This window comes from Devosia psychrophila, assembly GCF_000971275.1.
GTDB lineage: Bacteria > Pseudomonadota > Alphaproteobacteria > Rhizobiales > Devosiaceae > Devosia > Devosia psychrophila.
In genome coordinates this window covers 1-56106 of the sequence record NZ_LAPV01000092.1, presented here as the reverse complement: position 1 = coordinate 56106, position 56106 = coordinate 1, and the positions used below count along the sequence as shown (strand labels likewise).

Sequence of the window (56106 nt, the reverse complement as noted above, 5' to 3'; positions counted from 1 at the left end):
GACGAAGCCCGCGATATCCTGCGCGACGCACCCGGCATTTCGGTGCTCGACAAGCGCGAGCCCGGTGGCTACGCGACCCCGGTCGAAACCGTGGGCGAATACGACACGTTCGTGTCGCGCATCCGCGAGGATTCGACCATCGAGAACGGGCTCAATATCTGGGTTGTCTCGGACAACCTGCGCAAGGGCGCCGCGCTCAACACCATCCAGATCGCCGAAGAACTGATCGCCCGCGGACTTCAGTCGCGCAAGGCAGCTTAGTTTCCCTTCTCTCTTTCTTCTCCCCATCGGGGAGAAGTCGGCGCGCAGCGTCGGATGAGGGGGAGGGTGCCGATGCCACGAGCCTGGGTAGGAGGAAACATCCCCCTCACCCGTCTCGCCTTACGGCGAGCCACCCTCTCCCCGATGGGGAGAGGAAAGCAGCCGCTCGAACGGTTTTAGGTCCATCTTCATGCTCTCCCTTCGTGACCTTCTCCTGGCGCTGCTCGTGGTTCTGGTCTGGGGGCTCAATTTCGTCTTTATCAAATGGGGCGTCGAAGAGGTGCCGCCGCTGCTGCTGACCGGGCTGCGATATCTTTGCGCGGCGCTGCCGATGGTGTTTTTCGTCAGGCGGCCGCAGGTCAAAACCGGCACGCTGGTCATCTATGGGCTGGCGATTGGCCTGGCACAGTTCGGCCTGCTGTTCTCGGCCATCAAGCTGGGCATGCCGGCGGGTCTCGCTTCGCTGATCATCCAGACCCAGGCCTTCTTCACCATCGCGCTGGCCATGCTGTTCCTCGGCGAAAAGCTCGGCCGCATGCAGGCGCTTGGGGCGCTGGTGGCCATTGCCGGGATCGGCGTCATCGCCACCGAGCGCTTCGAGATCACGGCGCTGGTGCCGCTGCTGATGGTCGTGCTTGCCGCGCTTTTCTGGGGCGTTGCCAATATCGCCTCCAAAAAGGCCGGGCAGATCGACATGCTGTCTTTCGTGGTCTGGGGCAGCCTCGTGCCCATCATGCCGCTGCTTGCGCTGTCGCTGCTAGTCGAAGGGCCGGCTGCTATCAGCGCAGCGTTCGTCGCGATTAGCCCGCGCACTGTCGGTATCGTGCTGTTCAACGGCTATGTTGCGACGATCATTGGCTTTGGCCTGTGGAGCTACCTGCTCAAGCGTTATCCTGCCGGCTTGATCGCGCCGTTTTCGCTGCTGGTCCCGGTGTTCGGCATCGGCTTTGCCTATCTGCTGCTCCGCGAGGTCATCACCATGATCGAAGTGGTGGGCAGCATTTTAGTGTTTGCCGGGCTGCTGCTTAACGTCTTCGGCGCCCGCCTGTTCACGCGGCCGCGGACGATCTGACGCCCATTCGCCAAGTTCTTGTCGCCTCGCTGGTCGTCGCCATCTGGGGCTTCAACTTCGTCGTCATCAAGCTCGGCGTGGAAGCGCTGCTGCCGATTCTGGCGGCTATCTTGCGCTTCTGCGCCGCGGCCTTTCCAGCCCTTCTGTTTATCCGGCCGCCCGGGGCGCCGTGGTATCCGGTGGCGGGGTTCGGGCTGGCCTTCGGCTTTGCGCTGCATGGCTTCCATCATCTCTCGATTGCCTGGGGAATGTCGGCGGGCCTTTCGTCGCTGGTGCTGCACACCCAGGCATTTTTCATCATGGCGCTGGCCTTTGTCATCCTGGGCGAACGGCCGACCCGCTTTAAGGTCATCGGTGCGCTGGTGGTCACCGTGCTGCGGCGCCGCCACAGGAGATTCCCCCCCGGCATAAGAAAATGGCCGCCCCGAGGGACGGCCATCTGGCGATTATTGCGGTGCGGGAACAGTGTCGGGCGGCGCGTCGAGTGTCGGCACATCGAGCGTCGGGGCGACTGGGGCTGGCACGGCAGGCGGCTGCAGGCTGTTGAGTTCGCCAACGACCAGTCCTCCGCTGCCATCGGCATCGGCGGTGTCGAATTCGGCCTGGGCCAAGTCTGACCACACCACCTGCAGTTCGGCAAAGCTCAGTTCACCGCTGGTATCGGTATCGACATCGGCAAAGGTGGTCGGCGTCTGGGCGAAAGCTGCGGTGGTGGCAAGGCCAAGCGCGGCGAGAGTAAGGGCAATCTTGTGCATCAATAACTCCGGGAAATATCTGGTCGGTCAGCGGACGGGAAAGAAAAGCCACCCCAGGAAGACGTGGGGTGGCTTCTGTGCCCATGGGCTGGGCTTTAGTCGTTAGCTGGCGGGCGCAGCCGAGGCGGCGAGGGCCGCATATTCGTCGGCCGAAAGTTCGCCACTGGCGTCCACGTCAGCAGCCGTGAAGGCCTCTTCGGTCAGGTCCGGCCAAGCGGTCTGTGCTTCGGCGAGCGAGATGCCGCCGCTGACATCGGTGTCTACCGACACCGCGTCGGTAGCAGCCTGCGCGAATGCAGCGGTCGATAGACCGAGAACGACGATGGACGACAAAATAATCTTCTTCATGGGAGTTGAGCTCCAATGTTGGGGAGATGAAAGCGGCGATCGGTTAGCCGGTCACCGACGGGATGCTCTCCTGCAGTCCGTAAGAAACACAATGACCGGTCAATGTGTTTCGTGCGGGTCTAAAAATCGACGCGGGCAGGAAATAATCAGGCGAATTGCGGGCAATAGACCAGATGTATAATTTTCAGGTAAGCAACAAGAACAGTTGTAAAACTGTTGGATTATTGCAAGTTATAGAAGCCCGCACACTTCAGCCTTGTGCGACAATTTTGACACTACCTATGAAATCATCGGTAACGATGCGGCTGTTCAACAGTTTGCCGGCACGGTGCTGCCGCCGCAGCACTTCACGCGCCCGTTATCGCAAGTTCATGCCGTCGAAATCACAGTTCGGGGCGGACGAAATCGCCGCTGTCGCCGTTCATGACCCAGAGTTCGCCGGTCGAAATATCGAACCAGGCGCCATGCACGGCCAGTTTTCCGCTCGCTTCGAGGTCGGCGACATAGGGAAAGGTGCGCAGGTTGCCAATCGAGTTGCGAATCGAGATGCGCTCCAGCGCCGTCTGCTGTTCGGAGGCGGTCATCATGGAATTGGTGCCGAGCTGGCCGGGCAGTTCGCCCAGCATGCTCATCCACTTGCCGATGAAGTCGCCGGCGTCGAGCGGGCTGTGATCGGGATTGAGCGCAGCCTTGATGCCACCGCAGCGACCATGGCCCATCACCACGATATTGGCGATCTCGAGCGCCTTGACGGCAAACTCGATGGCCGCCGAAGTGCCGTGCTGGCCGCCGTCGGGCTGATAGGTCGGCACCAGGTTGGCGACGTTGCGCAGCACGAACATGGAGCCCGGCTCTGCGTCAAAGATCATTTCGGGCGCCGCGCGGCTGTCGCAGCAGGCGATGATCATGGTGGACGGCGTTTGCCCGCTGGCGGCCAGTTCGCGATAGCGATCTTTCTCGCGGACGTAACGGCCATCCATGAAATTGGCGTGGCCCTTGAGCAGATGTTCAGGAAAGCTGTGCATGGCCTCTGGGTTATCGCTAAGATCGAGCAAGATCAACTAGGGCGCATTGCATGCTCATCTACCGCTTCCTTACCGGCGAAGACGACGTCAGCTTCTGCCACAAGGTCACCAAGGCCCTCAGCGAAGGCTGGGCCCTGCACGGCTCCCCCAGCTACGCCTTCGACGCGGCCACCCAAAAAATGAAATGCGGCCAGGCAGTGACACGTATGGCGAAAGATCAACCGTATGATCCGGACAAGAAGCTGGTTGATTTCTGACCGGCCGAATGTGGTGCGGGTTTAGACCCGAATGGCAAGCGACGAATAGCAAGCAGGAGGAATACCCCACCTAGCCTCCCGCTGAAAAGGGGGGGGACTTGATCGAGTATTGGGCACTATCGTGCCAAACCACCGGCCGGATTCCTCCCCCTCATCAGGGGGAGGCTAGGTGGGGGTACCCCAAGAAAAACTCTTCATTTCAACCGCAATTGCAGCGCCTGCAGCATTAAAATCGTCTTGGCGTCGCAAATCTCGCCCGAGCCGATCATCGCCAGCGCCCCATCCAACCCCAACTCGAATACCTCAATATCCTCGCCCTCCTCGGCAAGCCCACCGCCCTCATTCACCTTCTGCCCTGGCGTATATTCCGCCAGAAAACACGCGCATTTCTCTGTCAGCGAGCCTGGGCTCATATAGACGTTGAACAGGAACTGCAGGTGTTCCGGCTCATAGCCGGTTTCCTCGGTCGCCTCGCGCCGCGCCGCCACGGCTGGCACCTCGCCATCGAGCAGCCCGGCCGGGGCCTCGATCAGCCAGGCGGGATCGCCATTGAGATGGGGCGGCAGGCGAAATTGCCGCGTCAGAATCACGTCGCCGGTCGCAGGCGCATACATCAGTACCGCCGCCGCGCTGCCATGGTCATAGACTTCGCGACTGACCGTCTGCTGCGTGCCGTCCTTGCGCCCATGCGTCACCGTATAGTTGTCAAAGCGGCCCCAGTTGCGCGCAAGCCCGGTCACGCTATCGATCTTGATGGTGTGGTCCATACGAGGCTCCCGTTCACCGTCCCTATGCAGCAAACCGGCTTTTTCGGCTATGGTCTCCGACTGCCAACTCATTTTTCAACGCGCCACCCGCACATCTTGTTCGTTCACCGAACAAAGTGCGGAATGCGCCAAAAGTTGATACTCCAACCGGTTTCCCGCTTTGATTTTGTAACGCTTGGGCGCTAGAAGTCTCGAACCATTCCAAACTGCAGCGGTCCTTCCGCCCTGCCAGCGAGGCTACATGACGGTTCGCTCCCGCCCTCTCTCTCCGCATCTGCAGGTCTATCGCTGGACCATCACCATGACGATGTCGATCTTGCATCGCGCCACTGGCATCGCCAACTATTTCGGCACCGTGTTGCTGGTCGCATGGCTGGCTGCCGCCGCCTGGGGGCAACAGCCGCTCAACCTGGTCAATGACATCTATGGCAGCTGGTTCGGCCAATTGGTGCTGTTCGGATTCACCTGGAGCCTGATCCACCACATGCTGGGTGGCCTGCGCCATTTCGTCTGGGATTTCATCATCGGCATGGAGGCCGGTCAGCGCGAAATGCTGGCCTGGGCCAATGTCATCGCTTCCGTCGTCCTGACCCTCGTGGTCTGGACCCTCTTTGTCTGGATGGCATGATGCGAGAACAGGTAATCACCCGCGACGTCGTCGCCAATCCCAAGTCGGTCTATGGCGACAAGAAAGCCTCGACCCGCCAGTTCATCACCCAGCGCGTGTCAGGGGCGATCAACATCGCCTTCCTGTTGCTGCTGCTGTTCGTCGTGGTTCGCCTCGCCGGCCAGGACCGCCCCGACATGGTGGCCGTGATCGGCAATGGCTGGATCGGCCTTCCGCTGGCCGTGCTGCTGGTGATCGTCACAATCCACATGCGCAACGGGCTGCGCGACACGCTGGAAGACTATTTCCACGGCCGCACCTACAGCCTCTACATGATGCTCAACACCATGTTCTGCATCGCCATCGCGGCGGTGGGCGTCATTTCCATTCTCAAGCTCGTCTTCTGGGGTTAGCCGCATGGCCAATTACGAACTCATCGACCACGAATTCGACGTGGTGGTGGTTGGCGCCGGTGGCGCGGGCCTGCGCGCCACGCTCGGCATGGCCGAACAGGGTCTCAAGACCGCCTGCATCACCAAAGTGTTTCCCACCCGCAGCCATACGGTCGCGGCGCAGGGTGGCATCGCGGCCTCGTTGCAGAACATGGGGCCCGATAGCTGGCAGTGGCACATGTACGATACCGTCAAGGGCTCGGACTGGCTCGGCGATAATGACGCCATGGAATATCTGGCGCGTGAAGCTCCAGCCGCCATTTATGAGCTCGAGCATTACGGCGTGCCGTTCTCGCGCACCCAGGATGGCAAGATCTACCAGCGCCCGTTCGGCGGCCACATGACCGAGTTCGGCGAAGGCCCGCCAGTGCAGCGCACCTGTGCTGCCGCCGACCGCACCGGCCACGCCATTCTGCACACGTTGTATGGGCAGAGCCTGCGCAACAATGCCGAGTTCTACATCGAGTATTTTGCGCTCGACCTGATCATGGGCGAAAACGGCGAGTGCCAAGGCGTCATCGCCTGGAAGCTCGACGACGGCACGCTGCACCGTTTCCGGGCCAAGCTGGTGGTGCTGGCCACCGGCGGCTATGGCCGCTCGTATTTCTCCGCCACCTCGGCCCATACCTGCACCGGCGACGGTAACGGCATGGTGGCCCGCGCCGGGCTGCCACTGCAGGACATGGAATTCGTGCAGTTCCACCCCACCGGCATCTATGGCGCAGGCGTGCTGATCACTGAAGGCGCGCGTGGCGAAGGCGGCTACCTGACCAATTCGGAGGGCGAGCGCTTCATGGAGAGGTATGCCCCCAATGCCAAGGACCTGGCATCGCGCGACGTGGTCTCCCGCTGCATGACGCTGGAAATCCGCGAAGGCCGCGGCGTCGGTCCCAACAAGGACCATATCTACCTGCACCTCGATCATCTCGATCCCAAGGTGCTGCATGAACGCCTGCCGGGCATCACCGAATCGGCAAAGATTTTTGCCGGCGTCGACCTGACCCGCGAGCCGATCCCGGTGCTGCCGACGGTGCATTACAATATGGGCGGCATCCCCGCCAATTATCATGGCGAAGTGCTCGATCCGACGCCGGACAATCCTGATCGCACCGTGCCCGGCCTGATGGCCGTCGGCGAAGCCGCCTGCGCCTCGGTGCATGGCGCCAATCGGCTGGGCTCCAATTCGCTGACCGATCTCGTGGTGTTTGGCCGCGCCGCTGCGCTCCGTGCCGGAAAAGTGCTGGACCGGACCACGCCGATCCCCGGCATCAATGCAGCGCAGGATGCCAAAATCCTCGCCCGCTTCGATCGCCTGCGTAACGCCTCGGGCAGCCAGTCGACCGCCAAGCTGCGCGACGAGATGCAACGCACCATGCAGACCGACGCGGCAGTGTTCCGCACCGACGCGACGCTTAAGCAGGGCGTGGCCAAGATGAGCGAAATCTATTCGCGGCTTTCCGACGTGGCCGTGACCGACCGTTCGCTGATCTGGAATTCCGATCTGGTTGAAACGCTGGAGCTGGAAAACCTGATGGCCTGCGCCATGGTCACAGTGGTCTCGGCCGAAGCCCGCCACGAGTCGCGCGGCGCCCACGCCCACGAAGACTATCCGAGCCGCGACGACGTCAACTGGCGTAAGCATACGCTGAGCTGGATCGACGAAAACGGCGCCGTGACGCTCGGCTACCGCCCGGTGCATGTCGACCCGCTGACCCCCGAAAGCGAAGGCGGCATCGACCTCAAGAAGATCGCCCCCAAGGCGCGGGTGTATTGATGCGCGCCTGGACCATTCTTGCGAGCCTGCTGCTGACTACTGCCCCAACCATCGCCGCCTCGCCCACCGCGGCTCAGAAGACCGAGTTCCATACAGTCTGCATGGGTATCGCGGACAATGAGACGCTGTGTTCCTGCAAGGCCGATGCGGCGATGACGCTGATCGACGAGAGTTTCATGGCCATGGTGATCGGCGCGATGAAGGGCGCTTCTGTGCCCAAGGAAACCTATGTGGCCTACAACACCTACGTCGCCAAATCGAACCAGATCTGCAAGCCGGATTACTGACGATGCGGGTGCACGTGAAAAAGTCAGTGCCGGTTGAGCGGTACTTAGGAAAGGGCCAAAAATGGTCGAACTGATGGTCTCCAAGGCCGATCGCCCCATCAAGGGCAAGACCTGGCCGAAGCCAGCCAATGGCAAGCGGCTGCGCGAGTATCACATCTATCGCTACGATCCCGACCAGAGCGCCAACCCGCGTATCGATTCCTATTTCGTCGACCTGGACGATTGCGGTCCGATGGTTCTCGATGGCCTGCTGTGGATCAAGAACAAGGTCGATGCGACCCTGACGCTGCGCCGCTCCTGCCGCGAGGGCATCTGCGGTTCCTGCTCGATGAACATCAACGGGCTCAACACACTGGCCTGCACCAAGGGCATGGACGACAGTAAGGGCCCGATCAAGATCTACCCACTGCCGCATATGCCGGTGGTCAAGGATCTGGTGCCAGACCTCACCATGTTCTACGCGCAGCACCGCGCCATCGAGCCGTGGCTCAAGACCACGTCGCCGACGCCTGAAAAGGAATGGACGCAGACGGTGCCGCAGCGCGCCAAGCTGGACGGGCTCTACGAGTGCATTCTTTGCGCCTGCTGCTCGACCTCGTGCCCGAGTTATTGGTGGAACGGGGAAAAGTATCTCGGGCCGGCGGCGCTGCTGCAGGCCTATCGCTGGCTCATCGATTCGCGCGACGAGACCACCCAGGAACGCCTCGACGATCTCGAAGATCCGTTCAAGCTGTTCCGCTGCCACACCATCATGAACTGCGCCAAGGCCTGCCCCAAGGGGTTGAACCCGGCCAAGGCCATCGCCGAAATCAAGAAGATGATGGTCGAGCGCCAGGCCGCCTAGGCCAGGGGAGAGTACCCCAAGCAACAAAACGGCGGGCCCTGGCCCGCCGTTTTGTCATTCAATCGGGAAGCCTACGCGTCCTGGCGCATCACAATAGTGCCCGCCTCGAACGCTGCCTTGCAGTCGGCACTGTCATGCGACAGGTCGCTGTCGAGCAGCGTAGCCGCAGCGCCCGGGCCTTCGAAGCGCGGGTCGTCGCATTGGTCGTCATCGGCATAGCTCGACGTATTGTCGCCGAAGTCCACGGCCGAACTGTCGTAAGGCGCGCCGGCCGCGTGTTGGGGCGTGTAGACCGTGCGGATGGTCACTTTGCCAGCAAATTCCAGTGCCTTACAGTCGGTCGCATCGCCAGCCATGTCTTCGCTCAGTAGCTTCTTGTCGGCGCCTTCGCCCTCGAAGCGCAAGTCGTCGCATTCGCCGTCATTGGCCCACTTGCTCCAGTCACCGCCATAATCGAAGGCCGCAACCCGGGTAACTGTGGAGCCACCGTTATAGGTTGCGGTGCCGGCGCCGACGGCCGCGCGGCAGTCGGTGGCATCATGACCCAGATCGGCGTCGAGCAGTTCGTCGGCAACGGCCGTGCCTGAAAAACGCGGATCGTCGCATTCGCCGTCCTTGGCCCATTCGCTGGTATCATCGCCGTAGTCCACGGCAGGAACGTCGGCGACTGTCGTGTTGATCTCGGAGTCTGCCAGCGTCACGGTGCCAGCGGCATAGGCTGCCCGGCAATCGGTAGCGTCCTTGGACATGTCGGTGTCGACTAGTTCATCGGCCGATGCGGTGCCGGAAAAGCGCGGATCGTCGCACTCGCCATCCCTGGCCCACTGGCTGCTGTCGTCGCCAAAATCGATGGCTTCGATCGGCGAGGCAATGGCGATAGCTGTGGGGCTGGTGCCGGTTTCGGTAAAGGTCACCGTGCCGGCCGCAACGGCCGCGCGGCAGTCGGTGGCATCCTTGCGGATGTCGGCATCTTCCAGTTCCACCGCGCTGCCGGTGCCGCTGAAGCGCGGATCGTCGCATTCGCCGTCATTGGCCCAATGGCCGGTATCGTCGCCAAAGTCCACGTCGCTGGCGAGCGCCGCGGCACTTGTCGTGGCTGGGGGATTTTTGTTGTCGAGCTTTTGCGCCAGCGATGGTGTCGAGAGCGCGATGGCGAGTGCCGCGACCAGCGCTCCGCCGCCGAGGATCCTTTGCATTGCTTTCATCGGTGTCCCTTCCGGTCTATGCGGCAAGTGGTGACGGCAGACTACAGCGGCTTTGCGGCAGCTAACAGCCAATGCCGGGAAACAATTATCCTATCGCAAGCCGGGCTTTGCGCTCTGCCCGGCTGAACAGCACCGAGCCGGCCAGCACCAGGGCCGTGCCGATGCCATGGTAAAGCGTAAAGGGCTCGGACAGGATGATCACGGCCAGAAAAATCGTGACCACGGGGCCGAAGGCGGCGGTGGATGATGTCGCTCGGGCGCCAATCCGGGCCATGCCGGCGTTCATCAAGAAGCTGGGCAGCACGGTGCCAAGCACGCCCAAGGCAAGGCCATAGCCCCAAACCGTCGGCGTCACCGTCAGGTAGCTTTGCGGCCCGGCCAGGACGAGGTTCTGCGCGATGGCGCAGAGGGCGGCAGTCGACATGCCGATGCAGGTAAACAGCCCGGCGCCCAGTACCAGCATCTGCCGTTTGGCGAGGTGCTGGTACAGCGCAAAGCTGATCGCCGATCCCAGCACCAGCAGCGTGCCAAGCACTAGTCCGTCCGGATTGACCGCCAGGTTCCAGCCAAAGATCACCAGCAGCCCGGCATAGCTGACCAGCATTGAGGGCACGACGCGCCACATCATGCGGTCGCCAAAAAACCAGACGCCAAACAGCAGCACGAAGAACGGGTAGGTGAACAGCACCAGCCGCTCATATTGCGCGCTGACGAAGTTCAGCCCGAGAAAATCGAGATAGCTGGAAAAGTAGTAGCCGAGGATACCGATGGCCATGCTGGTCAACACGATCCTCGTCGTCAGCAGCGCGCGCAGCCGGTGCTCGCGGCTCAGCAGCACGACGAGGATCACCAGATAGACCGGCAAGGCCACGATCATCCTTAGGCTAAGCAGCATTTCCGTCGAGACGCCTTCGCCATAGGCAAGCTTGATGAAAATGCCCTTGGTCGAAAACAGGATTGCCCCGGCAACGGCTAAGCCATAACCGATCGAGTCATTTGCAGGCTGGGTTGGCGCAGGTTGCATGGCTGTTGATAGGGCGGGTCGATGCGTTCTCACAAGCCCGATCCAGCGCTAACCGTACAGTGACGCGAGCGGTTCTCAACGGTAACACTATGCGAACAGTTTAGCCGCGCGGATGGGCCTTGCGGTAACTTTCCAGCAGCCGGTCGGTATCGACCGCTGTATAGATCTGCGTGGTCGACAGGCTGGCATGGCCCAGCAGTTCCTGAATGGCCCGCAAGTCCCCGCCACGGCTCAATAAATGGGTGGCAAAAGAATGCCGCAGCGCATGCGGTGTTGCCGAGGGCGGCAGGCCCAGCGCCGAGCGCAATTGCACCACCCTAAGCTGGATCAGCCGTGGTGATAAGACGCCGCCCCGCACGCCACGAAACAGTGGTTGGCTGGGGTAAGGCTTGAACGGGCAGAGCCCGATATAGAGGTTGATGGACTTGCGCACGGCATCGATCAGTGGCACCAGCCGGATCCTGCCGCCCTTGCCAGTGACCCGCAAGGACTGGGCTTCGAGGTCGCTGCCGGTCAGCGCCAGAGCTTCGGCAATACGCAGGCCGGCCCCATAGCAGAGCGACAGCACTGCCATGTCGCGGGCTGCCACCCAAGGCCTTTCCTCAAGCTCACCGGTCGTCGATATCGTGTCGCGAGCCTCCGTTACGGTCAGCGCCTTGGGCAGCGATTTGGGCAGTTTGGGCGTGCGGATGACATTAAGCGCTTCGCTCGCCAGCACGCCCTCACGCTCAAGAAAGCGAAAGAAGCTCTTCAGCGCCGAAAGCACTCGTGCCAGCGAGCGCGAGCCGAGGCTTTCATTGCGCCGCTGGGCCATGAAAGCGCGAATATCGGCACCGCGTAACTCTTTAAAAGTGCTCAAGGTTACCGGCCCGCCGGCATGACCCGCGAGGAAACCGAGGAACTGATCGACATCGCGCCCATAGGCTTCAAGCGTATTGGCGGCGAGCCGGCGCACCGAGGCGAGCTCACGCTGCCAGGCCGAAAGCTGGGCGCGAATAAAATCGTCGGCGGCAAAAGCTGAGTCGACCATGCGGGCAGTGTCAACCGGCGTGGTAAACCCATCCTTAACCTAGGTTTGAGCAGAGTGGGTTATCCAAAGGAGAGCGCAGCATGGGCCAGATCGTGACAGCGCGGACGCTCGGCCTTTTGGCTTTGCTGGCCGGCCCTGCCGCGGCCGCCGACCCGTCGATGGGTGCCTGGGCAGACCAGGGGTTTTCCAAGCCCGGCCAGTCGGTGCAGTATGCGACGCCAGATGACACGGTGCGGATCGATGCCAGTATCGGCGCCGCCTATATCGAGGGCAGTGAAAAGGTCTGGGTAGGCAATTACACACTTAGCCATTTGATCTGGCAGAGTACCACGCCCGTGCTGCGCGGCAGCATCGCCGTCGATGTCGGCAGCGGCTTCAACATCCGCGCCGAAGGCAGCGTTGCCGCTTTCGGCAACAGCTATATGGAAGACTACGACTGGCTGAAGGGTGACGATACGTTCGACAACTGGTCCCATCGCAGCCAGCATCAGGATACCAGCCTCGACCACTATTATACCGGCGGTGCCTCGCTCGGCTACGAGATCGTCAAGGATGATCAGGCCGTGGTGCGGGCGCATGGCGGCTTCAAATATACCGATGTGAAGTGGACCGCTCGTGGCGGCACCTATATTTATTCCAGCGCCGGCGGCTTCCGTGACCAATCCGGCAGCATTCCCGATGGCACGGCCGGCATCACCTATCGCCAGCAGTTCCCCGAACTGTTCCTGGGGATTGACGGCGAAGAACGCTACGGCAATTTTCGTGTCGGCGGCCTGCTGCGCGGCGGCATGACCTTTCTGTCAGTGGCAACCGACGATCACTGGCTGCGCAACCTGCGGTTCGTCGACACACTCCGTGTGGCGCCGACCTTCACTGCCGGCATGGATGTTGGCTATGCGCTCGGCGCCAATGCCGAGCTGACCGCTTCGGCCCGTTACGATCATATCTATGAGGCACGTGGCGACACGCAGTATTACAAAATTGCCAGCGGCGCCTCGACCGGCAACGCGCCTGATGCAGCCGGTGGCGGCATTCGTAGTGCCGAAATCACGGGGGGCCTGAAGGGATCGTTCTGATCGCCTACGCCGCCACAGCGGCGCGCCCTTAACGGAATCACTTGCGCTCGCTATGTTCGGATGCGAACAGAACGGGCACAAATGGAAGATCGTCCAGACATTGTCGCCGTCATGGTGGGGATCGCCGTCGAGGGGCCCTATAGCTATCGCGTCCCGCCCGGCATGGCGGTGGCGCGCGGCTCGATCGTGGCCGTGCCGCTGGGCCCGCGACTGATCCAGGGCGTGGTCTGGGGTCCGCCCAAGGACGTGGTGGCGCATAGTCGGCTGCGCGATATCGCTCATGCCTATGATGTACCACAGCTTTCCGAAGAACTGCTCAAGCTGGTCGAATGGGTCGCCAAATACACCTTGGCAGCACCCGGCCAGGTGCTGCGCGCCGTGCTGCGATCGACCGAAGCACTGGACGCTCCAAAGCCGGTTGTGGCTTATCGCCGTACCGGGCGTGAGCCGGAAAAGCTGACACCGGCCCGTCTGCGTGTGCTCGATGCGCTGATGGACGATCTGGCCTGGCCCAAGTCGGCATTGATCGGCGCCACCGGTGTTTCGCCCTCGGTGATCGATGGTCTCGAGCGGGCAGGCGCGGTCGAAAAGCTCGAAATGCCGCCGCCGCCGGTAGTGTTGCCGCCTGATCCCGACACTGACATCGCCACTCTCTCCGAGGCGCAGCAGCAGGCGCTCGCTCAGATCACTGCGCTCGATCCTCACCAGTTCGGCGTGGCCCTGCTCGATGGCGTCACCGGCGGCGGCAAGACCGAAGTGTTCTTCGAGGCGGTAGCCGATACGCTGCGCGCCGGCCGGCAGGCGCTGATCCTGCTGCCAGAAATCGCGCTGACCAACACCTTCATCTCCCGCTTCACCAAGCGCTTCGGCACCAAGCCCGCCGAATGGCATTCCGACATGACGCCGCTGCAGCGCGCTCGCGTGTGGCGCGGCGTGCTCGATGGTACCGTGCGGGCCGTGGTCGGCGCCCGTTCGGCGCTGTTCCTGCCGTTCCGCGAGTTGGGCATGCTGGTGCTCGATGAGGAGCATGACGGCGCTTACAAACAGGCTGACGGTATCACCTATCACGCCCGTGACATGGCGGTGGTGCGGGCGCATCTGTCCAATGCGCGGGTTATTCTCTCGTCGGCGACGCCGTCTGTGGAAACCCGCAACAATGCCAATGTGGGCCGTTACGCCCATGTGCTGCTGACATCCCGTTTTGCCGAAGCGTCGATGCCCAACATCACCGCCATCGACATGCGGATTGATGGGCCGGAGAAAGGCCAGTGGATCGCGCCGCTTTTGGCGCGCGAAGTATTTGCCGCGCTTGACCGGGGCGAGCAGGCGCTGCTGTTTCTCAACCGGCGCGGCTATGCGCCGCTTACGCTGTGCAAATCCTGCGGGCATCAGTATCAGTGCCCCGATTGCTCGGCGTGGATGGTTGAGCATCGCTTTCGCGGGGTCCTGATGTGCCACCATTGCGGGCACGAAGTGCGCACGCCAAAGGTCTGCGAAAAGTGCGGCGATACCGAAAGCCTGACGGCTGTCGGGCCTGGCATAGAGCGCATCGCCGAAGAGGCTGCCGCCCGTTTTCCCGATGCCAAGCGGGTCATCCTGTCGTCCGACATGGGCAGCAATGCCCAATTACGCGAGCGCTTCAGCGAGATCGAGCGTGGCGAGTTCGACCTGATCATCGGCACGCAACTGGTTTCAAAAGGCCACCATTTTGAGAAGCTCTCGGTGGTCGGCGTGCTCGATGCCGACCTGGGGCTCGCCCATGGCGATCCACGCGCTGCTGAAAAGACCTTCCAGATCCTGACCCAGGTGGCGGGTCGCGCAGGGCGGGCGTCGAAAACCGGCAAGGCGTTCCTCCAGACCTATCACCCCGACCACGCGGTGATGAAGGCCATGGTCAGCGGCGATCGCGAGGCTTTCTACGCCCATGAGTTGATGGCCCGAGAAGCTGGCGGGCTGCCGCCATTCGGACGCCTCGCGGCCCTCATCGTCTCCGCCAACGAGCACGACGCCGCGATGAACTTCGCCAAAAAGCTGTTGTCGGCCGCTCCGATGGCCGATGGCGTACGCCTGTTCGGCCCGGCCGACGCCCCCGTCGCCATGGTCCGCGGCCGCCACCGGGTCCGGCTCCTCGCCCAGTCCGGGAAGGATTTCGACTTGTCGGGCTATGTGAGGTTTTGGCTCGGCTCTGCAGAGAAGGTGACGGGCAACCTGCGGGTGCAAGTCGATATCGACCCGATGAGTTTTATGTAAAGTTTTCGTATATACAAAAATTGACGACTTTGCCGTGATGAACTACGTTGAGGGGGCTCGATGGAATTCGAATGGGACGAGAATAAGAACGTAAGCAATCGACTCGATCACAAGGTGGGTTTTGAGTTTGCCCAACATTTCTTGTGGGATGCGGCAATCATCGAACCTGACAATCGGCGAGACTATCGAGAAGAGCGCTTTGTCGCCCGTGGTCTGGCGACGGAGGCTTTGGGATACTATGTCGCCTTCACGATGCGAGGCAACATGCTGCGTGTCATTGCGATGAGACGGTTCAGAAGGAAGGACTAGGTGCGTTATGGAAAGTGATCGAAAGCCAGCAACGGCAGCGCCCGACGATGACAGGATTTACGGCGTACCCGATGAGGAAACGCCTGAACTGACCGAAGAGGCCATTCGCCGCTCCATCCCGGCCAAGCAGTTCTTTGCCGAACGCGGCTTGCCGGTGCCCGGACGCCCCAAGGCCGAGACGCCGAAGGTCGCGGTCAGTCTCAGGCTGGACCAGGAGGTTGTCGAGGGCTTCAAGGCAGCTGGGCCAGGCTGGCAGACACGCATGAACGCCGTACTGGCGGAAAGTCTGCGGCAGCAAAAGAAGTCCGCTTAACCCACGCCCCACCCCCCTGCGACACTTTCACCGCATTTGAATCACGCCCCCAAGCCTTGCATGGCGCGCGGGCCTTGTGCTAGAGCGAGCGCGACTTTGAGGGGGTGTCTGGACGCCCCCTTTTCCAGACAAGAACAAGCGTCGGCAACCGCCCGGGTTTTCCCATCGAACAGGGCGGCTAAGCGGGCAGGCAACCAAGAGGGTGTAGCGGCATTGGCAGCGCAGAATTCAGTGCTTACCCAGATCGCCCGGCCATATGCGTCGGCTCTGTTTGATCTCGCCAGCAGCGAGAACCAATTGGCATCGGTCGAGACGTCGCTTTCCGACGTTTCCCGCCTGATCGGGGAAAGCGCCGACTTCTCGCGCTTCCTGCGTTCGCCAGTGATTTCCGGTGACGACAAGGCCGTGGCGCTCGATGCGTTGCTGGCCAAGGCGACCACCAATCCGCTGGTCGCCAATTTCCTCAAGCTGATCGCCCGCAACGGCCGGTTGTTCGCACTCGACACCATCATCGTCGGTTTCCGCGAACTGGCCGCCAAGGCCCGCGGTGAAGTGACGGCCGAAGTAACGTCGGCCGCGCCGCTGACCGGCGAGCAGGCCAATGCCCTGGCCGAGACGCTCAAGGCCAAGATCGGCAAGACCGTCACGCTCAACCAATTCGTCGATCCGTCCTTGATTGGCGGCCTTCAGGTGAAGGTCGGCAGCCAGATGATCGACAGTTCTCTCAAGACAAAACTCGCTGCGATGAAGATCGCCATGAAAGAGGTCGGATAATGGACATCAAAGCCGCGGAAATTTCTGCGATCCTCAAGGACCAGATCAAGAATTTCGGCCAGGAAGCCCAGGTTTCCGAAGTTGGCCAGGTGCTGTCCGTCGGTGACGGCATTGCGCGGGTCTACGGCCTCGACAATGTTCAGGCTGGTGAGCTCGTCGAGTTCCCGGGCGGCATCAAGGGCATGGCCCTAAACCTTGAGACCGACAATGTCGGCGTCGTGATCTTCGGCAATGACCGTTCCATCAAGGAAGGCGATGTCGTCAAGCGCACCGGCTCGATCGTGGATACGCCCGTCGGCATGGGCCTGCTTGGCCGTGTTGTCGATGGTCTGGGCAATCCGATCGACGGCAAAGGTCCGATCGTTCATACCGAGCGTCGCCGCGTCGACGTCAAGGCGCCCGGCATTCTGCCCCGCAAGTCGGTGCATGAGCCAATGTCGACCGGCCTCAAGGCCATCGATGCGCTGATCCCGATTGGCCGTGGCCAGCGCGAGCTGATCATTGGTGACCGCCAGACCGGCAAGTCGGCGATCATTCTCGACACCTTCCTGAACCAGAAGGCTGCACACGACGCCAACGCGTCCGATACCGACAAGCTGTATTGCATCTATGTCGCCATCGGCCAGAAGCGCTCGACCGTGGCTCAGTTCGTGCGTCAGCTTGAAGAAGCCGGCGCGCTGCAGTATTCCGTGGTTATCGCTGCAACCGCGTCCGATCCGGCGCCGCTGCAGTATATCGCGCCGTTCACCGGCTGCGCCATTGGCGAGTTCTTCCGCGACAACGGCATGCATGCCGTTATCGCCTATGACGATCTGACCAAGCAGGCCGTTGCCTACCGCCAGATGTCGCTGCTGCTGCGTCGTCCGCCGGGCCGTGAAGCCTATCCCGGCGACGTTTTTTACCTGCACTCCCGTCTGCTGGAACGCGCTGCAAAGCTCAACGAAGACCACGGTCTGGGCTCGCTGACTGCGCTGCCGGTGATCGAGACCCAGGCCAACGACGTGTCGGCCTATATCCCGACCAACGTGATTTCGATCACCGATGGCCAGATCTTCCTTGAGACCAACCTGTTCTTCCAGGGCATCCGTCCTGCCGTGAACGTCGGTCTGTCGGTGAGCCGCGTGGGTTCGTCAGCGCAGGTCAAGGCGATGAAGCAGGTTGCCGGTTCGCTCAAGGGCGAGCTTTCCCAATATCGTGAAATGGCGGCCTTTGCCCAGTTCGGCTCTGACCTCGACGCATCCACCCAGCGCCTGCTGAACCGTGGTTCGCGCCTGACCGAGCTGCTGAAGCAGCCGCAGTTCAGCCCGCTCAAGATGGAAGAGCAGGTCGCAGTGATCTTTGCCGGTGCAAACGGTTACCTCGACAGCATTCCGGTCAACAAGGTCGGTGATTTCGAGAAGTCGGTGCTGTCGGCACTGCGTGGCAAGTATGCTGCGCTGTTGGCCACGATCGCCAGCGAGAAGGCCCTGAGCGACGACTCGCGCGCTCAGCTCAAGGCTGCACTCGATGACGTCAAGAAGACCTACGCGGCGTAAAGCCAGCAGGGAGAGCATCGGCCTATGGCATCGCTGAAGGACCTCAAGAACCGGATCGACTCGGTCAAATCGACCCAGAAGATCACCAAGGCCATGCAGATGGTCGCGGCGGCCAAGCTCCGTCGCGCCCAGGAAGCGGCAGTTGCGGCACGTCCCTATGCCGAGCGCATGGGCAAGGTGCTGGCAGCGCTTGGTGCCGTCTATGATGGCCAGGAAAATGCTCCCGTCTTGCTCGGCGGCACGGGCAAGGACCAGGTGCATCTGCTGGTGGTCGCCACTGGCGAGCGTGGTCTGGCCGGCGGTTTCAACTCGTCGATCGCCCGCCTCGCGCGCGAGCATGCTGCCAAGCTGCTCAGCCAGGGCAAGACTGTCAAGATACTGACCGTTGGCCGCAAGGGCAATGATATCCTGAAGCGCCAGTATCCGAGCAATATCGTCGATACCTTCAATTTCCGCGAAATCAAGCAAGTCGGCTTCGTCCAGGCCCAGCAGGTCGCGGACAAGGTGCTGGCCATGTTCAATGCTGGTGAATTCGACGTGGCGACGCTGTTCTTCGCCAAGTTCGGCAGCGTGATCAGCCAGGTGCCGACGGCCCAGCAGTTGATCCCGGCCAAGCTGGAAAAGCCTGCTGGCGAAGGCGTGGTCGATGCCTCGGCTATTCCTTACGAATATGAGCCAAGTGAAGAGGCCATCGTAGAAGACCTGCTGCCGCGCAACATCGCGGTGCAGATCCTCAAGGCCCTGCTCGAAAATTCCGCCTCGTTCTATGGCGCGCAGATGTCCGCGATGGACAATGCGACCCGGAACGCCGGCGAAATGATCGGCCAGTTGCAGCTGAGCTACAACCGTCAGCGCCAGGCCAAGATCACCACCGAGCTGATCGAAATCATTGCCGGCGCGGAAGCGCTCTAACTCTCATTCGGGCGCGTCAGCGCTCTAAGCAATCGTAGCGAAGGACAAACAAATGGCAGAGAAAAAGGCCGGTCGCGTATCGCAGGTCATCGGTGCCGTCGTGGACGTCACGTTCGACGGCCACCTGCCCGCGATCCTGAACGCTCTCGAAACTTACAACAACGGCCAGCGCCTGGTGCTCGAAGTAGCCCAGCATCTCGGTGAAAACGCCGTGCGCACCATTGCCATGGACACCACCGAAGGCCTTGTCCGCGGTGCCGAAGTGATCGATCTGGGCGCCGCCATCTCCGTTCCGGTTGGTGAAGCGACCCTGGGCCGCATCATGAACGTTATCGGCGAGCCGATCGACGAAGCCGGTCCGATCGTTGGTGAAGCCACCCGCGAAATCCATCAGGAAGCGCCAAGCTTTGCCGAGCAGAACCCCGAATCGACGGTTCTGGTCACCGGCATCAAGGTGGTCGATCTGATCGCTCCCTACGCTCGTGGCGGCAAGATCGGCCTGATGGGCGGCGCCGGCGTGGGCAAGACCGTGCTGATCCAGGAACTGATCAACAACGTCGCCAAGGCGCATGGTGGTTATTCGGTGTTCGCAGGCGTCGGTGAACGCACCCGCGAAGGCAACGATCTGTATCATGAAATGATCGAATCGGGCGTGAACAAGGATCCCGCAGCGAACGGTGGCTCCGCCGCCGGTTCGAAATGCGCCCTGGTTTTCGGCCAGATGAACGAGCCCCCTGGTGCCCGTGCCCGCGTTGCTCTCACCGGCCTGACTGTTGCGGAAAACTTCCGCGACCAGGGCCAGGACGTGCTGTTCTTCGTGGACAACATTTTCCGCTTTACGCAGGCTGGCGCTGAAATGTCGGCTCTGCTGGGTCGTATTCCCTCGGCCGTGGGCTACCAGCCGACGCTGGCCACCGACATGGGCGCGATGCAGGAACGCATCACCACCACCAACAAGGGTTCGATCACCTCGGTGCAGGCCGTGTACGTGCCCGCCGACGATTTGACCGATCCGGCACCGGCGACTTCGTTCGCCCACTTCGACGCCGTGACCGTGCTGAACCGCGCCATCTCGGAAAAGGGCATCTACCCGGCCGTAGATCCGCTGGCATCCAACTCGCGCATTCTGGATGCGAACGTGGTTGGCCAGGATCACTACGACACCGCCCGTCGCGTTCAGGAAGTGCTGCAGAAGTACAAAGGCCTGCAGGACATCATCGCCATTCTCGGCATGGACGAGCTGTCGGAAGAAGACAAGCTGGTCGTGGCTCGTGCCCGCAAGGTCGAGCGCTTCATGAGCCAGCCCTTCGACGTGGCTGAAGTGTTCACCGGCACGCCCGGCGTGTTCGTGGCGCTCGAAGACACCATCAAGGGCTTCAAAGGCTTGGTAGCTGGCGAGTATGATCACCTTCCAGAAGCCGCTTTCTACATGGTCGGCACCATCGAAGACGCCGTCAAGAAGGCCCAGAAGCTGGCGGCACAGGCTGCCTAAGCTTTGACAATCGGGCTTGCCGTACGCGGCGAGCCCCTCTCCTTAAGGGACCAAAAAATGGCTGAAGGCCTCAAGATCGAGATCGTGTCGCCCGAGCGGCTGGTGCTATCGGAAGTCGTGACCTCGGTCACCGTACCGGGCACCGAAGGCTATTTCACGGTGATGACCGACCACGCGCCGTTCATGACGACGCTGCGTCCCGGCTTCATCACGGTCAACGGCATCAATGGCCGCGACGAGATTTTCTTCGTCAAGGGCGGCTTCGCCGACGTCTCGCCGGAAGGCCTGACAATCCTTGCCGAACAGTCGTCGCCGTTTTCCGAATTTGACCATGCCGACCTGGCCGCCCAGATCAAGGCAGCCGAAGCCGAGCTGGCCGCTGCGCCTGGCCCGGACGACAAATCCTACGCCCAGGAAGTCGTCAGCGCCTTGCTTAACTTGGCCATCGAAGCCGGCCAAATCAACGGCGGCCACGTCCACTAACGACTGCTTGGTCTGAAATTTTTTAACGCCCGCGGATCATCCGCGGGCGTCGTGCTTTGTGTGGCCGATGCGGTCGCTAGGCCACGCCTCGGCTTGCCGCCATCCAAAGGCTGCACAAACTTTAGGCACGCCTCTGTTTTGGCTATATAACTTGCGTCGGTCAACACTCTATTAAGACAATGCCGCCACTCTGCGACAGGGAACTAGTTGCGCGTCCATAGGGCGCAGATGCCATTGGGGACGCAAAGTGGTTTCACTCTTGGAAAATATCCGCCTGACATCCGCTATTGCGGCCATGGCCGTATGCTCGATCGCCATCGCCATTGGGGCGGTTCTGCTGGGCATGTTCATCAGCCTATCGAATACCGCCAGCAGCGATGCGGAGCATGAAGTGGCCAGCGCGACGCGCATCACCTCGGAAATCCTGCAGGTCAATCTGCCCAGTCTCGAAATCATCTCTGATGAGGCCGGCGACGTAGCGGCGCTGACCATGCGCTCCATGCCGCGCTTCCGCAGTCACGACGTCATCGACACCATCGCACGCGTTTCCGGTCAGAATGCCGCGATCTATGTCTACAATACCGAGGTTGGGCCCGACCTGAACCTCGGCACCTCCAGCCTGCTGAAGGCCGATGGCGAACGCCTGCTCGATACGCCGATCGTTTCTGGCACGCCGCTGTTTGACGAATTGCTGGCCAATCGTCCGGTACGCGCCGAAGAGATCATCAACGGCGTTGGCTATTTCACCTGGTACCAGCCGATCGCCATGGCCGACGGCACGGTTATCGGTGCCCTGCTGATTGCCGTGGCGCGGGCGCCGATTGAGGCCGTGGTCGGCCAAAACCTCATCATGCTGGTCTCCGTCGGTGGCGCCGCCCTGTTGATCATCGGGCTGCTGGCACTGTTGCTGTCGCGGCTGTTGACCCGTCCGATTCCCAAGCTCTCCGAGGTAATGAGCGCCGTGGCCGAAGGGGAACTGGCGATCAAAGTGCCCTATACCGAGCGCCGCAATGAAATCGGCGCTATGGCAAGAGCCGTGGAAGTGTTCCGGGCCAATGCCGAACGCGCCGCGAAAATGGGAGAAGAGACCAAGCGCCACCTTTTGGAAGCCGCAGACCATACCGGCCAGCTCGATGCCATTTCGATGTCGCAGATGGTCGTCGAATTCACCATGACAGGCGAGGTCATCACCGCAAACGAAAATTTCCTGCGCCTGCTGGGTTATCGCCTGAATGAAATCCAGGGCCAACCCAACGCGCAATTCCTGTTCGATGCCGATCCGAAAACGCTCAGCTATCGCCAGTTCTGGCTCGATCTCACCGCCGGCCAGTTCAAGAGCGGCGAATATCGTCGCCGCAGCAGCGACGGGCGTGAGGTGTGGATACAGAGTACCTTCACCCCCATCCTAGGGCTTGATGGTTCGCCCTATAAGGTCGTGCAGTTCGCCACCGATGTGACCGCGCGCCGCCAGGCAGTGGCCGCTGTCGGCGCGGGCCTGCAGCAATTGGCCGAGGGCGACCTTACCGGCCAGATCGAAACACAGTTTCAGCCGGAATTCGAAGACCTGCGCCACGCCCTCAACGGCACGGTAACGCGCTTCGCCGATGTGGTCGGCCAGTTGCGCACCACCTCGCGAGCGCTGAAGTCGGCAACGGGCGAAATCCTTAGCGGCGCCAACGATCTGAGCGAGCGCACTACCCGGCAGGCTTCGACCATCGTCGAGACCACGGCTGCGATGGGCGCTCTGGCTAGCACCGTCGCCAGCAATGCCAAGATGGCGCAGGACGCTGCGGCCAAGGCCTCTGCCGTGTCGCGGTCGACTTCCGAAAGTGGCGCCGTCATGGTCAAGGCTAACGATGCGATGGAGCGCATTACCCAGTCGTCTTCCAAGATTTCCAATATCATCGGCCTGATCGATGATATCGCCTTCCAGACCAACCTTTTGGCGCTCAATGCTTCGGTCGAAGCGGCGCGGGCTGGCGATGCAGGCAAGGGCTTTGCCGTGGTCGCCGTCGAGGTTCGTCGCTTGGCGCAGTCGGCCGCCTCAGCCTCGGCCGATGTAAAGCTTCTGGTCGAGCAGTCGGCCAGCGAGGTCAAGAACGGCTCGCAGCTGGTGTCCGACGCCGCAGGGCGTCTGTCCGAAATGCAGGCCGCCGTGCAGCAGAACAGTGCCCTCGTGGAGGCCATCGCCCGGGCCAGTGCCGAGCAGGCGTCGGCCATCGACGAAGTGCTCGTGTCAGTCCGTCAGCTTGATGAAATGACCCAGCACAATGCGGCGTTGGCCGAAGAGACCAATGCAGCCCTTGAGCAGACCGAAGCGCAGGCACAGACGCTGGACATGATCGTCGATGTGTTCGTGCTCGACGAGCCGGCGCCGAGAGTGGTCGACATCAAGGGGCGGCGCGTAGCCTAAGCCAGCGCTGCCGTCACCAACGCCTTGGCGTGCAGGTCGGTGGTGTCATAGACCGGCAGCGGGCTATTGGAATCATCGATCAACATGGCGATCTCGGTGCAGCCCAAAATCACAGCCTCGGCGCCGCGTGCGGCGATGCGCTCTATGGACGCTACATAGATACGGCGTGATTCTTCGCGGACGATACCCAGGCACAGCTCTTCATAGATGATGCCGTTGAGATTGGTCCGATCGACCTCGGGAATGATCGATGTCAGACCTCGTGCCGTCAGCCGGTCGCGATAGAAGCCCATTTCCATGGTGAAGCGGGTGCCCAATAGGCCCACCGTATGGAACCCATCCCCCAGCAGTGCATCGCTGGTAGGATCGGCGATATGGATGAAGGGGACGCTGATGGCCGAGGTGATCTGATCGGCGACGATATGCATGGTGTTGGTGGCTAGCCCGATGACCTCGGCGCCTGCCGCTTGTAGCCCGCGCGCGATCAACGCCAGTTGTCGCCCGGCGCCGTCCCAGTCGCCAGCCGACTGCATCTCGGCAATCGGGGCGAAGTCCACTGAATGAACGATCACCGGCGCCGAATGAAGGCCGCCAAGGCGCGCCGCCACTTCCTGGTTGAGCACGCGATAATAATGGGCGGTGGATTCCCAGCTCATGCCGCCGATCAGGCCGATGGTTTTCATCGCGACCAGCTAAACATTGGTGAAGCGCTGCGGAATATCTGCAAACGCCTCCACCACCTTGTCATAGGCGTCTTTCTTGAACGGCACGATCAGGCCGGGCGTGCGAGTCAGTTTTTCCCAGCGCCACGCGTCGAATTCCGCCTTGTGCTTGCCGCCGCCCGGCGATTCGACGTCGATCTCGCTGTCCTTGCCGGTAAAGGCAAAGGCAAACCAGCGCTGGCGCTGGCCGCGATATTTACCCTTCAGCACCACGCCCAGCATGTCGTCGGGCAGGTCGTAATATATCCATTCCGGCGCCTCGGCGAGCAGGCTGACGGCGCTGATATTGGTCTCTTCATGCAGTTCGCGCAGGGCAGCGCGCAACGGGTCCTCGCCCTTGTCGATACCGCCTTGTGGCATCTGCCAGGGCGCACCCTGCTGGGCGCTCTGTTCCGGATCGTCACCAGCCTTGCGCCGGCCAATGAAGACATTGCCATCCTGGTTGAACACGGCAATGCCGACGCAATCGCGATAGGGCAGGGACTCTCGGCTTGGACGGGTGGGCATGGCAAATCTCTATTTCATCAAGGCACTGGCGGGCACCAGTGCAATGCCCTTGCTCTCAAGTTCCCGCGACCATTCAGCGATGGCGCCAACCGAGATGGGCAGAGCGCTGATGATACCAATTGCGTGCCCGTTCTCCAACGCCGTGGCCTCAAGGCTGGCAAGCGCTGCGAGAATGGCCTGGCGCGACGGATTACTGTCGATCACCAGATCGGCGCGCGAGAACGGCACCTTGTTGCCGGTCGCCAGTTGGGCCGCCAGCGACCGGTTGGAGGAGCCGTCGTCGATATAGCCGAGCCCGCGTGCGCCCAGCTCTTCCATGACGGGCGAGAAATCGGCAGCCGACGCGGTGAAGCGGGCGCCCATATTGTTGATCACGCCGGCATAGCCGCCAAAGCGCGACATCAGCCAGAACAGCTTGTCCAAATTTTCCCGCGGCGGCTCGCCCGTCAAAAGGGTCTGGGGGCCAGGGTCGTTCTGCGGAAAATCGAACGGCTCCAGCGGAATTTCCAGCAGCACTTCATGGCCGGCCGAGCGCGCTGCGGCGACTGTCGTGGTCAGCGTCTTGCCATAGGGCGCGAAGGCCAGGCTGACATCGTCCGGCAATTGATCGATGGCGTCGAGCGAGCCCTGTTCGTTGATGCCCAGCCCGGTCACGATGATCGACACCAGAGGCAGGCCGGTGGCGACCGCATCGGCAGCCGGTCGGGCATAGGCGTTGAACGGCGTCAGGCCGGTGCTGGCGACCCGTGGAATCGGGCCGTTGTTGGTGTCTTCGCTGAGATCGGGCAGGGCGCCGAACAGTTCGGGCAGGCCGGCGATGGAATTGCCACCGGTCGTTCCCGTGGGGACGGCGGTGATCGAGCTGCCGGCGGGGAATTGCTCCGGGTCCGCAGTGATTGTCACCGGACCGGTCGCGACCTCGTTGGCAATCTGGTTGCTGTTGAGTGTCGAGGTGATTGGAACTTCGGCGCTGGGGCGGCCGCCATTGGGGTCATTGGTCAGCACCAGGCGCAGGACGAAACCAATGCCAATCAGCACCAAAATGCCGAACAACACGCGCGCAATCGGAAGGTGCCGGGTCGATCCCGGCTTGCGCTTGCGGCCGGTCAGCGGCGTCGAAAGATCATTGGCCATCGTTCAGGTTCCGGCTGGCGCGTGTGCTGCAAAAGTGGCGGCCGGTTTCGCGCTACGCAAAGGAAACAAGCAACTTTTGCGTAAGACAGCGGGGGCGAGGCAGCGAATCAGCGGCCCGCCCCCGGTCATTTCATAGCATGGCAGGCTGCGCTGCCGTCATTCGGCCTTTGGCGGGTAGGCCGGATCGGTCTCCTCGCCCTTGACCAGCTTGATGGCGTACTGCAGCTGGGTATCGTCGACCTTCTCGGCAGGGACATACACCGAGGAGCCAACCGTGGTCTCTTCCTGGCCCTCGATCTTGATGTGACCGGCAAGGCCAGCCTCGCCGATGATCTCGTCGCGGCCCTGGAATTCCTCGGGCACGACCTGCTTGATCTCGATATCGGGCGTGATGCCCAAAGCCTGGATCGAGCGATTGTTCGGCGTGTAATAGCGTGCCGTGGTCAGCCGCATGGCGCCATCGGGGCCAAGCGAGATGATCGACTGTACCGAGCCCTTGCCGAAGGAACGCGTGCCCACCAGGGTCGCGCGCTTGTGGTCCTGCAGGGCACCGGCGACGATTTCCGCAGCCGAGGCTGAGCCGCCGTTGATCAGAACCACCAGCGGCACATCGGCGATCATGGCATCCAGCGTATCGGGCTGGGCGTCATAGCGCGCACTTTCCTGGGCAATACGGCCGCGGGTCAAGACCACCGCGCCCTGCTTGAGGAAGGCATCGGCCACATAGACCGACTGGTCAACGAGGCCACCAGGATTGTTACGCAGATCGAGGATGATGCCCTTGGGCGCCACGCCGTCACGGGCAGCATATACGTCCTTGAGGGCCTTCTCGATGCCTACGAAAGCCTGCTCGGAGAAGCGGGACAAGCGCACCACGGCGACGTCGCCTTCGCCTTCCTTGGCGCCGCCTTCCATGCTCCAGCGCACGGCGCGCATGGCAATGGTGGCACGGGTCAGTTCGAAATCCAGCGGCTTTTCCACGCCTTCGCGAATCACGGTGACCTTGATCGACGAGCCGATCGGGCCGCGCATCTTTGACACGGCTTCATCGAGGGTGAGGTTCTGGATGTCGACGCTGTCGAGCTGGACGATGAAGTCATTGGACATGATGCCGGCCTTGGCGGCTGGCGTGTCATCGATGGGGGACACCACCTTGATGACGCCTTCTTCCATGGTGACTTCGATGCCGAGACCGCCGAATTCGCCCGAAGTATCCTCGCGCATGTCGTCATAATCAGCCGGCGGTAGATAGCCGGAATGCGGGTCGAGCGAGGTCAGCATGCCCTGGATGGCGGCGCGGATCAGCTCCTGCTCATCGGGCGGATCGACATATTCGGCGCGGATGCGATCGAAGATTTCGCCGAACAGGTTGAGGTCGGCATAGATTTCGAGCGGATCGCGCGGTGCTGCCGCGTTTTCCTCAGGGGTCGGGGCAAGCTCTTCGCCACTGGGAGTGGCGGGCTCGGCCGGCGGCGCTTGATCTTGAGCCGCTGGTGCAGGGGTCGGCTCTTGGGCAAACAGCAGGCCGGTAGGCAGCGACAGCGCCACGACGATGGCGAGCGTGCTAAGAGGTGTCGTCAGGCGCATGAGGGTTCTATCCACTCTGTGTCGGGTTGGCCCACCATCCGGTTGGATCGATGGGCTCGTTGTTTTGTCGAAGTTCAATATAGAGGGTCGGCTGGGCTACGCCAGCATTGGTGGTGACCGAACGGCCAATTGTGCGTGAACCCATCGTGCCCAGCGGCATCCCCATCTGCACGAACTGGCCGATGTCGACGGTTACCGAATCGAGGCCCGCCAGGAGTGCGGTGTAGCTCTGGCCGGTATTGAGAATGACGATTTGGCCGTAATTGAGGTAAGGGCCTTTATACAGCACCCAGCCATCGGCCGGCGCAACCACCTGCGCATCGGCGCGGGTGACCACGGAAATGCCCTGGCTGATGCCACCAAAGCCGTCGCCGGCGCCGTATTCGACGACGTTGACGCCATTGGCCGGCTTGGTCAGATAGCCGCGTGCGGCGCCGAAAGGGATGGCGGGCTCGGTGCGGGCGGTATTGGCAAGCGCCAGCTGGACCTGCTGGGCGCTCATCACTGGCGCGTCCGGATCGACCGCCGCATCGGCCGCAGTGCTTGCCGTCGAAACCGAACTTGCCCGATCGGAAAGGCTACCGATCAGCTCCTGCAGCGTCGTCGCCCGCGCGGCCATTGCCACAGCTTCTGCTTCCTCGGCGGCCAGTTGCCCGGTGCGCGTCTCGATGCCTTGCCGGCGCGCGGCGATCAGCGTGGCGATGCGCAGCTGCTCTTCTTCGAGCACGTCGTGATTGGCTTTGAGCGTCGCCTCCTCAGCCAAGGCCTGGGTCTTGATATCGGTCAGCGTTTTGAGATCGCTGGTCACTGCGTCGGCCTTGGCGCGCAATTGCGGCACGATGGCCGCGATCAGCATGGCGCTGCGTGCCGAGCCCAGCGCATCGTCGGGATCGACGATCAAGGGCGGTGGCGGATTGAGCGTGATGCGTTCAAGCGCTGCCAGCACGTTGGCGACTTCGGCATTGGAGCCGTCCAGCCGCCCGCGCACTTCGAATTCGGAAACGATCAGCGCCGACAGCCGGTCTTCAACGTCGGCGACTTCGATCTCGGCCAGCTTGACGCGCTGCGCCGCGGCGATCAGCGCCGCATTCTGGCGAGTGCGGTCGCCCTCCATCTCGGCAATCTCGGCCTTGAGCGCATCGATCCGCTCCTGGCTCAGCGACAGCGATGCTTCCAGCGCGGCTAGATCGGCCTGTGTCGGAACCGCAGGCCCGGTTGGAGCTGCCTCCGCTACTGGTGCAGGCTGTTCGCCGACCGTGCCGCGTAACGGCATATCTACCGGTGCTTCGGTTGCCACTTCAGGAGCAACAGGCGCCGCTTCGGGTACACTCGGGATGGCGGGCGACTGGGCCAGCAACGGCAAGCTTGCGGTGCCCGCCAACAGCAGGCTGGCCAGCATCAAACCAAGTGTCTTGCGCGGCCTCAAAGCCATGCCTTCTCCAGCAGGGGCGCAAAGTCCCCGAATCAATTGCCGCACCATAACAAACTGCCGGAAAACTGCAGGTTAACGATGCTTAACCACGACGTGATTGCTCAAGGCTCAATCGCCCCGATGATAGGGGTGGCCGCTGAGGATCGTGGTGGTGCGGTATAATTGCTCGGCCAGCATGATGCGGACCAGTTGATGCGGCCACACCATGGGCGAAAAGCTCAGCACCAAATCGGCGGCCGAAACGAAGGCGGGATCTATCCCATCGGCTCCGCCAATGACGAAGCTGACCGAAGAACGGCCATCGTCGCGCCAGCGCAGCACCTGCTTGGCGAATGCTTCAGAGCCGACTGATTTGCCGCGTTCGTCCAGCGCCACCACAATGCCGTCGGGCAGAGAAGCGCGCAGGGCCTTGGCCTCGTCAGCCTTGCGGCTGGCCGAGGAAGAGGCGCGCGATTCGCTGAGTTCGATCACTTCGAAGCCGGTCAGAGCCAGCGGCTTGCCGCCGCCGACTGCCCGATCGAGATAGCGGGCGACCAATTCCCGCTCCGGCCCGGCCTTCATGCGGCCAACGGCCGCGATGGTCATGCGCATCGCAGAAGCTTAGTGGGCGTCAGCGGCGAAGTCGGCCTGCCACATCTTTTCGATGCTGTAGAAGTCCCGCACTTCAGGACGGAAGATATGGACGATGACATCGCCCGCATCGACCAGAACCCAATCGCAGAACGGCAGCCCCTCGGTGCGCGGCTTGCCGTAGCCTGCCTCGCGCACGGCGTTGACCAACTGGTCGGCAACGGCGCCGACGTGGCGCTGCGAACGACCCGACGCAACCACCATATGGTCGGCCAGGGAAGACTTGCCGGTGATATCCACGGCAACGATCCCCTCGGCCTTGGCATCGTCAAGGCATTCAAGGATCACATCGATCAAGGGGCGTTCCGGGTTAGCCTTGACGGCCTCGGGAGCGGTGACGGTATTTTCGGGCATCGTGGCCATCAGCAATGGCCTTCCGCCCATGACAGTGCATGGGTCATGCGTAGGATCAGCGTCCTTGGTTGTGGATCGGAATGTGCAGGCGTTTGATAAAACGGCAAGCAGTCAGTTCCAGTATCGATGATTATCATCACAAGCGCTCAATATGCACTCTTGATGACAATTTCGCAAGATTGGGGCTTCACTTTGGCTTAACGTGTTGCCGCCTTGCCCTAATGGCCGATGATGACAGTGGAGACTGGCGCCCGTGCAGGTAGACCCAGGACCGCGGTTTCAGCATCGCGAGGCGAGGGGCGTCATCCTCGTCAACCCGCCAGCGGGAGAGATAATTGGCGGCCATCGATGATGGTGCGCGTCGGCTGGAGCCGGGTCGCACATAGATCGCCAAGGGCACCATGGCGGCAATATTGCGCCAGCGCTCCCAGCGATTGAAGTTCACCAGGTTGTCGGCGCCCATGATCCAGACGAAGCGGCGGTCGGGCATCGACTCCGTCAGATAGCGAATGGTCTGCCATGAATAAGTGAAGCCATGCGCCGCCTCAAAGCCGGTGACGCGGATTTTTGGATTGTCGATGAAGCGGCGTGCCGCCTCGACCCGATCGGCCAAAGGGGCCAGATCCTTATGGTTTTTCAGCGGATTGCCCGGCGTTACCAGCACCCAGACGGCATCGAGTTGCAGCCGCCGCATGCTCTCCTCGATGACCAGCAGGTGGCCTTCGTGGAAGGGGTTGAAGCTACCGCCAAACAGCCCGATCCGCATACCGGCCCCGGAGGGCGGCAATTCAGTAATCCCGGCAATACGGATAGGGTGGCGCAGGGTCAAAAGGGGTCAGGGTCTCGTCTGGCCGTTGCCGCGGATGCGGTATTTGAAGCTGGTCAACTGCTCGACGCCGACCGGCCCGCGGGCGTGCATTTTGCCGGTGGCAATGCCGATCTCGCCGCCAAAGCCGAACTCGCCGCCATCGGCAAACTGGGTCGAGGCATTGTGGAGAAGGATGGCGCTATCGATCTCGTTGAAGAATTTTTCAACGGCGACAGGATCTTCGGCGATGATCGCTTCGGTGTGGTGGCTGGAATACTGCTCGATGTGGGCGATCGCCGCTTCCACCGAGTCCACGACCTTTACCGAGATGATGGCGTCCTCATATTCGGTCTTCCAGTCCTCCTCAGTGGCCGTTTTGGATAACGGACTGTTAGCATTGACAGTAGCATCACCGCGAATTTCGCAGCCTTTTGCCATCAACGCGTCAAGGATCGGGTTGAGGTGGGTTGCGACCACGTCCTTGTGCACCAGCAAGGTCTCGGCCGCGCCACAGACGCCGGTACGGCGCATCTTGGCGTTCAGCGTGACATTTATGGCCTTCTCAAGGTCGGCTGACCTGTCGATATAGACATGCACCAAGCCTTCGAGATGGGCAAACACCGGCACGCGCGCTTCGTCCTGGACGCGTGCGACCAGGGTCTTGCCGCCGCGCGGCACGATGACGTCGATATTGCCGTCGAGACCCTTGAGCATTTCGCCCACGGCTTCACGGTCCGTGGTCGGCACAAGCTGCAGGCATTGTACCGGCAATCTCGCAGCATGGAGGCCATCAAGCATGCAGTCGACAATGGCATTGCTGGAATGAAAGCTGTCGCTGCCGCCGCGCAGGATCACGGCATTGCCCGACTTGATGCACAGGGCGCCCGCATCGGCGGTCACGTTAGGGCGCGATTCAAAGATCACCCCGATGACACCCAACGGCGTGCGGACACGCTCGATATGCAGTCCGTTGGGACGGTCCCATTCGGCAATGACGGCGCCGACCGGGTCAGGAAGGTCGGCAATGGTCTTGACCGCTTCGACAATGCCGTCGATGCGCGCGTCGGTCAGCAGCAGGCGGTCCAGAAAAGCCTTGGAAATGCCCTTGGCCTTGGCCGCCGCCATGTCCTTGGCGTTGGCGGCGAGGATCGCCTTGCGATGCGCATTGATGGCGCCGGCAGCGACGGTCAGCGCCGTCTGCTTCTGCTGCGGCGTGGCGATGGCCAGAGCCTTGGCGCCGATGCGGGCGTTGCGGCCAATCTCGGCCATGATCTCGGTGACGGATTGTTTGATTTCAGCCAAGCTCATCGGCCGTCTCCTCCTTGGCGCCAACCAGTACCATATTGTCGCGATGCACCAGCGCGGCGCGGTTGCCGGCGCCGAGCAGTTCAAGCACGGCATCGCTGCGCTTGCCCATCACCAGCCGCGCTTCGTCGCTGTCGAGTCCAACCAACGCACGGGCAATCTCGACACCGTCGGCATTGCGGATGGCGATGGCATCACCGCGCTCGAACTCGCCGGTCACCTTGGTGACGCCGATCGGCAGCAGCGACTTGCCGGTCAGGAGGGCCTTGGCTGCGCCGGCATCGACCTGCAGCGTTCCCGCGACAGCCAGCGTACCCATGATCCAGCGCTTGCGCGCCTGGGCACGGCTCTGCGCCGGCAGGAAAAGCGTATGCCGGCCGCCCTCTGCCAAAGCCTTGAGCGGCTGATCTTCTGTGCCTTTGGCAATGATCATGGCAGTGCCGGCCTGCGTTGCAATCTTGCCGGCCTCGACCTTGGTGGTCATGCCGCCGCGCGACAGGTGGCTGGCCGCCCCGCCGGCCATGGCTTCGATGGCGGGCGTGATCTGCCTGACAACAGGCAGGTGCTCGGCGTTGGGTTCTTTGGCGGGCGGCGCGGTATATAGCCCGTCGACGTCGCTCAGCAGCACCAGGCAATCGGCCTCGATCATGGTGGCGACGCGGGCCGACAGGCGATCATTGTCGCCATAGCGGATCTCGGCAGTGGCGACACTGTCATTCTCGTTGATGATCGGAACGGCGCCGAGCCCCAACAGCGTCGCGATGGTGGTGCGCGCATTGAGATAATAGCGGCGCTCTTCGGTAATATTGGGCGTGATCAGGATTTGCCCCGTCACAATATGGTGCCGGCCAAGCGCCTCGGCCCAGGCCTGGCTCAAGGCAATCTGCCCAGCACTCGCCGCAGCCTGACTCTGTTCCAGCGTCAGCGCCACGGCCGACAGTCCCAAAAGTCCGCGCCCCAGCGCAATGGCGCCAGAGGAAACGATCACCACCTCGCAGCCACCCGCCTTGAGCGCGGCAATGTCCGCCGCAAGCCCGGCGAGCCAATCCGCGCGCAGCCTGCCCGTCTTGTCGACGAGCAGGGCCGAACCGATCTTGATGGTCAGCCGCTTGTAGGGCGCGAGGGCATTGGCGCTCATCAGGGGGCCCAGTTTGGCTCGATCTTACGTCGCGCGGCTTCCAGCTTGGCGGCTTTCTCGGCATCCAGCGTCTCGATGATGCCATAGAGCACCATCTCGGTGCCCTTGCCAGTAACGCCCGAAACCAGCAACACATCGGCCTTGCTGACCTTCTTGAGAATTTTCAGCTTTTCCTTGAGGTCATCCGGCTCGATGGCATCGATCTTGTTGAGCACGACAATTTCAGGCTTCTCGCCCAGCCGCTCGTCATAGGCTGACAGCTCGTTGCGGATGGTCTTGTAGGCGGTCTTGATGTCGTCCTGGGTTCCGTCGATCAGGTGGATCAGCACGCCGCAACGTTCGATATGACCAAGGAACCGATCACCGATACCGGCGCCTTCGCTGGCGCCTTCGATCAGGCCGGGAATATCGGCCAGCACGAAATCACGCTCGCCGATGGAGACAACACCCAGGTTGGGATGCAGAGTGGTGAACGGATAGGCGGCAATCTTGGGCTTGGCTGCGGAAACCGCAGCGAGGAACGTCGACTTGCCAGCATTGGGCAGGCCGACGAGACCCGCATCGGCGATCAGCTTGAGGCGCAGCCAGATCCACTTTTCGACGCCCGGAATACCCGGATTGGCGTGGCGCGGCGCCTGGTTGGACGAGGTCTTGAAATGGGCGTTGCCGAAGCCACCATTGCCGCCCGATAGCAGCACGACGCGCTGGCCGACTTGGGTCATATCGGCGATCAGCGTTTCGTTATCGTCTTCGAACACCTGGGTGCCGACAGGAACGCGCAGCACGGTTTCTTCGCCATTGGCGCCGGCCCGGTCCTTGCCCATGCCATGAGTGCCGATCCTGGCCTTGAAATGCTGCTGATAGCGATAGTCGATCAGCGTGTTGAGGCCGTCGACGCATTCGATGACGATATCGCCGCCGCGTCCGCCATTGCCGCCATTGGGGCCGCCGAATTCGACGAATTTTTCACGCAGGAACGAGACGGCGCCGCCGCCGCCATCGCCCGAGCGGACATAGACCTTGGCCTGGTCAAGAAACTTCATTTTTTCTGGCCTTCCAGACGCTCTGCGTCAATTTGGTGTCGATATGCTCCACCTCGGCGCCACGCGCAAGGCAGAGCAGGGTTGAGCGTCCGGTTTCGGTAAACCCGAGCTTGCGCTGGATCGCCAGCGAAGCCGCGTTGAAATGAAACACGCCCGAATAAATAGTCTCGGCATTGGTGGTATCGAAGAACCAGTCGAGGCTGGCGGTAACCGCCGTGGTCATGATGCCACGACCCCAAAAAGGCTGACCCAGCCAATAGCCGATAATCGGTCCCTGCGGTCCCATATGAAACCCCACATGCCCGGCAAGACCTTCGCCGGGAAGCTCGATGGAGAAGTTGGTCTCTTCCACCGGGAGGTTAGGCTTCCGGCTGCGCAGCCACGCCTTGGCATCGCTCAGATGGTAGGGAAACGGTACACGCGCAAGGTTTCCCGCCACGGCAAAGTCATTGAGATAGCGCGCGATGGCTTCCGCATCGCCGACCTGGGCCGGACGCAATACGAAATGCGGTGTGCGGAGCGTCACGTTCATCTGGCGAAATCCAACCGCATGCGCCATCGTCTTGCCCACCAGAGTGCCCGCCTGGTCAACCACTTCGCCGGTCTCGATGAAGCCGACCTTGCGCAGCACATTGCGCGAACCGGTATTGCTCAAAAGGGCGCGCGAGCGCAACGCAGGATAGCCTGCCTCCCGTGCCGCCGCGATAACGGCATGGGCCGCCTCGGTGGCATAGCCTTTGCCCCAATGGGGCTCGCCCAACCAGTAGCCCAGTTCGGGAAGCTGGTCAGGCAGCAGATGCAGCCCCATGCCGCCGATATAACGGCCCTCGAGCAGGATCGCCCAGGCGAACTCTTCTGGACCGCGGGCGATCTCCTCGACGAAGAACCTGCCATCGCTTTCCGCATAGGGATGGGGCAAGCGCGACAGCACTTCGTAGATTGCCTGGTTATTGGCGAGCACGGCCATTTCCGGCACATGCGCCAAGGTCGGCGTGGTCAGCACCAGGCGGTCCGTCGTCAATGTGGCGGGGAGGCGGTCCTTGATGCTGTTCATAATCCGTTCATTCATGCAGCGAAAATACGAAAAGGGGAACCGGTGGACCGGTTCCCCTACATCAATTTCGCATCCTGAGAACACGAGCCGGGGAACAGGTCACCGGCTGGGTTCACGAGACCTGCCGGGTTATTCGGCGGCCAGTGCCGGGTCGACGGAAACGAAGACCTTGGAATTCGCACGCTTGCGGAACGACACGGCGCCGTCCACGAGTGCGAAAATGGTGTGGTCCTTGCCGAGGCCAACGCCGGTGCCGGGGTGCCACTTGGTGCCGCGCTGACGGATGATGATGTTGCCGGCGATAACGGCTTCGCCACCAAACTTCTTCACGCCAAGACGACGGCCGGCGGTATCACGACCGTTGCGGGATGAACCGCCTGCTTTTTTGTGTGCCATGGTCTAGCTCCTTATTCCTGCTCGGCCTTGGGTGCGGCCTTCTTGGCCGGGGCCTTCTTCGCCGGCTTTGCAGCGGCGCTGTCTTCAGTGGTCTCGGCAGCCGCCTGCTTGGGGGCAGCCTTCTTGGCGGCCGGGGCCTTGGCTTCGGAAGCGGCCGGAGCCGACGTCTGCTGTGCCGGAGCGGCTTCGCTCACGCTGTCGGTCGAGGTGGCAATGCCGGCAGCCTTGATGGTCGGCTGTGCGCCGCCGGTCAGGATTTCGGTGATGCGCACGGTCGACAGCAACTGGCGGTGGCCGTTGCGGCGACGATAATTGTGGCGACGGTTCTTCTTGAAGATGATGACCGTCTTCTGCTTGCGGGTCTCAAGCAGCTCGGCAGCGACCAGCGCGCCTTCGATCAGCGGAGCACCGACTTCGCTATCAATCATCAGAACCTGGTCGAAGGTGATGATGGTGCCAGCTTCGGCATCGAGTTTTTCAATCTTGAGAACGTCGTTGGCGGCAACCTTGTACTGCTTGCCACCGGTTTTGATCACGGCGAAAGTCATAGCTTAACCAGACGCGTCAAACGCCCGGTCCCTTTGTGTCGCGCTCTGTGGCGCCGCAGGTTTAAGCCCAGTTACCCTGCGGTCTTCGAACAGTCAGCCGGCGATCAAACCAGCGGGCAGCCTCGAACAGCGTTTTCAAACAAAGAAAAGCGCGCCAGCAAGCCGGCGCGTGTTTCTGTGGGGCTTATCGAGGCAAACAGCCCGAGAGTCAAGAGATCTGCGCGTGTTTCACGCCTCAGCCCTGGCCATTGGGATACCAGTTGCGTAGACGCAATTCGGTATCAGGGCCGATGCGCTTTTCGAGCACTGAAAGGTCGCTATCACCGTAGTGATAGGGGTAGGCGATCTTGGGTTTGAACACGTTGATGGCTTCGACGGCCTGATCGGGTGTCATCGTATAGGGCAGGTTCATCGGCAGGAAGGCGATGTCGATATCACGCAGGTCCAGCATCTCATCGGTCGGCTCGGTATCGCCGGCGACATAGACGAGCTTGTCGCCCAACGAGATGACATAGCCATTGCCGATGCCGACCGGGTGATACTGCAGCCGATCATCGGTCACATTGTGGGCCGCCACGGCTCGGATGACCAAACCATTCAGGCTCGTTTGATCACCATTGGCAATGGCACTGGCATTGCCCTTCAGAGCATCAGGAAGCTTGCTGAATACGTCCTGATTGGTCAGGATCGGTGCCGTTCCGGCAATGGCCTCCAGTGTCGGGACATCGAAGTGGTCGCCATGGCCGTGCGTGATCAGGATCGCCGTAGGGGCGGGCAGGACTTCATAAAGCGCAGCGCCGCCAACCGGATCGATGTAGATGATTTCACCGCCGAAGCCGATAACCAGGCTGGCGTGCTCCACCGGATGAATGGTGATGTCACCGTTTTCGGTGGCAATGACGTCGCCTTGCAATGCACCCTCCTGTGCAGAGGCTGGAACGTTGCCTGCGATGCTAAATGACAATAGGGGTAAGGCTGCCAGACCGGCAACCACATCTCGACGTCTAGCCATTTGGTAATCTCCTCGCGATTACGGTGTGTCGTGGAACGCCACGCCAATCTAGTTGGTTCGGCTGCCCACGTAAGTGTGATTCATGGATTGCGCGAGGCCAAAGGCCGCTTGCTTGCAGCGATCGCGATCGCGGTCTCGTCCTCGATCACCAGAGGTCTGTGGTGAAGCGTCCATTGCTCCAGCGTCCAGTCCGCCGCTGTCGCTGGAACAGTCACCACCGGTAGATACACTTCGGCTTCGATTTGCTCTGTCTCTGTCGTCACTCGCAATCGCCCGCGGCGGTACTCATCACCCTCGAAAGCATCGAGCGCCACGCGGTCGTTGTGGGTCGCATTGCTCAATAGCAGGCCGGGAGCAGCGGCGCCGATCCGTCGCACCAATGCGGGATATAGCCGATCGGGGAAATATACCGCAGCGTAGTCCGGCGCGGTCGCTGGGATCAGATCGAGCAGGGCGGCAGTTCGTCCGAGCGTGGCCGCCAGGATATCGGGGTCGCGCAGCGTACCGTAGAAGAACAGTGGTGGATGTGTCACGGGCGAGACGATGCGAATGTCATCATATTGCCAAGGGGTGTTGCAGCCTGACAAATGCTATGGCATACACCGGCCCGTGTCGACCAGCCGCACTCGCAAGGGTGCTCAAACGACCTCGCGGAGAGGTGGCAGAGTGGTCGAATGCACCGCACTCGAAATGCGGCATGGGGGTAACTCCATCGGGGGTTCGAATCCCTCCCTCTCCGCCATTTACATCGGCTAAAATATTGTTTTTGTTAGCGATCTGGTTGTGGGATGCTGCACGTGTGCATTAAAGTGTGCACTTGCTCTTGCCGGTCAGAAGCAACTCGCGATACGCGAAGCTGCCTTCTACGCCGGCCCACGGCATGGGTCTGAATTTGGCTCTGACGCACTTTTGGCGACGTCGCCTCCTAGTTTTCGCCTACGAATCGCGCCTGCAGCAGATCGAGCTTTGCGCGGCCGCACATCTGGCGCCTGATGAGCTTCAGGCGTGCGATCTGATCTTCGGTTTGTCCATTTGACCAAGGAGAGATGATGGCGTTCCTGACCGCGGCAATGTCCTTTTTGACACCGTTGGCAAACGAGCCAACCAGACTGGTCTTGGCCGCCTGTAGCCGTACATCCAGCCTTACGGCGGTTTTCGAGCGGATCATCGATTGGAAGTCGCCGATGGTGGTGCGGGCCACAACCAGTTCGGGGACGGTCACTTCGATAGCCGCCACCAGTATCGCTTCAGATTTGGCAAGATCGTCGCGAGCGGTGGTCATCAACCGGGCGATCACACGCGCGGATGGTGTTCGCGCAAGCCCACTCTGATTTGCCTTTTCGGCAAGGCGACGGCGATGCGCCCATTGCGAGACGATGCCGCGTTGTCCTGAAAAGCCCTTCATCTGCATCTCGCGCCAGAGTGCCAAGGCGTTGCGTGCGCCGTCATCCCAGCGGCCGTTGAGCCAAGGTAGCCAACTGTCCAATGAACTGGGCCGCGTGCGGAAGACATCGAAGCGCTGGCCCCGCAAGACATCGCGAACAAGCTTCCGGCTATGGCCGGTTTGACGGACGATCTGGCGGATCGATGTTGCCCTCTTGGACAGCTCCCGGATAGCTTCATTGGTTTCCTGCCGACGCAGGTATCCCTCGTATTGCAGCCTTTCGGCATAGGTCAGAAGTTGGGGGTAGACAACATTGCTACCCACAGCCTGTCTGACCTGACGCATGGATTTGCCGACAGCATCGAGGAACGCGCGGGTCGAGTTTTCCATTAGATGCCACCGATCCCGCTACTTGAGCCGCCTCGGGCAGGGCCCTGGCGATCGCCTCGCCATAGCCGCCGCCGCGGTCACGGGCGACGATCGATATCGAGGGATGGGCCAGCGGGTGAGATTGTGGCCGTCACCCGCGATGTGCAGGATCTCGGGCCGTTCCATGTGGTGACTGCCGAGTTACCGTCCGGGGAGACTGTTCGCGTCGAAACACAGTTCGCCCATGTCAGAATTGGTGAGCGCCTGGGCCTGTCATTCGAACGCGATGCGATCTGTCTTTTCTCAGACGGGAGCGCCTCGTCGAATCCGCCTAAGAAGTCACGCGATACGCTTTGTCCGTGCTCCGTTGATTTTATGACAAAAAGCGGTCGATTGCCTCTTGCGCCACCAGCCGGTCCTGCTCGGGTGTTCCTGAACTGACGCCGATGCCGCCGACGACAGCGCCCTCCCAAACGACGGGTAGTCCGCCACCCACGACGATCATGCGGCCTCCCAGCGCGGTATTTACGCCGTAGGCGGGCATGCCGGGCTGGCTGGCTGTGTTGTAGTCGTGCGTTGCGCGCCGGGCGGCCGCAGCGGTGAAAGCCTTGTCGATGGCAATCGTGATGCTCACGATCTTGCCGCCGTCCATGCGTTCGAATGCGATAAGGTTACCGCTGTCATCAACGATCGCGATGCACATCGAAACGCCGATAGCTTGCGCAGCAGCTTTTGCCGCGGCAAGAAGTGTCCCTGCATCAGCCAGATCCAGTCGCTTGATATTTTGCATCTCGCATCCTCCCGAGGTGGTTTCGCAAATCCTTACCAAAATAGAATTGACATGTCAGTGACATTTCAGTACACCAATCACATGAGGTGCTGGATTGAACAGCGCCCGGGAGCGAGGCATAAAAATGGCTGCCGATATCGTTCGGCTGAAGAGCGCGCGTGAAGGCGCGGTTGCTTCAGGCGGTCAATCGCGCCTTCTTTTGAAGGACGAGGCCTATACCAAAATCCGCGAGCTGCTGTTGGACGAGAGTTCAGAGGCGAGCTATTCGGAACGCGCACTTGCAGCCCGGCTTGATCTTGGACTCGGCCCTGTGCGGTCGGCAATCGAGCGGCTTCGCGCCGACGGGCTGATCGTGGTCAGCCCGAACAGCGGCTTTCGCATGCCCGAAATTACTTCTCGCGAAATCCTCGACTTTTACGAGTTGCGCATGGTGATCGAATGCCATGTCGCCAAGTCGCTGGCTGGCTGCGTGTCTGCAGGTGATGCACTGCAGGTGGAAAAAATCCTGACGGAACAGGAGGCATCGGCGGCCAGTGGAGACACGACGCGATACCATCACCTCGATCTGGAATTCCATAGCGCGCTCGCAGAATTGCATGGCAATACCGAGATGGAACATGCTCTGCGCCGTCTGCGAGACAAGATGTACCGACTGGCGCGGCGCATGCACCATGCTCATCCTGAGCGCCTCGTGGTCAATGCGGCGCAGCATCGCGCCATCTTCGATGCCGTACGCGGGGGTAACGCCGAGGAGGCGTACCAACGCATGAAAACCCATCTCGATTGGGGGCGCCGCTTCACTCTCGATCCGGACCGCCGGCTTGGTGTCGACTGGTAAAAGCCAGCGCCTGAGTAAACGACCACACAATCTGAATTCGCCGGGTCACCTGCGAACGCGTCGTTGTAGCACTGCTGCAGCGGCAACTACTGCGCAAAAATATAGGGAGGAATATCAATGCAACGAGCATCTGGAATGGAACGTCTGCTGAGTGGCTGTGCGATGGGCATCGTCGCCCTGTCGATGGTCACAACGCCCGTCGCCTATGCCCAGGACGCCATCAAGGTCGGCCTGATACTGCCCAGCTATGACCAGATCCGCTGGCAGAACGGCGACCAGCCGTGCTTTGAGGCCGAAGCCGAGAAGTTGGGCATGGACGTCAGCACTGTCGCATCTCAGATGTCTGAGTCGGTGCAGGCCTCGCAGGTCGAAAACATGCTGACACAAGGCATAGACGTCCTTGTATTGCGTCCGGTCAATGCCGCGGCTAGCCAAGGATTGGTCCGCATGGCCAATCGCGCCAACGTGCCGGTCGTTGCCTATGACTCGCTGCCGCTTAACGCCGATGTCGCAGCGTTCGTGGCCCGTGACGCCATTGCAATGGCCGTGGAGATCGCTGAAGCGGCGGTCAAGGCGCAGCCAAAAGGCAACTACATTCTCGCCCTAGGCGATGAAGGCACGAACGTGGCCGTGGAAGAGCGTACCGGGTATTACCAGGTGCTTCAGCCCTTTCTTGATAGCGGCGCCATCAAGATCGTGTCCGAACAGTACAACAAGGGTTGGTCCAGTGAGTCCTCCCGTGCGCAGGTCGAGAACGGCCTGACCAAGGCCAACAATGACGTGGTTGCCGTGCTCGCTGGCAATGACGGCACCGCCTATGGTGCCATCCAGGCGCTGCAGGCGCAGGGCCTCGCCGGAAAAGTCTGGGTCAACGGCGTCGATGCGGAACCGCGCGCCCAGGAACTGATCACCCAGGGCGACCTGACCCTCTCCAACTTTACTGACTACTGCCAGTCCGGCCAAGAAGCCGCCCGGATCGCCAAGAAACTCGTGACAGGCGAGGAACTTGGGCTCACAGCGACATTCAACAACGGCTTGAAGGACGTGCCGTGGTTCCAGGTCGACAAATTCAACGTCACCAAGGACAACCTGCCTGAGTTGCAGGAATCGATGTCCTGGTGGTTCAAGAAGCCCTGAGCCACTGACATGACAACCCCCGTGCGCGCACCGGCAGCCAAAGTCATTGGTGTCGATAAGAGATTCGGCGGAGCGCATGCGCTCCGCGGCGTCTCCATGACGTTCGAAGCCGGTGACGTTCATGCCATCGCCGGCGAGAACGGCGCTGGCAAGTCCACCCTGATGAAAGTCCTGTCAGGCGTGATCGGCGAGTATGACGGCTTCTTGGAGATTGACGGGGCGCCAGTCCGGTTTGCTTCTATCCGCGACGCCGAGCGCCACGGGGTTTTCCTGGTTCCCCAGGAACTCAATATTGTCCCCGAGCTACGGGTCGGGGAATATCTTTATCTCAACCGCGAACCACGTCGCTTTGGGCTGGTTGACGTCAAGAAGTTGTGGGCCGACACGGCCCACTGGATTAGCGTGTTTAAGCTCAATACATCGCCAGTCGCCCGTATGGGTGAGCTGTCGACGCACGAACAGCAGTTGATCAGCATCGCTCGGGCCATGACTCAGGGCGTCAAGGTTCTGATCCTTGACGAACCGACCGCCAGCCTGACCGAGCGTGAAACCGAACTGTTGTTCGATCGTATCGCGGAACTGAACCAACATGGGGTGACCACACTCTATATTTCGCACCGACTGCACGAATTTCAGCGCATTGCCAACGTTGTAACTGTGATGCGGGACGGATCCGTCGTTGATCATTTCCGCGTCGCCGAAACCGGCGGTGACACGCCGCGTCGGGTCATCAAGGCAATGGTGGGGCGCGATCTCAGCGAAATGTACCCCAAGTCCAGCGCAAGCGTTGGTGAGCCTTTGCTGGAGCTGATCAAATGGTCAGCGGCTCATTCCATACCGGGTCGTCCGCCCGCCGTACGCGGCGTCGACCTTACCGTCAAAGCCGGCGAGGTGGTCGGCCTATTTGGATTGCTGGGCTCGGGCGCCTTTACTGTCGCTCGATCGGTTTTCGGTGCGCATGACGCACAGGTCGACGGAACGATGCGCATCAAGGGTAAGCCGGTGCGGGTCAGAACCCCGCGTGACGCGATCGGACATGGCGTCGCTTACCTTCCGGCAGAGCGAAAGCGTGATGGGTTAATCGTCGGGCACTCTATCGAAGCCAATATGGCACTGGCGGCGCTGACCAAGTTTAGCCGTGGCGGTTTTATCAATCGTAGGTCAGAGCTGCAGAGCATCCGGCGCTACACGACAAACCTCAGGGTCAAATGCACGTCCGCGGAACAGCCGATACGCGAGCTGTCGGGGGGCAACCAGCAGAAGGTTGTGGCTGCCAAATGGCTGCTGACCGAGCCCGAAATCTTTGTGCTCGAGGAGCCAACGCGCGGCGTTGATGTCAACGCCCGCGTGGAATTTTACGAACTCATCAACTCCTTGTCCCAGTCCGGCAAGGCAATTCTGCTCGTGTCGACCGACCTCCCCGAGGTGCTGGGCATGGCCGACCGCGTCCTGGTGATGTGGGAAGGCCAGATTGTGCATGAATGGAAACGCGGCGAGGCCACCGAAGAACAGGTGATGCTCTACGCCGCTGGCGAACACGGCGAAAGCGAGGTTGCCGCATGACTATGTCCAACACAACGACGTCCCAGACTGCAAGTGTATCGAGTGCTGCAGCCTCACACCGAGTGACGCTATCTGCCATCCTGTCACAGAGCCGCTTCCGGCTGATCCCAATGATTGCCGTGCTGATCATCATCTGGCTAGTGCTGCAACTGCTGACGGGCGGTTTGTTCCTCAGCCCGCGCAACCTAACCAATCTTTCTGGTCAGGTCGCCATCACGGCCGTTCTGGCTGCAGGCGCGGTAATGCTCATGGTGCCGGGTTATATCGACCTTTCACTGGGCGCGACCGTGGCCGCTTCGGCGGTGGTCGCGGCCTTTGCCAGCACTGTCTACGGGCTCGATTTCTGGCCCACGGTGTTTGTCACCCTTACCTTCGGCCTGCTGCTCGGGCTCTGGCACGGATTCTGGGTTGCCTGGATGCATGTGCCATCATTTATCGTGACCCTTGCCAGCCTGCTAGCCATCCGTGGACTGTCATTGGTCATAACCAATGCCGAAACTATTTCTCCATCGATGGACATCCTGGTGATTTCCGACGCCTCGCTGCCGCCAGTTGCCAGCGCCCTCGTGCTGTTTGCCATGTGGCTGGGGTTCTCGCTGCTGCAATTGCGCGAGTGGCGGGCGCAGGTTTCAGCAGGGATACCGGCTTCTTTTGGTATTCTAGTGCTGCTGCCGGTGATCGCCGTAGGCATCGTTGTGCTGGGTGCCATCATCACCACCTCGACCTATCGCGGGTTGCCTTTACCAGTCGCTATCGTCCTGGCCGTGGTTGCCATTACTGGCGGCATCCTGCGCTACACGCCGTTTGGTCGCCGACTCTATGCGATTGGCGGCAACCGTCAGGCCGCCATGCTCGCCGGCATCGATATTCGCAAGCACATCACGATCGTTTTTGCCGGCATGGGACTGCTTTATGGTTTGGCCGGGCTCATGCTCGTAGCGCGGCTGTCCAGCGCTCCACCCACTGCCGGTCAGGGGCTGGAACTGAACGTCATCGCGGCGGCGGTCATCGGCGGCACCAGCCTGATGGGCGGTCGTGGAACTGTAGCGGGCGCGGCGATCGGTGCCTTGCTGATGGAAAGCCTCGCGAACGGCATGAGCCTGATGAACCTGCCCTCGTCCTATCAATCGATCGCCGTGGGTTTGGTCCTGCTGTTCGCAGTCTACATCGACGTTCGAGGCCGCGGCAGCCGAGGCGACGACTGAATACCAAAGCTGCCGGCCAAATCCGGAAGCGCAAAGACAACAACAAGCTACCTGGGAGGAATACATGTCTGAAAATACATACGCCGCAAAAGAGCTTGGCGGGGCAACTCGCCGACAGGTCTTGGGAGGCGCTGCCGCTGCCCTGCTCGCAGCCATGGTTGGGTTTAAGGCCGTTTACGCCCAAGACAAGACGCTCAAAGTCGGCCTGATCATGCCGAACTACGACCAACTGCGCTGGCGCAATGCCGACCAGGCCTTCTTCGAAAAAGAAGCGGCTTTGCTGGGCATCGAGGTGCTTGCGCAATCGTCCGAAGCCAACGAAGCCCTGCAGGCCAGTCAGGTCGAAAACATGCTGACCCAGGGCATCGACATCCTGGTATTGACGCCGGTCAATGCTAACGCAGCGGCAGGCCTGGTTCGCAAGGCTACGGCTGCGGGCGTGCCGGTAATCAACTACAACTTCCTCATCGACCAAGCCGATGTAGTTTGTTTTCTGGGCCGCGACGCTGTCGAAATGGGCGAGAAGATTGCCCAGGCTGCCGTCGAGGCACACCCGACCGGCAATTACATCATCGCCGCTGGCGAAGAAAGCACCAGCGTCGCCCGCGAAACGCGCCAAGGCTATATCAACGTCCTGCAGCCTTTTCTCGACAAGGGCGACATTAAGCTCGTGTCCGACCAGTTCAACAAGAACTGGTCCACGGACACCGCGCGTGCCCAGGTCGAGAACGCGCTGACCAAAAACAACAACGATGTCGCCGTCGTGCTCTGCGGCAATGACGGGACGGCTTATGGCGCCATCCAGGCACTGCAGGCTCAGGGGCTTGGTGGCAAGGTCTGGGTCAACGGCATCGATGCGGAGCCGCGCGCACAGGAGTTAATTACGGAGGGCTTGATGGCGCTCTCCAACTTCACAGCCTTCGACCAGATGGGCGTTGAAGCGGCAAAAGCTGCAGTCGCCGTTGGTAGTGGGCAGCCGATCGCTTCCAATGCCGTCGTCAATAACGGCGCCAAGGACATTCCCTGGATCAAGATTCTCAACTTCAACGTCAGCAAGGATAATCTCGAGCAGTCCGCCAAGGATTATCCATGGTGGTTTGCCGCTAAGAGCTAAATCCGCTGGGCGGCTTGTGGACCTATCCAAGCCGCCCTTCTCATTTGCGATCCTGTACCCTCACCTTACTGGAGCTACCCATGTCGTTAAACCCCGGCGCCTTTACGGCCCATGATCAGGGGCTTGCTTCTCAACTCGGTGCAGCGCTTCGCAGTATGCGGATGGTCGATCTTTCCCCCACGCTCGAGCGCGGCATTCCCAACTGGCCAATGCACCCACCCCTGGTCATCGACAAAGCGCGGGAGGTCGAACGCGACGGCTACTATTGCCAATATCTGATGATCTCGGAGCATACCGGAACCCATGTCGACGCGCCGGTGCACTTTCATCCGGACCTGGCTATGTCAATCGACACCTTTCCTGCCGACAAGCTGATCGCACCTGCTGTGCTTTATGATTTTTCGGAACACAACCTGCAGCCAGGCGACCTGCTGACGCTTGACATGGTGCTTGCTTATGAAGAGGCCAGGGGCGTGCAGGTGGGGCGAGGGGAAATCGCGCTCGTCAATTTCGGCTGGATGCAGCGCTACTGGCGCACCGACAGCCAAAGTACCTGGTTCGTGAAGAACTCGCCGGGCATCCGCGAAGACGCCATTATCCATTTCAAGGAGCGCGGCATTCGCGCCATTGGCTGCGATACTGTTGCTTGCGACATGGCGGTGATTGACGGGGTAGGCCAGGAAACCACCGGCCACACCACTCACTGGCTGCCGAACGGCATCCTGATCATCGAAATGCTGACCAATCTCGAAAAGCTGTCGCTGCGCAGCCTGTTCGTCGCCACCCCACTCAAAATCAAGGAAGGGTCGGGTTCGCCGATCCGTCCGCTAGCTTTTTGCGAAGATTGAGACCAGCCATGAACTCTCCACTCAAGCCCGCCGACGCATCCTCATCCGAAATACCGGTCGGTCGTGGCCGGATGGAAAACAAGATCGTCCTCCTGTTCGGCGCCGGCAGCGTCGGGGAAGGCTGGGGCAACGGCAAGGCCACATCTGTCGCCTATGCTCGCGAGGGCGCCACGCTGATTGCCGTGGATCGTGACAAGGCGGCGGCCGACAATACGGCGTCGATCATTCATGCCCTGGGCGGACGCGTGGCCAGTTACGCCGCTGACGTCACCGACTCGCAATCGGTCAAGGCGGTCGTAGACCAGGTGATGGCCGAACATGGCCGCATCGACGTGCTGCACAACAATGTCGGCACCACAATCATGGGCGGTCCGGTCGAACTGACGGAAGCGGAGTGGCACACGGTCCTCAACGTCAACCTGACCAGCGCCTTCCTGACCTGCAAGCACGTGCTGCCCGGCATGGCCGAACGCGGCAAGGGCGCAATTATCAACATCTCCTCGATCGCGGCGATCCGCTACACCGGATATCCGTATTCCGCCTATTATGCCGCCAAGGCCGGCATCAACCAGTTCACCGTCGGGCTGGCTCTGCAATATGCCCGGCAGGGCATAAGGGTGAATGCCATCATGCCCGGCCTGATGAACACGCCGCTCATCTATCAGCAGATCAGCGGCCAGTATGCCGACCCAGAAGCCATGGCCCAGGCGCGGCATGACGCGACGCCCATGGGTCGCATGGGCACTGGCTGGGACATCGCGGCGGCATCCGTGTTCCTGGCGTCGGACGAAGCCAACTATATCACCGGCGTCTGCCTGCCGGTCGATGGTGGCCTGACCTGCAAGGCGGCCTGAGGAAACGAGCATGAGTTCAGTAGCATCTCGGCGGCGCGACTTTACTGCGCGCTATCTGGTCGAAAGCTTTGAGCCGATCGAAAAGGCCGCCGAGGTCATTGCAGGCGAGCAATCCTCCGGCACGTTCCTGCAGTTGCCCGGCGAGACGGCTGACCTCAAACAGCGCTCTCGCGCCCGCGTCGTTTCTGTCGAATTGCTTGAGGATCGCGCGACTCCGTCCTTGCCCAATGCCTTTGCAGATCGAAAGGGCACCACCGGACCTTATCACCGGGGCATCGTTGAGGTCAGTTTTCCCATCGACAATGTCGGGCCGAACCTGCCCAACCTCTACGCCACCATTGCTGGCAATCTGTTTGAACTGGGCGACGTGACCGGCCTGCGGGTGCTCGATCTCGATCTTCCCGACGAATATACCGCCCAGTTTCCGGGCCCTGCTTTTGGCGCGGACGGAACGCGCTCGGTGACCCAGGTATATGGCCGACCGGTCATCGGCACCATCATCAAGCCGAGCATCGGGCTTTCGCCAGAGGACACGGCGGCCCTCGTCGATACGCTGTGCGCTGCAGACATCGACTTCATCAAGGACGACGAGCTGATGGGCAACCCGCCCTATGCGCCGCTCGAAGCGCGGGTCAAGGCGGTGATGAAGGTAGTCAACCGCCACGCCGACCGCATGGGCCGCAAGGTAATGGTAGCGTTCAATATCTCGGACGATATCGACGCGATGCGCCGACACCATGATCTGGTGGTCAGGGAAGGGGGCACCTGCGTCATGGCCAGCGTCAACTGGACCGGTCCGGCAGCCATCACCGCCCTGCGGCGCCATTCCGAAGTGCCGATCCACGGCCATCGCAACGGCTTTGGCATGATGAACCGCGACCCCGCGCTGGGCCTCGATTTCCGCGTCTATCAGAAGCTCTGGCGCCTCGCCGGCATCGATCAGTTGCATGTCAACGGGCTCAAAAGCAAATTCTGGGAAGGCGACGAAAGCGTGATCGCTTCGGCCAAGGCCTGCATGGAGCCATTTGCCGGCAGCAAGCCGATCATGCCGGTTTTCTCTTCGGGCCAGACGGCGGCACAGCCTCCCGCCACTTATGCGGCGCTGCAATCGACCGACCTGATGTTTCTCGCCGGCGGTGGCATTATCGGTCATCCCTCCGGTCCTAAAGCGGGTGTGCAGAGCCTTGTGGAAGCATGGCAGGCGGCAGTCGAAGGCGTTGATTTGACCGAATATGCCCACTCGCGGCCAGCATTGCGTGAAGCGTTGGCGGCTTTCGGTGGACGGGGCAGGGGTTGAGCATGGCGAAAGCTCCGCTAATCGCATTTTATGGTGACGACTTTACCGGATCGACCGATGCGCTGGAGTCGCTGGCCGCCGCCGGGCTCAAGGCCCTACTGTTTACTGGCGTGCCATCGCCCGAACTGCTGGCACGGTTCGAGGGGCTCGAGGCGATTGGCATTGCCGGGTCGAGCCGCGGCATGACGCCGGATGAAATGGCAGCGGTGATGCCCGGCGTGATCGAGGCGCTCAAAGCGACGGGCGCGCCGATCCTTCACTACAAGGTCTGCTCGACCTTTGACTCGTCTCCGTCGATCGGATCGTTCGGGCGGGTCATGGATATCGCCAAGCGTATACTGGGTCCGGCGACGATCCCCATCGTCGTAGGCGCGCCCAATCTGGGCCGTTATTCGTTGTTCGGGACCTTGTTTGCCCGCCACAACGTCGACAATACGGTCCACCGCATCGACCGGCACCCCACCATGAGCGTGCATCCGACAACGCCGATGCGCGAGGCCGACATGCGCCGCCACATCGGCCTGCAGACCAGCCTGACGATCGGCCTGCTCCCCGCGCCGGCCATCGCCGGAAGCTCCGGCAAGGCCATCGCCGCGCTCGATGCAGCCTTGGCGCTATCGCCCGATGCGCTGCTGATCGACATTGCCGACGAAGCAGGCGAAGCCGCAGTGGGCATGATCCTCGAAACGCTGTCCCTACGCGCGCCGCCGCTTTTTGTGGTGGGATCATCGGGCGTCCAATACGCCATGGTTGCCCGCTGGCGAGAGGACCGCAGGCTGCCCGAAGCGGCAGTAATTCATAGGGCCCGTCCGGTCGATCGCCTCTTGGCTATTTCGGGCTCGTGTTCCCCGGCAACCGGTGCACAGATTCGCCAGTCGGTTAGGGACGGCTTTGACCAGATCGCACTCGACCCCGTCGCCATCCTGACCGAACGGGAAAATGGACCGGCAGTCCAGGACGCGGTGACACGCTCGGTGGCGCTGCTTGAAAGCGGGCAAAGCGTCGTCGTTCATTCCTCGACCGGCAATGATGACCCGCGCGAAGCGCTGGTCGCTGCTCATTTTGCTCGCCTCGGCGTGTCTAAACAGGATGGCCGCCTGCAAGGGGGGCGAATGCTGGCGCATGCCGCCGGGCTTATTCTGGCCCAGGTGCTGGATCGTGTCCCGCTTTCGCGTTTCCTCGTGGCGGGCGGCGATACGTCGACAACCGCCATTAAGCTGCTGGGCCTCGATGCGCTCGAAATGGTGGCGCCTCTGGCGCCCGGCGCGCCGCTCTGCCGCATCCTCGCGCCTGGACGCGCGCTCGATGGCACGGAAGTCGTGCTCAAGGGCGGCCAGATGGGCGGCCCAAGCTATTTTTCGCAAGTCAAGGACGGGCGGCTCTAGCCGGCCCGATCAGAAAGTCAGCATCATGAAACTCCAAGGCAAGGTCGCAGTCGTCACCGGTTCAGCGCGCGGCATCGGCTGTGCGATCGCCGAGGCCATGGCCCGCGAGGGCGCACTGGTCGTCATCACCGATCGCGATATCGATGAGGCAAACCGCACCGCCGCCCGCATAGGCACCAGCGCCATCGCCATCGGCGCGGATGTGTCAAAACCTGAGGAGATCGAGGCACTGTTCGAGCAGACCACGAGCCGGCTCGGCAAGGTCGACATCCTCGTCAACAATGCTGGCATCGGCGTGGCGCGGCTGGTCGTGGACATCGCGCTCGATGAATGGGAGCGCATCATCCGCATCAACCTGACGGGGGCGTTCCTGTGCAGCCAGCAAGCCGCGCGTCGCATGATCGCGCAGGGCCACGGCGGCAAGATTATCAACATCGTGTCCCTTTCTGGTCAAAAGGGTGGCGTCGGCCGCTCTGCTTATGGTGCCTCCAAGGCCGGCCTTGAAGTGCTCAACAAGATCATGGCGGTCGAATTCGCCGACAGCGGCATCACCGTCAATGCGATCGCGCCGGGGCCGATCATGACCGAAACCGGCAAGGCCATGCACACCCAGGAAACGGTGGACGCCTACCATCGCCTGATACCGCAGCGCCGCTATGGTGAACCGGCCGAAATCGCTTCCGCCGCTGTCTTTCTCGCATCGGATGACGCCTCCTACATCACCGGCCATACGCTCAACGTCGATGGCGGATTCCTGGCGGCTGGTCTGATGTTTCCCTTCGATCCATCCAAGGACAAGCCAATCGGGGCAACCGGCCAATGAGCGATCCGGCAGAGCTCATTCTGCACCATTATTCGACGTCCACGTTTTCCGAGCGGGTAAGGCTGGCGATGGGTCTCAAAGGCTTACGCTATCGATCGGTCGCGATTCCGCGCGCCATGCCCAAACCTGATTTGCTGCCGCTGACCGGGGGCTACCGCCGCACGCCGGTGTTACAGATCGGCGCCGATATCTGGTGTGACACGCTGCTGATCCTGCGCAAGCTAGAAACATTGCATCCGTCACCAAGCCTTTATCCCAACGGCGACGCATCGCTGGTGAGGGCGCTGGTCTGGTGGGCCGACAAGTCGATTTTCCCCCACGCTCTGGGCGTAGTTGCCACTACGGTCGGGCATTCTATCCCGCCCGATTTCGTTGCCGAGCGCAAAGCCTTCGGTTTCCCCCTCGCTCCATCCGATGTCGGCCCGGTGGTTTACCGTCATCTTCAGCAAGGAGCGACGCACCTGGGCTGGCTTGCCGAAATGCTGGGTGACGGACGCCCTTTTCTTATGGGGGAATATCCAAGCGCATTCGACTTTGCCGCTTATGGGCCATTGTGGCTGCTCAAGAACCAGGGCGGCGCAGAAGCGGAAAGGAGGTTTGTGCTGGCCGGCCTGGAGCAATGGTATGACCATGTGAGGGCCATAGGCCATGGCCGGCCGGAAGTAATGACCGCGCAGGACGCTCTGGACGTCGCGAGTAAGGCCGAGCCGATGACTACCGTAATTCTCGCTGATGCTGATCCGTCCGGTCTCGAACTCGGCACAACGGTGACCGTCACGCCTGACGATACTGGCCGCGATCCGGTGCATGGCACGCTGGTCAGTGCCGATGCGCAGGAACTGGTGATCAGCACGGCCAATGGTCGCGTCGGCACGGTTCACCTGCACTTTCCCCGCGCCGGATTTGACGTGGTCGCACGATGAACGGAAACCAGCAGATGCAGTATCGACGACTGGGGCGCAGCGGCCTCGATGTGTCCCGCCTATGCCTTGGCACTATGATGTTTGGTGGGCGCACCGACGCTGCCGAAGCCGCCCGGATCGTGGCGCATGCCAAGTCGGCCGGCGTCAACTTCATCGATACCGCCGACCAGTACAACGCTGGCGGATCCGAAACCGTGGTTGGCCAGACCATTCGAAAGGACCGGGCAGACTGGATCCTAGCCACCAAGGCGGGCAACCCGATGGGGCCGGGCCGCAACGACCGTGGCCTGTCGCGGCGCTGGCTGTCGATGGCCTGCGACGCCAGTCTGCAACGACTGGGTACGGACTGGATCGACCTGTTTTATCTCCACGTCGAGGACCACGACACCCCGATCGAGGAAACCCTGCAGGCCGTGGACAGCCTGCTGCGCGCCGGCAAGATCCGCTATTTCGGCATCAGCAACTTTCGGGCCTGGCGCATCGCCGAAATCTGCCATCTCTGCGACCGCATGGGCATGGCGCGTCCAGTGGCGGGTCAGCCCTATTACAATGCGCTCAATCGCATGCCGGAGGTCGAAGTGCTGCCCGCCTGTGCGCATTATGGGCTTGGCGTTGTAAGCTACAGTCCGCTCGCTCGCGGCGTCCTCACCGCGAAATATCGGCCCGATCAGCCGGCTCCGGAAGGGTCCCGCGCGAGTGCCGGCGACAGCCGCATCATGGAAACCGAATGGCGTCCGGAATCGCTGGCGATCGCCCAGCAACTGGATGCGCATGCAAGGGAACGCGGGTTTGCCGCCGCCGATTTTGCCATCAGCTGGCTGCTGGCAAACCGGTTCGTGACCAGCGTCCTCGCAGGTCCGCGCACTCTCGAGCAGTGGACGGCCTATCTGCGGGGCCTCGACTATCCCTACGACGCCAGTGACGAAGCGTTGCTCAACGCGCTTGTCGCGGGCGGCCATCCCTCGACCCCGGGCTATAACGACCCCCGCTATCCCGTCGAAGGGCGTGCGGCCACTTACGCAACTGTTGCATCCCAGAAAGCCACGCCATGACATTTGCAAAGCGCATTATCGGCCGCACCGGCGTTGAAGTGACGACATTCGGCATGGGCGGCGGTCCGTTCGGCAATCTCATGGCGCCGATGGCCAACGCCGACGTGGCAAGCGTCATCGACGGCGCCTGGGATGCCGGCTTCCGCTACTTCGACACGGCGCCCGTCTATGGCTTCGGGTTGAGCGAACGTCGCGTCGGGATGGCATTGCGCGAATACCCCCGCGACGACGTGGTCATTTCCACCAAGGTGGGTCGCTTGTTGCACCCCGATCCGACCTGGCATCCATTCCGGACGATGTTTCCCGAGGCCGGTCCATTTCGTCCCGACTACGACTATTCCTACGCGGGCATCATGCGCTCGTTCGAGGACAGCCAGCAGCGGCTGGGTTTGGATCGTATCGATATCCTGTTCATGCACGATATCTCGCGTGAAACCCACGGCGAGGCTTTTGAAGGCCATTTCCAAATCGCCATGGATGGCGGCTACAAAGCCATGGAGGAGTTGCGCCGCAATGGTGACGTCAAGGCGATCGGCCTGGGCGTCAACGAATGGGAATGCTGCGACGCCGCCATGGACCATGGCCAATGGGACGTATTCCTGCTCGCGGCGCGATACACCCTGCTGGAGCAGGCCCCGCTCGACAGTTTCCTGCCGCGTTGCGAGCGCGAGGGCGTGTCCCTGGTCATAGGCGCGCCCTTCAATTCGGGCATTCTGGCCCGGGGCGCAGTCGAAGGCGCAACCTATGGCTATGGCGCGCCGACCGCCGAGGTCTTCGAGCGGGTGAAAGTCATCGAAGCCATCTGTCGGTCGCACGGCCTGCCGATTGCCACTGCCGCCCTGCAGTTTCCGCTGCTCCATCCCAGCGTCGTCTCGGTCATTCCTGGCATGGCAACGCTCGACCAACTGCATTGGAACGTGGACCGCATGCGTCAAGCCGTGCCGGCCAGTTTGTGGAGCGACCTAAAGTCGGCGGGTCTGTTGCATCTGAACGCACCGCAGGGCCTCTGAGGACACATGCCATGAGCGACATCATCCTGCATCACTATCCTCTCTCCACCTTTTCTGAGAAGGCGCGCCTGGCCCTAGGTCTGAAGGGTCTTTCCTACCGCCATGTGATCGTGCCCGTTGTCAGCCCCAAGCCCGACCAAGTGGCGCTGACCGGTGGTTACCGGCGGGCTCCGGTCATGCAGATCGGCGCCGACATCTACTGCGACACACATCTGATCCTGCGAAAGCTCGAAGAACTTGTCCCCACCCCCAGCCTGTTTCCGAATGGCAGCGAGGGCGAGGCAACGGCGCTGTCATGGTGGGCTGAGCGCTACGTCTTCATGCCTGCCCTCGGGTTTATCGCCAACGTCAACAGCGACCTGTATCCGGACGATTTTGCCGCTGAACGGAAGGATTTCGGTTACCTGTTGGGCAAAAAGGAGGTTGCGCCGCTGTTCAACCGTTACGTGCAACAATTTGTGGGGCACACGGTGTGGCTGAAATCCATCCTTGCCGACGGGCGGCCTTACATGCTTGGTGACGATATCAGCGCTGCTGACCTTGCAGCCTATCCATCCATTTGGTTCCTCCGCAAGTGGGGACCTGCCGAGGCGCAACAGTGGCTCGACATAGCGTCCTTGTTGCCTTGGGTAGGCCGTGTGGCTGCTGTGGGTTACGGCAACCCCACCGAAATCAATGCCGAGGTGGCCCTCGAAGTCGCCAGGTCCTCAACTCCGGCTATGCTCAGCATCGATCCTGACCGCGACCCTACAGGCCTCAAGGCAGGCATGAAAGTAACCGTAACTCCCGATGATGTCGGACGCGATCCAGTGGTAGGCATGCTCCTCGGCGCCGACAATCAGGAAGTCATCATTCAGCGAACGGACCCGCGTGCGGGCACAGTCAACATCCACTTCCCCCGCGTCGGATATGACGTCGTCGAAGTGCCATAGGCCGGCAAAGTGACTGTCAAGGCATTGGGCAATACCAACCCATCCATTCCGGCGGGCGGATATATTAACCAGCTCTCCCAGCAAAGTCTGCCGGAATGGTCTCAAAATTGCGTCGCCTTTGTCGGGTGTGAATAGGCGCGTGGTTTGGGTGCCGATCGGCACAGCAAGCCATTGAAATTTCAATCATCGGCGGGGTCACATGATGGCTCTGACGCGCAGGGTGCGTTTCTCAAAAAACTCGGCTTTTCGCATATGAGCGCGCGGCCTCAACATCCCGGTCAGGATGCCGGGGTCATCTCGGCATTTAGAAAAACTTCCCGCGAGCACTGAAAGCCCATATTGGCCACCTTCCCAGGGGCCGGCCGATAGAAATCTGGTTCCAGGACGAGGCCCGCATCGGCCAGAAAAATGGCGTCGCCCGCCTGTGGGCGAAGCGTGGCACGCGTCCCCGACAACCTGCTGATCAGCGCTATCAGAACGCCTATCTGTTCGGCGCCATCTGTCCGGCCAAAGGGAAGGGTGCCGGACTGGCTCTGCCCTATGCCGATACCTTCGCCATGCAACTGCACATCGAAGAGATCAGCCGGCATGTCCAAAGGGGCGCCCATGCAGTGCTGCTGCTCGATCGGGCTGGGTGGCACACCACGGCCAATCTTGCCGTGCCCAAGAACATGACGCTGATCTTCCTACCTTCGCGATCGCCCGAACTAAACCCGGTCGAAAACGTCTGGCAGTACCTACGCCAGAACTGGCTCTCCAATCAGGTTTTTGACACCTACGACGCCATCATCGATGCCGCTTGTCAGGCATGGCGAAATCTCGTCGACCAGCCGACAACCATAACATCGATCGGCATGCGTGAATGGGCACACACCGGTCAATCGTGAGCGCCGTTGGTATTATGAGACCTGTGCGCGGGTGTCTGGACTGGCTTGTCGAACTGTAATTCCCTCAATCTGGCCAATTGATTGGGGGATGCGATGTCACGTCGGCACATTGGTCGGGAAAAGTTCGGCTTTGCCGTTGATCGCGGTCCGCATTGCTCTTTGGATAAGCTTGCCAGGCTGATTGACTGGGTGCCGGTCGATCATTGCCTTTACGTGATTTCCTGCGCTGCGAAGGGCGAGCCAGCCTGGCCGCCAATAGCCTTGTTCAAGGCGATACTGCTGTCGATCTGGTACGATTTGTCCGACGTGAAGCTCGCCGAGGCGCTTGACGACAGAGGATCGTTCCGGCGGTTCTGCGGGTTCTCGACTCAAGAGACGACGCCGGAGCGAACAGCTTTCGTACGTTTTCGAAAAGCCCTTGTGGCCCATGGTCTGGACAAGACCCTGGTCGACGAGATCACCGGCCAGCTCAAGGCCCAGGCGATCCACGTGAAGACCGGTACTCTTGTCGATGCGACGATCATCGCCTCAGCCAGCCAGGATGATGAAGAGGGCAATTGGGTCAAGCATAAGGGCCGACCGGCTGTTCATGGCTTCAAGGTCCATGTCGGCGCTGACGCTGATACGGCCCTGGTCGAGGAGATCGCCGTCACGCCCGCCAACATCAACGACGGCAAGGCCGGTCCTGATACTCTACCCGACAATCCCGGCGAGGTGTTTGCCGACAGCGCCTATTGCGGCAACCATTTCGGCGACGCGG

Annotated in this window: 59 protein-coding genes, 1 tRNA gene and 2 pseudogenes (1 of these 62 only partly in view); 37 read left to right on the top strand and 25 right to left on the bottom strand. The window is 61.4% G+C overall.

All coding sequences use genetic code 11. From position 1 onward, the window contains the following. The 3 genes and pseudogenes from WH91_RS08615 to WH91_RS26085 all read left to right on the top strand — a co-directional run. A protein-coding gene (locus WH91_RS08615; protein ID WP_046170589.1) for an aspartate-semialdehyde dehydrogenase crosses the window boundary here: on the top strand, window positions 1-261 show its 3' end. 783 nt of this gene lie to the left of the window's left edge; only the last 261 of its 1044 coding nucleotides appear in the window; the start codon falls outside the window, past its left edge; its stop codon occupies window positions 259-261. A gap of 190 nt (window positions 262-451) precedes the next feature. Then, window positions 452-1333, top strand: coding sequence for an EamA family transporter (locus WH91_RS08610; RefSeq protein WP_046170588.1), 882 nt, complete (start codon window positions 452-454; stop codon window positions 1331-1333). Continuing rightward, window positions 1330-1692 (top strand): annotated as a pseudogene (locus WH91_RS26085) (EamA family transporter); the annotation flags it as partial. The gene WH91_RS08610 and the pseudogene WH91_RS26085, both read left to right, overlap by 4 nt. A gap of 87 nt (window positions 1693-1779) precedes the next feature. Here WH91_RS26085 and WH91_RS25350 read toward each other — a convergent pair. From WH91_RS25350 to WH91_RS08590, 3 genes are all read right to left on the bottom strand, one after another. After that, window positions 1780-2088 (bottom strand): penta-EF hand family protein, encoded by a 309-nt coding sequence (locus tag WH91_RS25350; protein WP_046170586.1) that lies wholly within the window; start codon window positions 2086-2088, stop codon window positions 1780-1782. 102 nt (window positions 2089-2190) lie between these two features. Continuing rightward, entirely contained in the window at window positions 2191-2436 is a 246-nt protein-coding gene (locus tag WH91_RS08595; protein ID WP_046170585.1) for an EF-hand domain-containing protein, read from the bottom strand. Between the two features lie 383 nt (window positions 2437-2819). Next, complete coding sequence (locus tag WH91_RS08590; RefSeq protein ID WP_046170616.1) at window positions 2820-3461, bottom strand: carbonic anhydrase; 642 nt, start codon at window positions 3459-3461, stop codon at window positions 2820-2822. Between the two features lie 50 nt (window positions 3462-3511). Between WH91_RS08590 and WH91_RS08585 the strand changes: the two genes are divergently transcribed. Further along, on the top strand, window positions 3512-3718 hold the full coding sequence (locus WH91_RS08585) for a DUF1737 domain-containing protein (RefSeq protein ID WP_046170584.1): 207 nt from the start codon (window positions 3512-3514) through the stop codon (window positions 3716-3718). Between the two features lie 194 nt (window positions 3719-3912). Here WH91_RS08585 and WH91_RS08580 read toward each other — a convergent pair whose 3' ends face one another. Next, window positions 3913-4485, bottom strand: a complete 573-nt coding sequence (locus tag WH91_RS08580; RefSeq protein WP_046170583.1) for an NUDIX domain-containing protein — start codon at window positions 4483-4485, stop codon at window positions 3913-3915. Between the two features lie 241 nt (window positions 4486-4726). Between WH91_RS08580 and sdhC the strand changes: the two genes are divergently transcribed. The 5 genes from sdhC to WH91_RS08555 all read left to right on the top strand — a co-directional run bounded on the left by sdhC (window position 4727) and on the right by WH91_RS08555 (window position 8449). After that, window positions 4727-5113, top strand: coding sequence for a succinate dehydrogenase, cytochrome b556 subunit (gene sdhC, locus WH91_RS08575; RefSeq protein ID WP_046170582.1), 387 nt, complete (start codon window positions 4727-4729; stop codon window positions 5111-5113). Further along, entirely contained in the window at window positions 5113-5505 is a 393-nt protein-coding gene (gene sdhD, locus WH91_RS08570; protein WP_052952694.1) for a succinate dehydrogenase, hydrophobic membrane anchor protein, read from the top strand. The genes sdhC and sdhD overlap by 1 nt, the downstream gene beginning before the upstream one ends. Before the next feature lie 4 nt (window positions 5506-5509). Beyond that, the gene (gene sdhA / locus WH91_RS08565; protein WP_046170581.1) at window positions 5510-7318 is read left to right on the top strand and encodes a succinate dehydrogenase flavoprotein subunit; all 1809 of its coding nucleotides are present in this window, start codon (window positions 5510-5512) and stop codon (window positions 7316-7318) included. Next, a complete protein-coding gene (locus tag WH91_RS08560) occupies window positions 7318-7605 on the top strand; it encodes a hypothetical protein (protein ID WP_046170580.1) in 288 nt (95 codons plus the stop codon). The genes sdhA and WH91_RS08560 overlap by 1 nt, the downstream gene beginning before the upstream one ends. A gap of 61 nt (window positions 7606-7666) precedes the next feature. Continuing rightward, entirely contained in the window at window positions 7667-8449 is a 783-nt protein-coding gene (locus tag WH91_RS08555; protein WP_046170579.1) for a succinate dehydrogenase iron-sulfur subunit, read from the top strand. A gap of 71 nt (window positions 8450-8520) precedes the next feature. Here the strand turns inward: WH91_RS08555 and WH91_RS22585 are convergent, their stop codons facing one another. From WH91_RS22585 to WH91_RS08540, 3 genes are all read right to left on the bottom strand, one after another. Then, window positions 8521-9654, bottom strand: a complete 1134-nt coding sequence (locus WH91_RS22585) for a hypothetical protein (protein WP_052952693.1) — start codon at window positions 9652-9654, stop codon at window positions 8521-8523. Between the two features lie 85 nt (window positions 9655-9739). Continuing rightward, the gene (locus WH91_RS08545; protein WP_046170578.1) at window positions 9740-10678 is read right to left on the bottom strand and encodes a DMT family transporter; all 939 of its coding nucleotides are present in this window, start codon (window positions 10676-10678) and stop codon (window positions 9740-9742) included. 100 nt (window positions 10679-10778) lie between these two features. Beyond that, window positions 10779-11708 (bottom strand): tyrosine recombinase XerC, encoded by a 930-nt coding sequence (locus tag WH91_RS08540; protein ID WP_046170577.1) that lies wholly within the window; start codon window positions 11706-11708, stop codon window positions 10779-10781. A gap of 80 nt (window positions 11709-11788) precedes the next feature. Here WH91_RS08540 and WH91_RS08535 point away from each other — a divergent pair, with 80 nt between their 5' ends. The 10 genes from WH91_RS08535 to WH91_RS22580 all read left to right on the top strand — a co-directional run bounded on the left by WH91_RS08535 (window position 11789) and on the right by WH91_RS22580 (window position 23265). Then, a complete protein-coding gene (locus WH91_RS08535; protein ID WP_052952692.1) occupies window positions 11789-12784 on the top strand; it encodes an omptin family outer membrane protease in 996 nt (331 codons plus the stop codon). An 81-nt stretch (window positions 12785-12865) separates the two neighbouring features. Further along, the gene (locus WH91_RS08530; protein ID WP_082102072.1) at window positions 12866-15034 is read left to right on the top strand and encodes a primosomal protein N'; all 2169 of its coding nucleotides are present in this window, start codon (window positions 12866-12868) and stop codon (window positions 15032-15034) included. A 60-nt stretch (window positions 15035-15094) separates the two neighbouring features. Beyond that, window positions 15095-15343, top strand: coding sequence for a BrnT family toxin (locus WH91_RS08525; protein WP_046170575.1), 249 nt, complete (start codon window positions 15095-15097; stop codon window positions 15341-15343). A 7-nt stretch (window positions 15344-15350) separates the two neighbouring features. Continuing rightward, a complete protein-coding gene (locus WH91_RS08520) occupies window positions 15351-15656 on the top strand; it encodes a BrnA antitoxin family protein (protein ID WP_046170574.1) in 306 nt (101 codons plus the stop codon). A gap of 213 nt (window positions 15657-15869) precedes the next feature. Further along, window positions 15870-16430, top strand: coding sequence for a F0F1 ATP synthase subunit delta (locus tag WH91_RS08515; protein ID WP_046170573.1), 561 nt, complete (start codon window positions 15870-15872; stop codon window positions 16428-16430). Then, window positions 16430-17965, top strand: coding sequence for a F0F1 ATP synthase subunit alpha (atpA, locus tag WH91_RS08510; RefSeq protein WP_046170572.1), 1536 nt, complete (start codon window positions 16430-16432; stop codon window positions 17963-17965). Before WH91_RS08515 ends, atpA begins: the two co-directional genes overlap by 1 nt. A gap of 24 nt (window positions 17966-17989) precedes the next feature. After that, the gene (locus WH91_RS08505) at window positions 17990-18877 is read left to right on the top strand and encodes a F0F1 ATP synthase subunit gamma (RefSeq protein ID WP_046170571.1); all 888 of its coding nucleotides are present in this window, start codon (window positions 17990-17992) and stop codon (window positions 18875-18877) included. A 52-nt stretch (window positions 18878-18929) separates the two neighbouring features. Beyond that, entirely contained in the window at window positions 18930-20369 is a 1440-nt protein-coding gene (gene atpD / locus WH91_RS08500; RefSeq protein ID WP_046170570.1) for a F0F1 ATP synthase subunit beta, read from the top strand. A 57-nt stretch (window positions 20370-20426) separates the two neighbouring features. Further along, on the top strand, window positions 20427-20852 hold the full coding sequence (locus WH91_RS08495; RefSeq protein WP_046170569.1) for a F0F1 ATP synthase subunit epsilon: 426 nt from the start codon (window positions 20427-20429) through the stop codon (window positions 20850-20852). Between the two features lie 247 nt (window positions 20853-21099). Further along, a complete protein-coding gene (locus WH91_RS22580; RefSeq protein WP_143077984.1) occupies window positions 21100-23265 on the top strand; it encodes a methyl-accepting chemotaxis protein in 2166 nt (721 codons plus the stop codon). Here WH91_RS22580 and WH91_RS08485 read toward each other — a convergent pair. The 16 genes from WH91_RS08485 to WH91_RS22570 all read right to left on the bottom strand — a co-directional run bounded on the left by WH91_RS08485 (window position 23262) and on the right by WH91_RS22570 (window position 37468). Next, entirely contained in the window at window positions 23262-23948 is a 687-nt protein-coding gene (locus WH91_RS08485; RefSeq protein ID WP_046170568.1) for an aspartate/glutamate racemase family protein, read from the bottom strand. The genes WH91_RS22580 and WH91_RS08485 overlap by 4 nt on opposite strands. Window positions 23949-23957: 9 nt before the next feature. Beyond that, window positions 23958-24494 (bottom strand): RNA pyrophosphohydrolase, encoded by a 537-nt coding sequence (locus tag WH91_RS08480; protein WP_046170567.1) that lies wholly within the window; start codon window positions 24492-24494, stop codon window positions 23958-23960. 9 nt (window positions 24495-24503) lie between these two features. Then, window positions 24504-25628, bottom strand: a complete 1125-nt coding sequence (locus WH91_RS08475; protein WP_046170566.1) for a divergent polysaccharide deacetylase family protein — start codon at window positions 25626-25628, stop codon at window positions 24504-24506. A 156-nt stretch (window positions 25629-25784) separates the two neighbouring features. After that, window positions 25785-27215 carry a S41 family peptidase gene (locus tag WH91_RS08470; protein ID WP_052952690.1) on the bottom strand — a complete coding sequence of 477 codons (1431 nt, stop codon included), beginning with the start codon at window positions 27213-27215 and terminating at the stop codon, window positions 25785-25787. 7 nt (window positions 27216-27222) lie between these two features. Continuing rightward, window positions 27223-28647, bottom strand: coding sequence for a peptidoglycan DD-metalloendopeptidase family protein (locus WH91_RS08465; RefSeq protein WP_052952689.1), 1425 nt, complete (start codon window positions 28645-28647; stop codon window positions 27223-27225). A 108-nt stretch (window positions 28648-28755) separates the two neighbouring features. Then, window positions 28756-29238 (bottom strand): 23S rRNA (pseudouridine(1915)-N(3))-methyltransferase RlmH, encoded by a 483-nt coding sequence (gene rlmH, locus WH91_RS08460; RefSeq protein WP_046170565.1) that lies wholly within the window; start codon window positions 29236-29238, stop codon window positions 28756-28758. Between the two features lie 9 nt (window positions 29239-29247). Next, window positions 29248-29640 (bottom strand): ribosome silencing factor, encoded by a 393-nt coding sequence (gene rsfS / locus WH91_RS08455; protein ID WP_082102069.1) that lies wholly within the window; start codon window positions 29638-29640, stop codon window positions 29248-29250. A 178-nt stretch (window positions 29641-29818) separates the two neighbouring features. Next, entirely contained in the window at window positions 29819-30418 is a 600-nt protein-coding gene (locus WH91_RS08450) for a nicotinate-nucleotide adenylyltransferase (protein ID WP_244542284.1), read from the bottom strand. 48 nt (window positions 30419-30466) lie between these two features. Further along, window positions 30467-31747, bottom strand: coding sequence for a glutamate-5-semialdehyde dehydrogenase (locus tag WH91_RS08445; protein WP_046170563.1), 1281 nt, complete (start codon window positions 31745-31747; stop codon window positions 30467-30469). Continuing rightward, the gene (gene proB / locus WH91_RS08440; RefSeq protein ID WP_046170562.1) at window positions 31734-32882 is read right to left on the bottom strand and encodes a glutamate 5-kinase; all 1149 of its coding nucleotides are present in this window, start codon (window positions 32880-32882) and stop codon (window positions 31734-31736) included. The genes WH91_RS08445 and proB overlap by 14 nt, the downstream gene beginning before the upstream one ends. Further along, the gene (obgE, locus tag WH91_RS08435; protein WP_046170561.1) at window positions 32882-33925 is read right to left on the bottom strand and encodes a GTPase ObgE; all 1044 of its coding nucleotides are present in this window, start codon (window positions 33923-33925) and stop codon (window positions 32882-32884) included. The genes proB and obgE overlap by 1 nt, the downstream gene beginning before the upstream one ends. Beyond that, window positions 33912-34979, bottom strand: coding sequence for a GNAT family N-acetyltransferase (locus WH91_RS22575; protein ID WP_052952688.1), 1068 nt, complete (start codon window positions 34977-34979; stop codon window positions 33912-33914). The genes obgE and WH91_RS22575 overlap by 14 nt, the downstream gene beginning before the upstream one ends. Before the next feature lie 129 nt (window positions 34980-35108). Beyond that, on the bottom strand, window positions 35109-35375 hold the full coding sequence (gene rpmA / locus WH91_RS08425) for a 50S ribosomal protein L27 (protein ID WP_046170560.1): 267 nt from the start codon (window positions 35373-35375) through the stop codon (window positions 35109-35111). Window positions 35376-35386: 11 nt separating this feature from the next. Further along, entirely contained in the window at window positions 35387-35923 is a 537-nt protein-coding gene (gene rplU / locus WH91_RS08420; RefSeq protein ID WP_074797155.1) for a 50S ribosomal protein L21, read from the bottom strand. Between the two features lie 235 nt (window positions 35924-36158). Further along, entirely contained in the window at window positions 36159-36935 is a 777-nt protein-coding gene (locus tag WH91_RS08415) for an MBL fold metallo-hydrolase (RefSeq protein WP_046170559.1), read from the bottom strand. 80 nt (window positions 36936-37015) lie between these two features. Further along, window positions 37016-37468 carry a gamma-glutamylcyclotransferase family protein gene (locus WH91_RS22570; protein WP_074797153.1) on the bottom strand — a complete coding sequence of 151 codons (453 nt, stop codon included), beginning with the start codon at window positions 37466-37468 and terminating at the stop codon, window positions 37016-37018. A gap of 119 nt (window positions 37469-37587) precedes the next feature. Between WH91_RS22570 and WH91_RS08405 the strand changes: the two genes are divergently transcribed. After that, a tRNA-Ser gene (locus WH91_RS08405) sits at window positions 37588-37677 on the top strand. Window positions 37678-37860: 183 nt separating this feature from the next. On the opposite strand, the gene WH91_RS08400 is transcribed toward WH91_RS08405, so the two are convergent. Then, complete coding sequence (locus tag WH91_RS08400) at window positions 37861-38709, bottom strand: ISL3 family transposase (RefSeq protein WP_082102068.1); 849 nt, start codon at window positions 38707-38709, stop codon at window positions 37861-37863. A gap of 3 nt (window positions 38710-38712) precedes the next feature. On the opposite strand from WH91_RS08400, the gene WH91_RS26080 reads away from it, so the two are divergent. After that, a complete protein-coding gene (locus WH91_RS26080; protein ID WP_074797151.1) occupies window positions 38713-39129 on the top strand; it encodes a TOBE domain-containing protein in 417 nt (138 codons plus the stop codon). Here WH91_RS26080 and WH91_RS08395 read toward each other — a convergent pair. Continuing rightward, the gene (locus tag WH91_RS08395; RefSeq protein ID WP_046170558.1) at window positions 39062-39478 is read right to left on the bottom strand and encodes a GlcG/HbpS family heme-binding protein; all 417 of its coding nucleotides are present in this window, start codon (window positions 39476-39478) and stop codon (window positions 39062-39064) included. The two genes, WH91_RS26080 and WH91_RS08395, sit on opposite strands and share 68 nt — an antisense overlap. A gap of 124 nt (window positions 39479-39602) precedes the next feature. Here WH91_RS08395 and WH91_RS08390 point away from each other — a divergent pair, with 124 nt between their 5' ends. The 16 genes and pseudogenes from WH91_RS08390 to WH91_RS08315 all read left to right on the top strand — a co-directional run. Further along, entirely contained in the window at window positions 39603-40316 is a 714-nt protein-coding gene (locus WH91_RS08390) for a GntR family transcriptional regulator (RefSeq protein WP_046170557.1), read from the top strand. Between the two features lie 135 nt (window positions 40317-40451). Continuing rightward, complete coding sequence (locus WH91_RS08385; RefSeq protein ID WP_052952685.1) at window positions 40452-41453, top strand: sugar ABC transporter substrate-binding protein; 1002 nt, start codon at window positions 40452-40454, stop codon at window positions 41451-41453. Window positions 41454-41462: 9 nt separating this feature from the next. Continuing rightward, entirely contained in the window at window positions 41463-43016 is a 1554-nt protein-coding gene (locus tag WH91_RS08380) for a sugar ABC transporter ATP-binding protein (RefSeq protein WP_046170556.1), read from the top strand. Next, the gene (locus WH91_RS08375; RefSeq protein ID WP_074797149.1) at window positions 43013-44221 is read left to right on the top strand and encodes a sugar ABC transporter permease; all 1209 of its coding nucleotides are present in this window, start codon (window positions 43013-43015) and stop codon (window positions 44219-44221) included. Before WH91_RS08380 ends, WH91_RS08375 begins: the two co-directional genes overlap by 4 nt. 64 nt (window positions 44222-44285) lie before the next feature. After that, the gene (locus WH91_RS08370; protein WP_052952683.1) at window positions 44286-45335 is read left to right on the top strand and encodes a sugar ABC transporter substrate-binding protein; all 1050 of its coding nucleotides are present in this window, start codon (window positions 44286-44288) and stop codon (window positions 45333-45335) included. Window positions 45336-45349: 14 nt separating this feature from the next. Continuing rightward, window positions 45350-46183 (top strand): cyclase family protein, encoded by an 834-nt coding sequence (locus WH91_RS08365; RefSeq protein ID WP_144408357.1) that lies wholly within the window; start codon window positions 45350-45352, stop codon window positions 46181-46183. 8 nt (window positions 46184-46191) lie between these two features. After that, window positions 46192-47037 (top strand): SDR family NAD(P)-dependent oxidoreductase, encoded by an 846-nt coding sequence (locus tag WH91_RS08360; RefSeq protein ID WP_046170553.1) that lies wholly within the window; start codon window positions 46192-46194, stop codon window positions 47035-47037. A 10-nt stretch (window positions 47038-47047) separates the two neighbouring features. Beyond that, window positions 47048-48334: a ribulose-bisphosphate carboxylase large subunit family protein gene (locus WH91_RS08355; protein ID WP_046170552.1), complete on the top strand. Its 1287-nt coding sequence runs from the start codon at window positions 47048-47050 to the stop codon at window positions 48332-48334. A gap of 2 nt (window positions 48335-48336) precedes the next feature. Beyond that, on the top strand, window positions 48337-49719 hold the full coding sequence (locus WH91_RS08350) for a four-carbon acid sugar kinase family protein (protein WP_046170551.1): 1383 nt from the start codon (window positions 48337-48339) through the stop codon (window positions 49717-49719). Window positions 49720-49744: 25 nt separating this feature from the next. After that, a complete protein-coding gene (locus tag WH91_RS08345) occupies window positions 49745-50542 on the top strand; it encodes an SDR family NAD(P)-dependent oxidoreductase (protein ID WP_046170550.1) in 798 nt (265 codons plus the stop codon). Beyond that, on the top strand, window positions 50539-51465 hold the full coding sequence (locus tag WH91_RS08340) for a glutathione S-transferase family protein (RefSeq protein WP_046170549.1): 927 nt from the start codon (window positions 50539-50541) through the stop codon (window positions 51463-51465). Before WH91_RS08345 ends, WH91_RS08340 begins: the two co-directional genes overlap by 4 nt. Before the next feature lie 14 nt (window positions 51466-51479). Further along, window positions 51480-52517 (top strand): aldo/keto reductase, encoded by a 1038-nt coding sequence (locus WH91_RS08335; RefSeq protein WP_046170548.1) that lies wholly within the window; start codon window positions 51480-51482, stop codon window positions 52515-52517. After that, window positions 52514-53527: an aldo/keto reductase gene (locus WH91_RS08330; protein WP_046170547.1), complete on the top strand. Its 1014-nt coding sequence runs from the start codon at window positions 52514-52516 to the stop codon at window positions 53525-53527. The genes WH91_RS08335 and WH91_RS08330 overlap by 4 nt, the downstream gene beginning before the upstream one ends. An 11-nt stretch (window positions 53528-53538) precedes the next feature. Then, window positions 53539-54459: a glutathione S-transferase family protein gene (locus WH91_RS08325; RefSeq protein ID WP_046170546.1), complete on the top strand. Its 921-nt coding sequence runs from the start codon at window positions 53539-53541 to the stop codon at window positions 54457-54459. Window positions 54460-54687: 228 nt separating this feature from the next. Next, window positions 54688-55346: pseudogene (locus tag WH91_RS08320) on the top strand (IS630 family transposase); the annotation flags it as partial. Window positions 55347-55439: 93 nt separating this feature from the next. Continuing rightward, a partial coding sequence (locus WH91_RS08315) for an IS5/IS1182 family transposase (RefSeq protein ID WP_046170544.1) occupies window positions 55440-56106 on the top strand: 667 nt, incomplete at its 3' end.

Coding starts and splice junctions, on each gene's coding strand:
- WH91_RS08610 (WP_046170588.1), top strand. CDS start 452: ATGCTCTCCCTTCGTGACCTTCTCCTGGCGCTGCTCGTGGTTCTGGTC.
- WH91_RS25350 (WP_046170586.1), bottom strand. CDS start 2,088: ATGCACAAGATTGCCCTTACTCTCGCCGCGCTTGGCCTTGCCACCACC.
- WH91_RS08595 (WP_046170585.1), bottom strand. CDS start 2,436: ATGAAGAAGATTATTTTGTCGTCCATCGTCGTTCTCGGTCTATCGACC.
- WH91_RS08590 (WP_046170616.1), bottom strand. CDS start 3,461: ATGCACAGCTTTCCTGAACATCTGCTCAAGGGCCACGCCAATTTCATG.
- WH91_RS08585 (WP_046170584.1), top strand. CDS start 3,512: ATGCTCATCTACCGCTTCCTTACCGGCGAAGACGACGTCAGCTTCTGC.
- WH91_RS08580 (WP_046170583.1), bottom strand. CDS start 4,485: ATGGACCACACCATCAAGATCGATAGCGTGACCGGGCTTGCGCGCAAC.
- sdhC (WP_046170582.1), top strand. CDS start 4,727: ATGACGGTTCGCTCCCGCCCTCTCTCTCCGCATCTGCAGGTCTATCGC.
- sdhD (WP_052952694.1), top strand. CDS start 5,113: ATGCGAGAACAGGTAATCACCCGCGACGTCGTCGCCAATCCCAAGTCG.
- sdhA (WP_046170581.1), top strand. CDS start 5,510: ATGGCCAATTACGAACTCATCGACCACGAATTCGACGTGGTGGTGGTT.
- WH91_RS08560 (WP_046170580.1), top strand. CDS start 7,318: ATGCGCGCCTGGACCATTCTTGCGAGCCTGCTGCTGACTACTGCCCCA.
- WH91_RS08555 (WP_046170579.1), top strand. CDS start 7,667: ATGGTCGAACTGATGGTCTCCAAGGCCGATCGCCCCATCAAGGGCAAG.
- WH91_RS22585 (WP_052952693.1), bottom strand. CDS start 9,654: ATGAAAGCAATGCAAAGGATCCTCGGCGGCGGAGCGCTGGTCGCGGCA.
- WH91_RS08545 (WP_046170578.1), bottom strand. CDS start 10,678: ATGCAACCTGCGCCAACCCAGCCTGCAAATGACTCGATCGGTTATGGC.
- WH91_RS08540 (WP_046170577.1), bottom strand. CDS start 11,708: ATGGTCGACTCAGCTTTTGCCGCCGACGATTTTATTCGCGCCCAGCTT.
- WH91_RS08535 (WP_052952692.1), top strand. CDS start 11,789: ATGGGCCAGATCGTGACAGCGCGGACGCTCGGCCTTTTGGCTTTGCTG.
- WH91_RS08530 (WP_082102072.1), top strand. CDS start 12,866: ATGGAAGATCGTCCAGACATTGTCGCCGTCATGGTGGGGATCGCCGTC.
- WH91_RS08525 (WP_046170575.1), top strand. CDS start 15,095: ATGGAATTCGAATGGGACGAGAATAAGAACGTAAGCAATCGACTCGAT.
- WH91_RS08520 (WP_046170574.1), top strand. CDS start 15,351: ATGGAAAGTGATCGAAAGCCAGCAACGGCAGCGCCCGACGATGACAGG.
- atpA (WP_046170572.1), top strand. CDS start 16,430: ATGGACATCAAAGCCGCGGAAATTTCTGCGATCCTCAAGGACCAGATC.
- WH91_RS08505 (WP_046170571.1), top strand. CDS start 17,990: ATGGCATCGCTGAAGGACCTCAAGAACCGGATCGACTCGGTCAAATCG.
- atpD (WP_046170570.1), top strand. CDS start 18,930: ATGGCAGAGAAAAAGGCCGGTCGCGTATCGCAGGTCATCGGTGCCGTC.
- WH91_RS08495 (WP_046170569.1), top strand. CDS start 20,427: ATGGCTGAAGGCCTCAAGATCGAGATCGTGTCGCCCGAGCGGCTGGTG.
- WH91_RS08485 (WP_046170568.1), bottom strand. CDS start 23,948: ATGAAAACCATCGGCCTGATCGGCGGCATGAGCTGGGAATCCACCGCC.
- WH91_RS08480 (WP_046170567.1), bottom strand. CDS start 24,494: ATGCCCACCCGTCCAAGCCGAGAGTCCCTGCCCTATCGCGATTGCGTC.
- WH91_RS08475 (WP_046170566.1), bottom strand. CDS start 25,628: ATGGCCAATGATCTTTCGACGCCGCTGACCGGCCGCAAGCGCAAGCCG.
- WH91_RS08470 (WP_052952690.1), bottom strand. CDS start 27,215: ATGCGCCTGACGACACCTCTTAGCACGCTCGCCATCGTCGTGGCGCTG.
- WH91_RS08465 (WP_052952689.1), bottom strand. CDS start 28,647: ATGGCTTTGAGGCCGCGCAAGACACTTGGTTTGATGCTGGCCAGCCTG.
- rlmH (WP_046170565.1), bottom strand. CDS start 29,238: ATGCGCATGACCATCGCGGCCGTTGGCCGCATGAAGGCCGGGCCGGAG.
- rsfS (WP_082102069.1), bottom strand. CDS start 29,640: ATGGCCACGATGCCCGAAAATACCGTCACCGCTCCCGAGGCCGTCAAG.
- WH91_RS08445 (WP_046170563.1), bottom strand. CDS start 31,747: ATGAGCTTGGCTGAAATCAAACAATCCGTCACCGAGATCATGGCCGAG.
- proB (WP_046170562.1), bottom strand. CDS start 32,882: ATGAGCGCCAATGCCCTCGCGCCCTACAAGCGGCTGACCATCAAGATC.
- obgE (WP_046170561.1), bottom strand. CDS start 33,925: ATGAAGTTTCTTGACCAGGCCAAGGTCTATGTCCGCTCGGGCGATGGC.
- WH91_RS22575 (WP_052952688.1), bottom strand. CDS start 34,979: ATGAACAGCATCAAGGACCGCCTCCCCGCCACATTGACGACGGACCGC.
- rpmA (WP_046170560.1), bottom strand. CDS start 35,375: ATGGCACACAAAAAAGCAGGCGGTTCATCCCGCAACGGTCGTGATACC.
- rplU (WP_074797155.1), bottom strand. CDS start 35,923: ATGACTTTCGCCGTGATCAAAACCGGTGGCAAGCAGTACAAGGTTGCC.
- WH91_RS08415 (WP_046170559.1), bottom strand. CDS start 36,935: ATGGCTAGACGTCGAGATGTGGTTGCCGGTCTGGCAGCCTTACCCCTA.
- WH91_RS08400 (WP_082102068.1), bottom strand. CDS start 38,709: ATGGAAAACTCGACCCGCGCGTTCCTCGATGCTGTCGGCAAATCCATG.
- WH91_RS26080 (WP_074797151.1), top strand. CDS start 38,713: ATGCCACCGATCCCGCTACTTGAGCCGCCTCGGGCAGGGCCCTGGCGA.
- WH91_RS08395 (WP_046170558.1), bottom strand. CDS start 39,478: ATGCAAAATATCAAGCGACTGGATCTGGCTGATGCAGGGACACTTCTT.
- WH91_RS08390 (WP_046170557.1), top strand. CDS start 39,603: ATGGCTGCCGATATCGTTCGGCTGAAGAGCGCGCGTGAAGGCGCGGTT.
- WH91_RS08385 (WP_052952685.1), top strand. CDS start 40,452: ATGGAACGTCTGCTGAGTGGCTGTGCGATGGGCATCGTCGCCCTGTCG.
- WH91_RS08380 (WP_046170556.1), top strand. CDS start 41,463: ATGACAACCCCCGTGCGCGCACCGGCAGCCAAAGTCATTGGTGTCGAT.
- WH91_RS08375 (WP_074797149.1), top strand. CDS start 43,013: ATGACTATGTCCAACACAACGACGTCCCAGACTGCAAGTGTATCGAGT.
- WH91_RS08370 (WP_052952683.1), top strand. CDS start 44,286: ATGTCTGAAAATACATACGCCGCAAAAGAGCTTGGCGGGGCAACTCGC.
- WH91_RS08360 (WP_046170553.1), top strand. CDS start 46,192: ATGAACTCTCCACTCAAGCCCGCCGACGCATCCTCATCCGAAATACCG.
- WH91_RS08355 (WP_046170552.1), top strand. CDS start 47,048: ATGAGTTCAGTAGCATCTCGGCGGCGCGACTTTACTGCGCGCTATCTG.
- WH91_RS08350 (WP_046170551.1), top strand. CDS start 48,337: ATGGCGAAAGCTCCGCTAATCGCATTTTATGGTGACGACTTTACCGGA.
- WH91_RS08345 (WP_046170550.1), top strand. CDS start 49,745: ATGAAACTCCAAGGCAAGGTCGCAGTCGTCACCGGTTCAGCGCGCGGC.
- WH91_RS08340 (WP_046170549.1), top strand. CDS start 50,539: ATGAGCGATCCGGCAGAGCTCATTCTGCACCATTATTCGACGTCCACG.
- WH91_RS08335 (WP_046170548.1), top strand. CDS start 51,480: ATGCAGTATCGACGACTGGGGCGCAGCGGCCTCGATGTGTCCCGCCTA.
- WH91_RS08330 (WP_046170547.1), top strand. CDS start 52,514: ATGACATTTGCAAAGCGCATTATCGGCCGCACCGGCGTTGAAGTGACG.
- WH91_RS08325 (WP_046170546.1), top strand. CDS start 53,539: ATGAGCGACATCATCCTGCATCACTATCCTCTCTCCACCTTTTCTGAG.